38 protein-coding genes and 1 riboswitch (2 of these 39 cut by a window edge) are annotated in these 57,671 nt (G+C 54.8%); of the genes, 10 read left to right on the forward strand and 28 right to left on the reverse strand.

The window, feature by feature from the left end:
* From MHH28_RS12635 to MHH28_RS12655, 5 genes are all read left to right on the forward strand, one after another.
* Window positions 1-574 carry the end of a sensor histidine kinase gene (locus tag MHH28_RS12635; RefSeq protein ID WP_405115365.1) on the forward strand. It extends 1,205 nt beyond the left edge of the window, so only the last 574 of its 1,779 coding nucleotides appear in the window; the start codon falls outside the window, past its left edge; the stop codon is at window positions 572-574.
* A 120-nt stretch (window positions 575-694) separates the two neighbouring features.
* On the forward strand, window positions 695-2,317 hold the full coding sequence (locus MHH28_RS12640) for a response regulator (RefSeq protein ID WP_405115367.1): 1,623 nt from the start codon (window positions 695-697) through the stop codon (window positions 2,315-2,317).
* A gap of 141 nt (window positions 2,318-2,458) precedes the next feature.
* Complete coding sequence (locus tag MHH28_RS12645) at window positions 2,459-2,971, forward strand: AAA family ATPase (RefSeq protein WP_405117046.1); 513 nt, start codon at window positions 2,459-2,461, stop codon at window positions 2,969-2,971.
* 537 nt (window positions 2,972-3,508) lie between these two features.
* Complete coding sequence (locus tag MHH28_RS12650; RefSeq protein WP_405115369.1) at window positions 3,509-4,504, forward strand: substrate-binding domain-containing protein; 996 nt, start codon at window positions 3,509-3,511, stop codon at window positions 4,502-4,504.
* Window positions 4,505-4,621: 117 nt separating this feature from the next.
* Window positions 4,622-6,916 (forward strand): alpha-galactosidase, encoded by a 2,295-nt coding sequence (locus MHH28_RS12655; protein ID WP_405115371.1) that lies wholly within the window; start codon window positions 4,622-4,624, stop codon window positions 6,914-6,916.
* Window positions 6,917-7,073: 157 nt separating this feature from the next.
* Here MHH28_RS12655 and MHH28_RS12660 read toward each other — a convergent pair whose 3' ends face one another.
* Window positions 7,074-8,504 (reverse strand): flotillin family protein, encoded by a 1,431-nt coding sequence (locus MHH28_RS12660; protein WP_405115374.1) that lies wholly within the window; start codon window positions 8,502-8,504, stop codon window positions 7,074-7,076.
* Window positions 8,505-8,522: 18 nt separating this feature from the next.
* Window positions 8,523-8,915 (reverse strand): hypothetical protein, encoded by a 393-nt coding sequence (locus MHH28_RS12665; protein WP_405115376.1) that lies wholly within the window; start codon window positions 8,913-8,915, stop codon window positions 8,523-8,525.
* Window positions 8,916-8,966: 51 nt separating this feature from the next.
* Between MHH28_RS12665 and MHH28_RS12670 the strand changes: the two genes are divergently transcribed.
* From MHH28_RS12670 to MHH28_RS12685, 4 genes are all read left to right on the forward strand, one after another.
* A complete protein-coding gene (locus tag MHH28_RS12670; RefSeq protein WP_405115378.1) occupies window positions 8,967-9,173 on the forward strand; it encodes a hypothetical protein in 207 nt (68 codons plus the stop codon).
* Window positions 9,174-9,530: 357 nt separating this feature from the next.
* Window positions 9,531-9,718: riboswitch (cyclic di-AMP (ydaO/yuaA leader) on the reverse strand.
* Between the two features lie 461 nt (window positions 9,719-10,179).
* Window positions 10,180-10,797 (forward strand): TetR/AcrR family transcriptional regulator, encoded by a 618-nt coding sequence (locus MHH28_RS12675; RefSeq protein WP_405115380.1) that lies wholly within the window; start codon window positions 10,180-10,182, stop codon window positions 10,795-10,797.
* A 29-nt stretch (window positions 10,798-10,826) separates the two neighbouring features.
* Window positions 10,827-13,313, forward strand: coding sequence for an MMPL family transporter (locus MHH28_RS12680; protein WP_405115383.1), 2,487 nt, complete (start codon window positions 10,827-10,829; stop codon window positions 13,311-13,313).
* Between the two features lie 259 nt (window positions 13,314-13,572).
* Window positions 13,573-13,995, forward strand: a complete 423-nt coding sequence (locus tag MHH28_RS12685) for a GNAT family N-acetyltransferase (RefSeq protein WP_405115386.1) — start codon at window positions 13,573-13,575, stop codon at window positions 13,993-13,995.
* Between the two features lie 77 nt (window positions 13,996-14,072).
* Here the strand turns inward: MHH28_RS12685 and MHH28_RS12690 are convergent, their stop codons facing one another.
* The 3 genes from MHH28_RS12690 to MHH28_RS12700 are packed head-to-tail and all read right to left on the reverse strand — an operon-like array spanning window position 14,073 to window position 16,422.
* Window positions 14,073-14,522, reverse strand: a complete 450-nt coding sequence (locus tag MHH28_RS12690; protein ID WP_405115388.1) for a DUF1877 family protein — start codon at window positions 14,520-14,522, stop codon at window positions 14,073-14,075.
* A gap of 49 nt (window positions 14,523-14,571) precedes the next feature.
* Entirely contained in the window at window positions 14,572-16,014 is a 1,443-nt protein-coding gene (gene cls / locus MHH28_RS12695) for a cardiolipin synthase (RefSeq protein WP_405115390.1), read from the reverse strand.
* 36 nt (window positions 16,015-16,050) lie between these two features.
* Entirely contained in the window at window positions 16,051-16,422 is a 372-nt protein-coding gene (locus MHH28_RS12700; protein WP_405115393.1) for a winged helix-turn-helix transcriptional regulator, read from the reverse strand.
* A gap of 167 nt (window positions 16,423-16,589) precedes the next feature.
* Between MHH28_RS12700 and MHH28_RS12705 the strand changes: the two genes are divergently transcribed.
* Entirely contained in the window at window positions 16,590-17,177 is a 588-nt protein-coding gene (locus MHH28_RS12705; protein WP_405115395.1) for an NAD(P)H oxidoreductase, read from the forward strand.
* Window positions 17,178-17,199: 22 nt separating this feature from the next.
* Here the strand turns inward: MHH28_RS12705 and MHH28_RS12710 are convergent, their stop codons facing one another.
* The 23 genes from MHH28_RS12710 to treC form a co-directional block, all read right to left on the reverse strand.
* On the reverse strand, window positions 17,200-18,081 hold the full coding sequence (locus MHH28_RS12710) for a PhzF family phenazine biosynthesis protein (RefSeq protein ID WP_405115397.1): 882 nt from the start codon (window positions 18,079-18,081) through the stop codon (window positions 17,200-17,202).
* A 239-nt stretch (window positions 18,082-18,320) separates the two neighbouring features.
* A complete protein-coding gene (locus MHH28_RS12715; RefSeq protein WP_405115399.1) occupies window positions 18,321-19,829 on the reverse strand; it encodes a beta-N-acetylhexosaminidase in 1,509 nt (502 codons plus the stop codon).
* Between the two features lie 29 nt (window positions 19,830-19,858).
* Window positions 19,859-22,600: an alpha-mannosidase gene (locus MHH28_RS12720; RefSeq protein WP_405115401.1), complete on the reverse strand. Its 2,742-nt coding sequence runs from the start codon at window positions 22,598-22,600 to the stop codon at window positions 19,859-19,861.
* A 6-nt stretch (window positions 22,601-22,606) separates the two neighbouring features.
* A complete protein-coding gene (locus MHH28_RS12725; RefSeq protein WP_405115403.1) occupies window positions 22,607-23,605 on the reverse strand; it encodes a glycoside hydrolase family 130 protein in 999 nt (332 codons plus the stop codon).
* A 238-nt stretch (window positions 23,606-23,843) separates the two neighbouring features.
* Window positions 23,844-25,163, reverse strand: a complete 1,320-nt coding sequence (locus tag MHH28_RS12730) for a glycoside hydrolase family 125 protein (protein ID WP_405115405.1) — start codon at window positions 25,161-25,163, stop codon at window positions 23,844-23,846.
* A gap of 296 nt (window positions 25,164-25,459) precedes the next feature.
* On the reverse strand, window positions 25,460-28,603 hold the full coding sequence (locus MHH28_RS12735; protein ID WP_405117048.1) for an alpha-mannosidase: 3,144 nt from the start codon (window positions 28,601-28,603) through the stop codon (window positions 25,460-25,462).
* A 17-nt stretch (window positions 28,604-28,620) separates the two neighbouring features.
* A complete protein-coding gene (locus MHH28_RS12740) occupies window positions 28,621-30,915 on the reverse strand; it encodes a glycoside hydrolase family 3 N-terminal domain-containing protein (RefSeq protein WP_405115407.1) in 2,295 nt (764 codons plus the stop codon).
* Between the two features lie 94 nt (window positions 30,916-31,009).
* Window positions 31,010-31,927, reverse strand: coding sequence for a carbohydrate ABC transporter permease (locus MHH28_RS12745; protein WP_209984878.1), 918 nt, complete (start codon window positions 31,925-31,927; stop codon window positions 31,010-31,012).
* Window positions 31,928-31,956: 29 nt separating this feature from the next.
* Window positions 31,957-32,883, reverse strand: coding sequence for a sugar ABC transporter permease (locus MHH28_RS12750; protein WP_076084393.1), 927 nt, complete (start codon window positions 32,881-32,883; stop codon window positions 31,957-31,959).
* A gap of 90 nt (window positions 32,884-32,973) precedes the next feature.
* Window positions 32,974-34,479 carry an ABC transporter substrate-binding protein gene (locus tag MHH28_RS12755; RefSeq protein ID WP_405115410.1) on the reverse strand — a complete coding sequence of 502 codons (1,506 nt, stop codon included), beginning with the start codon at window positions 34,477-34,479 and terminating at the stop codon, window positions 32,974-32,976.
* A 234-nt stretch (window positions 34,480-34,713) separates the two neighbouring features.
* Window positions 34,714-36,231 (reverse strand): response regulator, encoded by a 1,518-nt coding sequence (locus MHH28_RS12760; protein ID WP_405115412.1) that lies wholly within the window; start codon window positions 36,229-36,231, stop codon window positions 34,714-34,716.
* The gene (locus tag MHH28_RS12765) at window positions 36,224-38,047 is read right to left on the reverse strand and encodes a sensor histidine kinase (RefSeq protein WP_405115414.1); all 1,824 of its coding nucleotides are present in this window, start codon (window positions 38,045-38,047) and stop codon (window positions 36,224-36,226) included. Before MHH28_RS12765 ends, MHH28_RS12760 begins: the two co-directional genes overlap by 8 nt.
* Window positions 38,048-38,194: 147 nt before the next feature.
* Window positions 38,195-40,993 carry an endo-beta-N-acetylglucosaminidase gene (locus MHH28_RS12770; protein ID WP_405115417.1) on the reverse strand — a complete coding sequence of 933 codons (2,799 nt, stop codon included), beginning with the start codon at window positions 40,991-40,993 and terminating at the stop codon, window positions 38,195-38,197.
* A 315-nt stretch (window positions 40,994-41,308) separates the two neighbouring features.
* On the reverse strand, window positions 41,309-42,304 hold the full coding sequence (locus MHH28_RS12775) for a glycoside hydrolase family 43 protein (protein ID WP_405115420.1): 996 nt from the start codon (window positions 42,302-42,304) through the stop codon (window positions 41,309-41,311).
* Window positions 42,301-43,812, reverse strand: coding sequence for a glycoside hydrolase family 43 protein (locus MHH28_RS12780; protein ID WP_405115422.1), 1,512 nt, complete (start codon window positions 43,810-43,812; stop codon window positions 42,301-42,303). Before MHH28_RS12780 ends, MHH28_RS12775 begins: the two co-directional genes overlap by 4 nt.
* A 216-nt stretch (window positions 43,813-44,028) precedes the next feature.
* The gene (locus MHH28_RS12785; RefSeq protein WP_405115424.1) at window positions 44,029-45,135 is read right to left on the reverse strand and encodes a sensor histidine kinase; all 1,107 of its coding nucleotides are present in this window, start codon (window positions 45,133-45,135) and stop codon (window positions 44,029-44,031) included.
* The gene (locus MHH28_RS12790; RefSeq protein ID WP_405115425.1) at window positions 45,132-45,857 is read right to left on the reverse strand and encodes a response regulator transcription factor; all 726 of its coding nucleotides are present in this window, start codon (window positions 45,855-45,857) and stop codon (window positions 45,132-45,134) included. The genes MHH28_RS12785 and MHH28_RS12790 overlap by 4 nt, the downstream gene beginning before the upstream one ends.
* 24 nt (window positions 45,858-45,881) lie before the next feature.
* The gene (locus MHH28_RS12795) at window positions 45,882-46,817 is read right to left on the reverse strand and encodes an ABC transporter permease (protein WP_405115427.1); all 936 of its coding nucleotides are present in this window, start codon (window positions 46,815-46,817) and stop codon (window positions 45,882-45,884) included.
* Window positions 46,814-47,740 (reverse strand): ABC transporter ATP-binding protein, encoded by a 927-nt coding sequence (locus MHH28_RS12800; protein WP_405115430.1) that lies wholly within the window; start codon window positions 47,738-47,740, stop codon window positions 46,814-46,816. The genes MHH28_RS12795 and MHH28_RS12800 overlap by 4 nt, the downstream gene beginning before the upstream one ends.
* Window positions 47,741-47,959: 219 nt before the next feature.
* Window positions 47,960-53,908 carry an immunoglobulin-like domain-containing protein gene (locus MHH28_RS12805; protein WP_405115432.1) on the reverse strand — a complete coding sequence of 1,983 codons (5,949 nt, stop codon included), beginning with the start codon at window positions 53,906-53,908 and terminating at the stop codon, window positions 47,960-47,962.
* Window positions 53,909-54,081: 173 nt separating this feature from the next.
* Window positions 54,082-54,804: a trehalose operon repressor gene (treR, locus tag MHH28_RS12810; protein ID WP_405115434.1), complete on the reverse strand. Its 723-nt coding sequence runs from the start codon at window positions 54,802-54,804 to the stop codon at window positions 54,082-54,084.
* A gap of 114 nt (window positions 54,805-54,918) precedes the next feature.
* Window positions 54,919-56,904, reverse strand: a complete 1,986-nt coding sequence (treP, locus tag MHH28_RS12815) for a PTS system trehalose-specific EIIBC component (RefSeq protein WP_405115437.1) — start codon at window positions 56,902-56,904, stop codon at window positions 54,919-54,921.
* 122 nt (window positions 56,905-57,026) lie between these two features.
* Window positions 57,027-57,671, reverse strand: partial view of an alpha,alpha-phosphotrehalase gene (gene treC / locus MHH28_RS12820; RefSeq protein ID WP_405115440.1) — the 3' portion only. Its footprint extends 1,089 nt past the window's final position; the window shows 645 of its 1,734 coding nt (coding positions 1,090-1,734); the start codon falls outside the window, past its right edge — the gene reads right to left on this strand; it ends in the stop codon at window positions 57,027-57,029.

The following is a 57,671-nucleotide window of genomic DNA, read 5'->3' on the forward strand; positions in this document are numbered from 1 at the left end:
CCTGAACTCGATTAAATGGATGGCTACGATCCAGAACGCCACCGGCATTGCGGAGATGACCACCTCCCTGTCCCGGCTGCTTCGCAGCATTGCCAAGGACAACCGGCGGCTGATGCCGCTGAAGGATGAGCTGAGCCTGCTCGATGACTATTTCCTGATTCAAAAATACCGCTATGGCAGCACCGTCACCATGGTCAAGGAGATCGGGGATGAGGAGCTGCTCACCGGGCTAATTCCGCGCTTCACGCTCCAGCCGCTCGTGGAGAACGCGATTTTTCATGGCATCGAGCCCAAGGGCCGGGGCGATATTGTTGTCCGGGTCACGAAGAACGGATTCGCGGATCTGCTCATCACGATCGAGGACAACGGGATCGGGATGACGGCGGAGCAAATCTCCACCATCCTATCCGTTCCCGGGGACGAAGCCAAGGGATTGCTGGAGAATATCGGGCTGCGCAGTGTGAACGAACGGCTGCAGCTGGCTTTTGGCGGGAATTACGGCTTGTCCATCGAGAGCGAGGTTGGCCGTTACACCACGATGAAGCTGCTGCTTCCCTTCCGGCAGAGAGAGTAGCCATGCGTTCGGCCCATCTAGCGGTCCATTCAGCTCCACGGCGGTGCAATGTGTTCGGTTTTTCGGTTTCAGCTAATCATTCGTTTACATTTCAGCAAACTGAGCAAGGATGTGATGAGCTTGATCAAATTATTGATCGCAGATGATGAAGCCCTGGTCTGCATCGGACTCCAGTCCATGCTGAAATGGGAGCAATATAACATTGAGATTGTCGGCATCGCCCACAACGGCGCGCAGGAGGAAGAGATGATCGACAACCTGCGCCCGGACATTGTAATCAGCGATATCAAAATGCCGATCAAAACCGGCCTGGAGGTCGCCGGATCGGTCCGCCGCAAGTACGGGCGGCTTCCGTTGTTCATAATGCTGACCAGCTACGAGGAATTTCAGTATGCGCGCGGAGCGATTGAGGTCCAGGCCACTGATTACCTGGTGAAGCTGGAGCTGACCCCGGATGCGCTGGCTGAATCGATCCGCCGGGCCCTTGCTATCCTGGAGGAGTACCAGACTATGGAGAGCTATCCGAAGCTGGTCCATCGCGGCGATCTCCAGGCCCAGCGGGATAAATTCTTCATCCGGCTGTTCAATAACCTGTTCGAGAACAAGAACCAGTATCTGCTGCAAAAGGAGGACCTGGAGGTGGACCTGTCAGCGCCGGCCTATCTCGTCTGTACCTGCCGCATTCTCGGACCGGACACCGTCCCGCCGCGCGGGGATAAGCTGGTTGCCCTATGCTCAAGCACCGTACAGATGGCGAAGGATACCCTCTCTTCCCTCAGCGCCTGTTATGTAACTAGTCTGGATCTGCGCAACTTCGCGCTGGCCCTGCCTGTGCCGGGCACCGATCCGCAGCTCTGGATGGCAGACATCCAGAAGCTGCTGGCGGATATGGCTTCCGTGCTGCATAATTATTTCAATGTGACCATCATCGGCGCGATTGGCTTCGCGGTGGAAGATCCTTATCTGCTGCAGGGGAGCTATCTCGCTGCCCGCAAAGCGCTGCCCGCCGCCGTGAAGGAGCGCTCCTTCGTCTTCTTCACAGAAGGCGAAGCCCCTCTGCAGGAGCAGCTGCTGTTCGATTTCTCGGAGTCGCGCCTTGAGATCCGCCGGGCTTTTGAAGAAATGGATACCCGCGCCCTGCACAGCATCATCTCCCGGATGATTGAGATCTTCGATGGACGGGCCGACCTGCTCGTTCCCGCCACCGATGCCGCCTGCAACATTCTGTACATGGCGACCTCCCTGCTTGCGGATGGGGAGAACATGGTGGAGCAGATCTTCGAGCATGAGCCGGAGGGCTACCGGGCGATCTATCAGATGCATACCATTGAAGAGATTACCGGCTGGCTGATCCAGTTCCGGGACGGCTGCGTTAGTATGCTCTCCACCCGCAGACAGAGCTACAAGGAGCAGGTCGTGAAGAATGTGCAGGACTATATCAAAAGAAATCTCGGCACCAAGCTCTCGCTCCATCAGGTCGCGGATGTGTTCAACTTCAGCCCCAACTATCTCAGCCATCTGTTCTCCAAGGTCGCCAAAGTGAACTATGTCGAGTATATCACAGAGACCAAAATCACCGCCGCCAAAGAAATGATGGTCCGCGGCGAAGGCCGAATCTACGAGATCTCCCAGAAGCTTGGCTATGAGAGCGCCTTCTATTTCAGCAAGGTATTCAAGAAGGTCACCGGGCTCTCCCCCCGGGATTATATGCAGCAAATGGAAGGGAATTCAGGAGGAAATTAAACGGGGGACGAAAGGAAGTAACGGCAAATGAACAAACAAGTAGAAACGGCTTTGCCGTCCTTTTAAAGGACGGTACCGTTTCAGCGAGAAATAGAAGGACAATTTATAGAGTGAAACATATAAATTCTTATATTTGGACAAATCGTATTTCTAAACGGAGTTACCAGTTCCGGCAAAACCTCAATAGTCGACGCCATACAAGCGAGATCGCCGGAATTCTTCTATGTAGTAGCCAATGATCTGTTCGAAGAAACGATCGGGGAACGTTACCTGCGTGAAGATTACTGGAAGTATCTTAGTGAAGCTATTATCCTGATGTATCATACCGCCAAATTATTCTCGGATCATGGCAAGCATGTGCTGATTGACGGCATCATCGTGGAACGGCGCGGACTTGAGCCTCATTATGAGAAGATCAGGGATATCTTCGCCGGATATCCGCTATCCATTGTGGAAGTGTTCTGCCCCTTGGACATTTGCCGCCAGCGCAACCTGGCCCGGGAACACCGAAGCGAAGAGCAGTCTGAGGAGCAGCATAAGCTGATGGCCCGTAACATCGGTTACAGCTTTAAGGTGGATACGCATGAGAACACTTCTGAAGAGTGCGCGGATCTGATTGTGGGGCATTTATTCGGGGAGCGTACCGCAGAATAATAGGGATCAGATGACAGAGGCTGCCTGCAGAGGCTGCCTCTTTTTAGTTGCTTACACACAGAATAACGGGCGGCGTCAGTCTCTTCCGAAGAAGCAGGAGCCGAACAACACAGCAAAGCCTGCTGTAACCTTTGTGCAAATTCCTCTTAGAGACCTTTAGGCATCTAACGGACTCATAGGACGCTATTGCGTGAAAAAATAGACTTTTCCGGGTTTGGCGGACTCAGAAACCGTTATGTTGCCTTGTATAGCTGTAAACGAGGGGAATGTGGATCATTAACGGATTCTGAGTCCTCTTCGTCCAGACGGAAGGCAAAATTAGCGAAGATAAGGGCCCTCCAGTCCGCAAGGCGGCGGCGATAGGACATTGATCCGGCAGCGGACTAGCCATACGTAGTCGTCGCCCTTACCAACCCATGAAACGCTGCTACATCTTAATGTAAGCGCTCCTCAAAATCTGCTTGAAAGAACAGCAAAGGGATGATAGGATAAAAGCGAAGATTTAGTAAATTTATTAACTAAAAGGCGTGAAGCAGCTTGGCAACGATCAAAGACATCGCCCGTGAAGCCGGCGTATCGGCCGCAACCGTATCAAGAGTACTAAATAATGACCTGTCCCTGGCGGTCAGTGAGGAGACACGCAGCCGCGTATTTGCCGTGGCCGGGCAGCTTGGCTACAAACCCTCCCGGGTACGGCAGTTGAAGCGGGAGAACGAGCTGGGCAGCAAGACGGTCTCGCTTCTGCTCTGGTGTACAGCCGAAGAGGAACGGGACGACCCTTATTACGGCTCAATCCGGCGCGGCGTGGAGCTGCGCTGTGAGGAGCTGGGCATCCGGCTGGGCCAGACGCTGCGCGGGTACAGCATGCCATCCCCGCTCCGGGCCGCCGGTGATGGGCTTATCGTAGTCGGCGGGAGCTTCCAGCCGGGAGAGCTGGCTAAGCTGCACCCGGACCCAGGCACCACCGTGCTTGTCGACCAATATTCGGAGCGCCCGGAGTATGACTCTGTGCGGACGCATTTCCGGCAGGCTGTCGATCAGGCGCTGGGCCATCTGCTGGAGCTGGGCCACCGCGAGATCGCCTTCATCGGGGGCGGGGGCGAAGGGGAGCGCCGGAGGCATCATTACACCCGGATGTTGCAGAGCCAGGGCTGTTATGATCCGGCGCTGATCCGTACAGGGAGCTGGACCAGTGCTGACGGCTACCGGATGATGAGCGAGCTGCTGTCAGGCGTAAGGCGTCCTACAGCCTGCTTCGCGGCTAGTGATCCACTGGCGGTCGGCGCTCTGCGTGCCCTGCATGATCACGGGGTACAAGTGCCTGCCGGGATGGCTGTCGTCGGCTTCGATGATATCGAGATGGCTGCCTATGTCCAGCCCCCGCTGACAACGGTCCGTGCTTATCCCGAACAGATGGGCAAAGCTGCGGTTCAGCTGCTCGCCGAACGGTTCGAAGGACGCGAAGCTCCTTCGCATACGATGATCGGCACGAAGCTGATTGTCCGCGAGACCAGCGGCGGGACACCGGATTAACGCAGACAAGCTACACAGCAATCGTTATTACGCCTGTTCCAAGGGTTCCGCAGGAGCAACACTCAAGTTGGTCCAGATCATCGAACCTTATCCCATCACACAAGGAGTGTTATGATCATGAACATTTATGCAGATGAATCGCTAGGGCTGTTTCACCTTCAGTCCAAAGACACCAGCTATATCATCCAACTGGTAGAGGGTTACCCTGCCCATGTCTACTGGGGCGCACAGCTCCGTCATGATGACAGTCTGGCCGGAGCACTGGAGCTGCGTGAACGCGCCTCCTTCTCGCCGACACCGCTGCCGCAGAAGCCCAAGCTCTCGCTGGATGCCCTGCCCCAGGAGTATCCGCAGTATGGTACAAGTGATTTCCGGCGGCCGGCTTATCAGGTTCAGCTTGCCGATGGCACGCGGATCTCCGAGCTCCAATATGCAGGATATGTCATCACACCGGGCAAACCGGCCCTGGACGGACTGCCTGCAGTCTATGCGGAGAGTGAAGCAGAAGCCCTCACGCTTGAGCTTACCCTGAAGGATGACTACGCCGGACTGACAGTCAGACTGCTCTATACGGTGTTCGCGGACCATCAGGCGATTACCCGCTCCGTCCGCTTCGAGCATCACGGCGAAGCTCCGCTCCGGCTGGAGCAAGCGCTCAGTGCATCGGTCGATTTCGCAAATTCCGCCTATGACACCCTACATCTGAGCGGTGCATGGGCGAGAGAACGCCACGTTCAGCGCCGGCCGCTCACTCCGGGGGCAGCCCTGTCGCTGGAGAGCCGCCGCGGATCAAGCAGCCATCAGGTCAACCCGTTCCTCGCGCTTCTGCGCCCGGGTGCAGATGAAGACCAGGGTGATGTCTATGGCTTCAGCCTCGTCTACAGCGGCAGCTTCAGCGCCACTGCCGAGGTGGAGCAGTTCGGGCAGACCCGGGTAAGCATCGGGATTAATCCCTTCGACTTCTCCTGGCTGCTGGAACCCGGCCAATCCTTCCAGACCCCGGAAGCTGTGCTTGTCTATTCGGGCACAGGCATCGGCGGGATGTCGCGCACCTATCACCGTCTGTACCGGACCCGGCTCTGCCGGGGTGTTCACCGTGATCAGGCCCGGCCGATTCTGGTCAACAACTGGGAGGCAACCTACTTCGACTTCGATGCAGACACAATCGCCACCATTGCCAAAGCAGCAGGTCCGCTAGGCATTGAACTCTTCGTCCTCGATGACGGCTGGTTCGGCAAGCGTGACAAGGATAACAGCTCGCTCGGTGACTGGTTTGAGGACCGCCGCAAGCTGCCTGAGGGTCTCGCTGCTCTGGCAGGCCGGGTTAACAAGGAAGGCGTTCAGTTCGGTCTATGGGTGGAGCCGGAGATGGTCTCGCCAGACAGTGACCTGTACCGCAAGCACCCGGACTGGTGCCTGCATGCCGAAGGACGCCGCCGCACGGAAGGCCGCAACCAGCTGATTCTGGACCTTTCCCGCCCGGAAGTATGCGACTATCTGTACGAGACCTTAAGCGCAGTCTTCGCAAGTGCGCCGATCCGCTATATCAAGTGGGACATGAACCGCAACATGACCGAGATTGCATCGGCGAAGGCCGCCCCGGAGCGGCAAAAAGAAACCGCCCACCGCTATATGCTCGGCCTGTATAATCTGCTGGAACGCCTCACCTCGCGCTTCCCTGACATTCTGTTCGAGAGCTGCTCCGGCGGCGGCGGCCGGTTCGATCCGGGCATGCTGTTCTATATGCCGCAGACCTGGACCAGCGACAACACCGATGCGGTTGAACGCCTGGCGATCCAGTATGGCACAAGCATCGTCTACCCGGCCAGCAGCATGGGCGCGCATGTGTCTGACGTTCCGAACCATCAGGTGGACCGCATGACCTCCCTCGCTATGCGCGGCGATGTGGCGATGAGCGGTAACTTCGGCTATGAGCTGGACCTCACCAAGTTCACCGAAGCCGAGAAGGACCTGGCCGCCCGGCAGATTGCCCAGTATAAGGAGATCCGCACGCTGGTGCAACAGGGGGATATGTACCGTCTGCTGAGCCCGTTCGAAGGCAGCGGAGAAACAGCCTGGATGTTCGTCAGCGAGGATCAGACCGAGGCCTTCGTCGCTTACTTCCGCGTACTTGCGAAGCCTAACCCGCCGATCTCGCGCCTGATGCTCAAAGGTCTTAACCCGGAGCTGGATTACGTGCTGGAGACGGGGGCAAAAGGCAGCAACGAGCATCTGCACGGTGGCGCAGAAGTACATGCGGCTGCGGCGGGCAGCAGCTCCGCTCCGTTCCAGCCGGCCTTTGACGGCACACCGCTCGGCGGCGACCGCCTCATGCGTATGGGTCTCGTCGTCTCCGATCTGCGTGGAGACTACGCAAGCTGCACCTACCGCCTTAGAGCAGTGCAGCGCTGATCTGCAGCTTTATTTTCACTGTTGCTGCTTCGTACAGCTTCAGACATACCACAGGCGTCAGCCTCCTTTTGGAGACTGACGCTTTTTTTTGTGGAGTGATATAGTTTGGAATGGGCTTGCTGCCGGTTAATTAACTACTTATTATCTGCCTCGTTTCCTACTCCTGCCCCTGTTCATGCTCCCGGCCAAACAACCCGCTTAGCGCCTCTGTTACATCCATACCCGTCAGGGTCTTGGTCAGCTCAGGCACCTGGGCCATGATTTTGGCGATATCGCCGGTGATTTTGTTCACGCCTGCGGAAGCCCCGTCTTGGGAAATGACAGTGATCTTATCTACCTTGGCCAGTGGGGAAGCGATTTTGTCTGCCAGCTCAGGCAGGATTTTCAGGAACTCGACGGTCAGGGCAGCTTGGGTGAACTGTTTGTATGCCTCGGCCTTCTTCTGCAGCGCTCCCGCTTCCGCCGCTCCGGCGAGCTGGACGATCTCCGCATTCGCCTTTCCTTTTGCCAGCTCCGCTTCCGCTGTGGCCAGTCCGCGCTTGGTCGTTGTAGCTGCGTCGGCTTCCGCCTCCAGAATCTGCCGCTGCTTGGCGGCTTCCGCTCTCATAATGGTCGCCTGATTCTCCGCCTGGGCAGGCTTGATTACCGTTGCCTCCAGCTCCTTCTGCTTCAGCTCCACCTCAATCTCGCGGACGGTGCGGTTGGCCTCGGCCTCCATCTGGGTGATTTTGACCTGTTCCGTAACCAGTGACTGCTTGATCTTATTCTGCTGCAATTCGTACGCCAGATCCGCCTGCGCCTTCTTCACCTCGGTCTCCAGCTTGAAGTCCGCCTGCTTAATATTCAGCTCCTTCTCGAACAGGGATTCCTTCGCACGCGCAGCGGTCCCCGCTTCGATGGTCGCCTGATGGGCATTGGCTTTGGCAATCGAGGATTCCTTCTCCGCTTCGGCCTGCTTGATCTGAATGTCGCGCTCGGCTTCGGCCTTGGCAATGCTGGCGTCGCGGCGGATGCGCTCAATCTCAGGCACCCCCATATTGTCGATGTAACCTTTGTCGTCCGTGATCTTTTTAATGGTGAAGCTGACCACCTCCAGCCCCATTTTGTCGAGGTCCTCCGAGCAGGTCTCCCGCATCTTGCTGTTGATCTCGTCAGGGGTCTTGAGGATAGATTCTACGGTGAGCTGGCCGATCAGGCCGCGCAGATGTCCCTCCACCGAATGCAGAATAATCGTCTCGCGGTCTTCTTCCGGCCGGTCGATGAACTGCTCGCTGGCTGTAAGAATCGCGGTTGGATCGCTTTTAATCTTAATCTGGGCGACCGCCTCCAGGTTCAGCTTGATACCCTGCCGGGAGAACATTGCCTGCGCCGGAATGACGTCGAAGCTCATCAGCATCATGGAGATGGTTTTATTGTTCTGGAAGCCGGGGATGACGAATGTCCCGCCGCCCTGGACCACTCTTTTGCCGCCGAGGCCGTATACGATCATAGCCTGATTGGGCGGTACCTTCTTATACGCGGTCACAATACTGGTTAACGCCAGCAGAATCACTACAACAATAGCTCCGGTTACATATAAAATTAACATTTGCTCCGACACTCCCCATTAATATTGTTCGCTTTCCCTCTCGAAAAGAGTAACCGCTGCGATTCCCTTATCCGTCTTCACAATAATCACCCGGTCGCCCCGCAGCAGCTGCTGGCCAGGCTCCGCACGCACGCCGATGGAGCGCATGGTCCCGTGCAGCACATACTTCATCTCTCCCACCGCCCCATCTGCTGCGGCAATGCTGATATAGCCGAGCTGGCCTGCCGGATCATAATCCGACTCACTCATACTGCTGTCATACCGGGTCATCACCCGGGCCAGCACCGTGTAGAGCAGAATGCCCGGCAACAGGGCGGTCAGGGTGCAGACCAGCACTATAGGCAGCAGGTGCATCCCGCTGAACCGGGTAAGCACATAACCCGTGCCGCCCCAGACAGTGACAAACACCATCAGCGGAAGAATCGGCAGGAAGCCCGGCCCACCCGCATCCCCTCCCCCGACATGCAGATGTCCCGCCAGTCCGTGCCCATGTATGCTGCCGCTGAGAATAAGCAGGAGTCCGACCCAGAAGCAGATGATAAATACAGTTGCGATGATAATCCCCTCCTTTCGTTATATTGTGATGATGTAGTAGCTGACTATTTGGGTGATGCACAAACGGACTATTGTGGTCCACAAAATGAATATTCCGGCATCCAAAATGACTAATTAGTGTTGTTATGTGACTTAATTGTGCTTCTCTCCGTCACTATTTCACCTACCTTCCACTTTGGACTGCCTGGTTAGTGGGGGAGAGGTGCAACCTGGTTCAGGTGCACTAATGCTCCTCATTTGTTCAATTAGCCAACTTTTCTGGAATTCAGGTGCACTAATGCTCCTCATTTGCTCAATTAGCCAACTTTTCTGGAATTCAGGTGCACTAATGCATCTCATTTGCTATCTCCTGCCCACTCTTCACCCCCGGCTAACTCTAGCCTATCTGAGGGATTTATCCCTTTCACGTACAGCAAAAAAACCACAGCAGCAGCAGGGCTCTCCGTGGTCGGTTAATCGATCATGGCGCTCATCCTCTCTCTTCGAGGCTTACGGGGTTAGCTGACGGATTCGGGCAGCGAGATTGCCCTACCTTACCGGAGCTAAAGCAGCACACTGGCAAGGATTCACCCCGGGTACTCAGCAGCCAACACTTAAGCCGCGCCGCCTGCACCAGTTGGTTCCCCCGTTCCCGTTACGGAATTCAGCCATTTCAAGAACAGTGTCATTTCATTCAGTTGATGATTGAATCTTACGCCTGCAGCCATTTAATGTAAAACCTCACGGATGACAAAAGAAGCCAAAAATATCGTCCCTTCGGGAATGAAGGCGCATTCTTCAGTTCGGCTCTTAACCGCCCGGTGATTTGCTCGCGCTATCGTCTGTTTACACCAACTTCACTCTTCCTCTCTCTTACTACTCACCTACTCACCCACTCGCCCACTCACCTACTCACCTACTCACCTACTCACCTACTCACCCACTCACCTACTCACTCCTTCTCATTATCCTCTCAATGACTTCCTCCCAACTCAATCCCTCATCCCCCATCTTATTTCTCCAATACACTATTTCAAAATTAAAACATTCACACTTCCGTCACTAGATGCTCATTGTGCAATCTTTCCCTTTGAGCAATAATAGAACCTATAGATCCTAAGGGAAGGAGGAACATTGACATTTGAATTCCAAACTGAATCTGCGGGACAAAAAAAAGGAAGCAACCGCCTACGCCTTAGCCGTAGCGGCTTTTGAGCTTGCGCTTGAACATGGCATGGACGGCTTCATTGTGGACGATGTGGTACAGAAGGCCGGATACTCCCGGCGGACCTTTGCCAATTACTTCTCCTGCAAGGAGGAAGCTGTGGCGTCCTATTTCATTAGTAGTGCTACTAAGGAAGACGATAAAAGTCTGCTTGCCGGGTTGCCGCCGGATGCTACACCGCTCGACGCCCTGTACAACCTGCTTCAGCTGCAATTCACCTCTGAGTTCTTGCATAAACTGCGGCAGTTCGTGTCGCTGGCGAACCAATACCCGTCCCTGGAGCCTTACATTCTTAATGTCTTCCGGTATTTGCAAATCGCTGCCCGTGAGGTGATGGAGCAGTTCACCCGTGGACGGTATGCCGATGGATATACCCACCTGCTGGTGGGTGCCGTCTACGGAGCCTTCGTGCCCATTCTGGACGGACGGCTCAACGTGATGTTGCCGGGTGAACAGCAGAGCGAAGGCTCCGATGCTATGCCTTTTGACCAATATCTGAATTCGATGTTTGCTTATTTACGCAACGGCTTCTAAATTCACAGATAAAGAGGAGAAACCATTACATGTCTACCTTTCTATACCGCTTAGGTAAATCGGCGTATGCCAAGCCTTGGGCATTCATTGCCGTCTGGATCATCGTACTCGGAGTTGTCGGCACCCTGATTGGAGTCAACGGCATTCAGTCCAGCTCCGAGATGAAAATTGAAGGCACAGAGTCGCAAAAGGTGCTGGATAAGCTGACAAAAGAGCTACCCGCTGCTGCCGGAGGGCAGGCAAGCATCGCCTTCACTGCACCGGAAGGAGAACGTCTCGATACGCCTGAGCGTACCGCTCTGCTCCTGAAAGCCATTAATGATGTGTACAACATGGAATATGTCATCAACCCTATGGAGCTGGCAGCCCAAGCGGCTGCTGCGGCCCAGGGTGCCGGTGCTGATCCTTCCGCTGCTGCGGGCCAGGGCGCTGCCGCTGACCCTTCCGCCGCTGCGGGCCAAGGCGCTGCCGCTGACCCTTCCGCCGCTGCGGGCCAGGGTGCTGCCGCTGATCCTTCCGCTGCTGCGGGCCAAGGCGCTGCCGCCGACCCTTCCGCCGCTGCGGGCCAAGGCGCTGCCACCGATCCTTCCGCTGCTGCGGGTCAAGGCGCTGCGGCTCAGGCAGCCCCGTTCGGCCCGCTGATGGCCGACGGGATGCCCGTTCCCGGCGTCATGCTGTCGGCTGACGGCAGCATTGCCCTGTTCCAGTTCCAGTTCACCGTTCAACAGACATCCCTGCCAGCGGATGTACCGGATAACATCATCAATACTGTAACCGAAGTAGAACAGTCCGGTTCAGGAATTACAGCGATTCCAAGCGACTCGCTCAAAAGCATGCCAGCCATCGGCTCCACGGAAGCTATCGGCGTAGCCGTGGCTGCCATCGTATTGTTCCTGACGCTGGGCTCAGTCGTAGCCGCAGGCCTGCCGCTGCTGACTGCGCTTCTGGGTGTCGGCATCAGCGTCGGAGGTGCTTTTGCCCTCGGCAGCCTGATCCAGATGAACGATATTACACCGGTGCTTGCCGTAATGATCGGTCTCGCGGTAGGGATTGACTACTCACTGTTCATTGTGAACCGGCAGCGCCGTCTGATCCTTGATGAGAAATTAAGCGCGGCAGAGGCGTCCAGCCGGGCACTCGGCACCGCCGGCAGCGCCGTATTCTTCGCCGGTCTGACCGTAATTATTGCCCTGTGCGGCATGCTCGTCATTGGCATCGGCTTCTTATCGACAATGGCACTTGTGGCTGCTGCCAGCGTGCTGATCAATGTCCTGCTTGCCCTGACCCTGCTGCCTGCACTGCTCGGACTGGTCGGTGAGAAGATCGTCACCGCCAAAGCCCGGACCAAGCACAGCACCGCCGCCAAAAAATCACAGCACAGCTTCTCCCACCGCTGGGCGAATGCTACAGTGAAATACCGCTGGGCCATCATTGTGCTCGTGGTGCTGGTGCTTGGCACAGCCGCAATTCCGGTAACCAAGATGGAGCTGGGTATTCCTTCCGGCGCCTCGGCGAATCTGGATACTCCGGCCCGCCAGAGCTATGATGTCATCTCCAAAGGGTTCGGCGAAGGCTTCAACGGCCCGCTGCTGCTGGTCGCTGAGACGAAGAATCCGTCTGAGAAGATCTCCATGCCGGTCCTGGGCAAGCTGGTTCAGGAGCTGCAAATGCACGATAATGTGACCCTGGTCTCTCCGCTCGGAGTCAGTCCCACCGGCGATATCGCTATTATCAGCCTAATTCCGAAGACGGGTCCCACTGACACCGCAACCAGAGATCTGGTGCAGGAGCTGCGTGATCCGAATTCCGCTCTGACCACCGGCAACAATATTAATCTTGGCGTGACCGGCTTCACCGCCATCAATATTGATATGTCCTCCAAGCTGTCCGATGCCTTCCCTGTATACATCGGGATCATCGTAATCCTGTCGCTGATCATTCTGCTGCTGGTGTTCCGGTCGATTATCGTGCCAATCAAAGCGACTGTCGGCTTCGTGCTAAGTATTCTTGCCACTTTCGGCGTGACCACCGCCGTCTATCAGTGGGGCTGGCTGCATTCGCTGTTCGGCTTCGATACCGGCGGACCGCTGCTTAGCTTCATGCCAATCCTGGTTACCGGTATTCTGTACGGACTCGCCATGGATTACCAGGTCTTCCTGGTCAGCTCCATGCGGGAAGCCTATGTCCACGGCCGCCATGGCAAGGACAGTGTTGTTCACGGCTACGATCTGGCCAGCCGCGTTGTACTCGCTGCAGGCGTGATCATGGTCTCCGTCTTCGCCGGCTTCATCTTCGCCCCCGATGCGATGATTAAGCAGATCGGCTTCGCACTGGCCTTCGGCATCCTGATCGATGCCTTCATTGTCCGGATGACGCTGGTTCCGGCCGTCATGGCCGTCTTCGGCGACAAAGCCTGGTGGCTGCCGAAATGGCTGGACCGCCTGCTGCCGAATCTCGATGTCGAAGGCGATAAGCTGATCGCCAAGTTGAAGGCCGAGAGCGGACAGAACAAGTAGAAACGGCTTTGCCGTCCTAATAAATTATCGAGTACAACATATAAATTCTTCTATTTGCACTAAACTAGCCACACAAATTGGAGACCTGGCTTCGATGAATACTCAGGTACTTTGCGGGACCCCAAGACCTGTACATCTCCCTGGAATAACGGACGGCACCCCCGCCGTTCTCCCTACAAATAGAGCCTGCGGCATCGTCCGCAGGCTCTATTTTGATATAATGGCTATAATTGAATTCAGATCCTAAGGAGGCATACCCATGAACATCGTAGAACTGGAACTTGAGCAGAATCAGCAGGAAATCTCCAGATTGCTGGAGGAACACAGCCGCCGCATGGACAGCAGCATTCCGCCCTATCAGCGCGAGGTGATCTCCCTGGCGGCCTATGAGAACGGCGTCTTCATCGGCGGCGTTACCGGGGATATGGTCTGGAATATTCTGAATGTGCACTTACTGGCTGTGGACCCAGGGTACAGGGGGCATGGACTCGGCGGAACTCTGCTGGAAGAGCTGGAAGCCAGAGCAGCGGAACGCGGCTGTAAGGTTAGCGAATTGACAACGATGAGCTGGCAGGCCCCGCATTTTTATCAGAAGCAGGGGTATGAGATTTTCGGCGAGATCAAAGATTGTCCCCACGAAGGCCAGACGAAATATTATCTTCAGAAAAAATTGCAGCCGTAACCCCCATTCCTAAGCAGAAACGGTACCTCCTTTTGACAAGGACAGTACCGTTTCTGTATGCAATCAAGGAGGATCGCTCAAGCCACACTGAAAATCACATGCTTCCCGGCCGCCAGCGCCTTCCCGTAGAAGTCCAGCAGCCCTGCAAATTCACCCTGCAAAGCCGCCCTCAGCTCCTCCGCTACACCACCCGTCTTCAATTGACCGAAGTCCACCTGCTGCATCGCCGTGATAATCCCTTCCAGTTCATCATGCTCGGTACAGGTAAAATAACCGTCCTCTTCCTCCACCTCAAATACATGCACCCCGACAACAGCCTCACTTAACGGGTCTCCCTCTACTGGCTCACTGGCCGAGACTCCGGTTAGCGCGACATGCAGCTCTTCCCACAGCTTGTCGATGTCGTAGTATGCACTCCCGCCTTCAATCAGTTTCTCCAATGTACCCATCAGCTCTGTTCCGTCCATCTCCATCATGCGCTCCAGTGTATCCTCATCCACCATCACGTATTGACCCAGCATCCCCATCTGTCATTCCTCCCACTATAAAATACGGCTGCCTACGCTGCGCTCTCTTTTACAGAATAGGCGACAGCAGCCGGGAAATCCCTTCTTTCAGCTTGATGACAAGCGAACGCTGCGCATACCGTTCAGGAGTAAGCTCCGAACACAGCCTGACATCATTCAGGAAAATATCCTGGAGCTGTTCGGCAATCGCCCGGTCATACACAATGGCATTCACCTCGAAGTTCAGCCGGAAGCTGCGCGAATCGATGTTCATCGTCCCTACGGAGGCAACCTCGCCGTCGGCGACAATCGTTTTGGCGTGCAGGAAGCCGTTCTCGTAGAGCAGGATTTTGGCTCCATAGTTCAGTAGATCCCCGGCATAGGCCCAGGTGGCCCAATACACGAACGGATGGTCAGGCTTGTTAGGGATCATGATCTGCAGATCCACCCCGGAGAGCAGGGCGATTTTGCAGGCATCCATGAAGCTTGTGTCCGGTATGAAGTAAGGGGTCTGGATATACACGCTCTCCTTGGCTGACAAAATCAGCTTGATATACATGTTCTTAAGATGCTCCGTCGACGAATTGGGGCCGCTGGTAATGATCTGGACCGGGCTTGTCCCCGTTCGCGGCTCCATGTTGAAGCTGAACTCCCCGTAATCCCCGCGCTCATGCTTCCCGGCCTGATGCCAGTCGAGGATGAATCTGCCCTGGATATGGCTGACCGCATTCCCGGTGATTCGAAGATGCGTGTCCCGCCAATAGCCGAACTTCTTAACCTGCCCCAGATACTCATCCCCCACATTGAACCCGCCGATATAGGCGATGCTCCCGTCAATAATACACAGCTTGCGGTGGTTCCTGTTGTTGATGCGGAAATTCAGCGGCCTGATCAGGGACGGGAAGAACACTTCAACCTCTCCGCCTGCGGCACGCAACTCCCTGAAAAAATGCCGGGAAAGCCGCTTGGAGCCGACTTCATCATACAGCAGCCGCACCTTCACGCCTTCCCGCGCCTTCCGGGTTAATTCATCCCTCAGCTGCTTGCCCAGAGCGTCCGGCTGAATGATGTAATACTGAATATTGATCTCTGCTCGGGCACAGCGGATATCCTCGAACAACGCGGCGAACTTCTGATGGCCGTCACTGTAGATGGCAATCTCGTTATCGCTGGATAATAGGCCGTGCGACGAGCGGATATTCATGTTGATCAGCTGGCTGTAGTTCTGCAGGAGCTGCGACCTCTCGTCCGCCTTCTCGGCGAAGGCTGCCAGCTGCTTATCGGCTTCGGCCTGGACATATTCCTGCTCTTCGATGAAGAGCTTGTAGAAATTTTTCTTTTTGAGATTGCGCCCGAAAAAGATATACAGAACGAATCCCAGAATCGGGATGAAAAACAGCACCATCAGCCACGCCCAGGTATACCCCGCCTCCCTGCGCTCAATGAACAGAAAGCCCAGTGCGAGGATGATGTTAATGAGGGTGACGACTGTGGTTAGACTTGCGAACTCCATGCTTTTTCCCCTTTCCTCTCTGTCTCTCTCTGCTGCCTAAAAGTCTTCCAGCACCTTGGACTTGTCGCCATGAATCCTGTCCAAATGCTCCTCTCCCCAGTAACATAACAGGTCCAGCGCGGGCTTCAGTCCCCAGCCGTAAGCCGTCAGCTCATACTCCACTCTGGGCGGAATCTCCTGGTAGATGGTCCGCGAGATAATCTCATCGCTCTCCAGGCCTCTTAACTGGGTGGTCAGTACTTTCTGGGTTAAGCCGGGAATGAGCCGCAGCAGCTCGGAGGTGCGCTTCTGTCCGGTCATAAGATGGTAGATAATCAACGGCTTCCACTTGCCGCCCATCACTTCCAGCGCCGCCTCTACGCCTACTTTGTACTTTTTGGGAACGCTATCGCCATTCTGTTCAGTCATTGCTTCTGCCTCCATTATGTAGGGAACCTCAACGTTCCTATGGATCTTACACCTTCCTATAGAACAGCAAAGTGCGTACTTCCAGATTATTTTATTCCTGTTTATAATAGCATCAGCCAAGGAACATGGCTACAAACCTGTGTTATGAAAGGTAGTGAATATATAACATGAGTATATTAATCGTCGTATCACACCCGAGACAAGATTCCCTGACCTTCCAGGTGGCCCGCCGTTTCGCTGAGGGATTGAGCCAGGCCGGCCATGATTATGAGATATTGGATTTGCACGGGATAGGATTTGACCCTGTTCTGCGGGGGAGGGAGGAACTCCATATGACCGCAGGTGAACAGGAACAGCCCTATTCTCCTGAATTAGAGCGGGAAATGGAGCGGTTGCGGCAGCATGACGGCCTGGCATTTGTTTTTCCGCTGTGGTGGTGGCATCTGCCGGCCATGCTGAAGGGGTATATCGACCGGGTGCTGAACAATAGGGTTGCTTACGGCACCAATAATCTGCATGGTTATCGTGCACTGTGGCTGGCGCTGGCAGGCGTAACAGAGGAGCAGATGAAAAAGCGCAGCTATGATGAGGCCACCACGCGTCTTCTGAACGTGGGAATTGCCGATTATTGCGGAATCACAGACTCCAAGGTTGAATTCTTTTACGAGACCCTGGATTCCGCTCCCGGACATTATGAGGCGCTGCTGGAACAGGCCTATCAGGCGGGGCTGAATTACGGCAAGGGGGAGAACTGACAAATTACAGGAACGAGAGGGATCACAGCATCACATCAAATTCATTCACATAAACGGCGTTGCCCGTCACTTCTATAGTATTGCCGTTGTCCGACACAGACACCCTGACTCTGCCGTCCCTGCCAATCTCTTGGCCCTGCTCGATCAGCAGTTCGAAGGAGGGGGCTTGTCCGCCGATATACCTGGAATAATAAGCCCCCATTACCCCAGAGGCTGTGCCTGTAACCGGGTCCTCGGTGGTCCCTGAGAAGGGAGAGGAGAAATGGCGGGCATGCATATGCGCCTCAGGATCATTCGTCTCCAGGCAGAACGGGTGAATGGACGAGCGGGGCATCTCCTTCAGCACCTCAGGGAAGCGCTGGTTGTCAGGCTGCATCCGGGTGAAGGCATCAAGGCTTGTAATCGGGACCAGTAAGGTCCACGTTCCAGTGCTGCCGTACATGGTCGGCAGGGTCTGATCAATATCACCGGGCTCAAGGCCGATCGAACGGGCCAGGTCTTCAAGCGATCCGTTAAAAGGCTGAAACTGAGGGATGGCTTGCCTCATTGTCATATAGAGTTGACCGTGATCTTCTGTGATGCGGATAGGCAAAACTCCTGCCTTGGTCTCGATGGTCAGCTCGCTGGCGTCTCCAAGCAGCCCCTTCGTCTTCAGGGCATACAACAACGCCATGGTCCCATGGCCGCAGAGATTAATCTCATGCCCCGGGGTGAAATAACGGATTCTGAGATCCGCCTGGTTGGATTTTAACGGAAACGCCGTCTCATTGAAACCCACCTTCGCTGTAATCTCCTGCATTTGCTGCTCCGTCAGACCTTCGCTGTTCAGGACAACCCCTGCCGGGTTTCCTTTGTTCGGAATACTGCTGAATGCATCGTAATGATAGACTTTGATGTTCTGCACACCTGCACCGCCTGTCTTTTTTGAGTAATAGGATAGCATAAATTAACAAACATATCCTTATAACTTGTATAAAAGGATGTAGCTAACCATGGGCTCGACCGTACTAGTACCTGTCTATTCTGTTCGGTTTTTCGCCTACATAAAAAAACAGCAACGGACCTCGCCCTAAAGCGGACGCTATCCGTTGCTGCAATTATAAAGAATATACGATTTGCCTACTCTGCTGTCTATTCAGCCATCTACTCAGCCGCATCCTGCTTCCCCAGCCAAGCCAACTCCGCCATCGCCCGCAGCGGGCCGCGGAGGCCTGCGGCCACTTCCGCTTCGCTCTGCGCCTCCGGCTTATCGCTCCAGATGGAGAAGGTGCTGCCGATGAGTTCGCGCGGATAGGCTCCCGTGTATTCCTGCTTGGCTTCCCCGGTACGGTTCGGGAACAGCCCGGGATGCCAGGCGGCGCGGATTTTCTCGCTTGTCGGATACTTGTAACCCGCATGTTCGCCCAGCACGTAGTACAAGTAGCCATCGTTGAAGTTAATCACCTGATGCCCTTTAGCCAGAATGTCTTCCACCGGGGCCATCATCGGATGCCACTTCGTCCAATACGTGATTTGAATGGACGGCTTGGGCGTAACCCGCTGGGTCTGATCCGCACGGTACAGTCCATCATTCCAGGCGCGGACGATCCAGCCTTTGGACTCCAAATGTTCAGCGACTTCGTTAAGATAATCAATATACGTGTCCACGCCCGTGCCGCCGCTGATGTTCAGGACATTGCGGGCATAGTCCGCGAGCTGCGGATACTTATCGAATTCCGCGAAGTTGATGAATTCATCCCCGCCGATATGAAAATAGCGGCTGCCGGCAAATAATTCAGCATATTCGTCAATCAGCTCCAGCACGAACCGGCGGGCGTCCGGATTCGTAATATCCAGCGCACCCGGGGCCGGAGTTCCAGATGCATCCTTGAGCAGCCACTCCGGGTGCGTCCGGAGGGCCTGACCCAGATGCCCAGGCGAATCCAGTGAAGGGATAATATCCACATGATACCTCTGTGCCGTGAGGATGATCGCCTTCATCTCCTGCTTGGTTAAATGTTGCTCTGACACCACTTCAGGATGACTCTCGCTCATCAGCCGGAAGCCCTCGTTCTCGGAGAAATGAAGCTGCAATGTATTGAGCCGAAGCCGGGACATCTCTCTGATCCGCTCCGAAATCCAATCCTCGGTATAGAATTTACGGCCGATATCGATATGGAGCGCCCGCTCTCGAATGACTGGGTAATCGGTAATGGTTCCGCAAGGCACGGAGCCGTCATCTGCCAGCCGCTGCAGCAATGTCCCCAGACCATACATCACCGCACGTTCACTTGGCGCGGTGATCTTCGCATAAGTCCCGATGTCGATGACGTAACCTTCCTGGCTATCCATGTCTCCCGCAGCTTCATGATCCGTCAGTTCTATGACGATATCGCCCGAAGCGGGTGTCTCCGTGTCCCCATAAGCGACAGTCATGATCTGGTCAGCGGGTGTAAGAATGCCCGAGAATTGACCCAGAACCATAAAGACTGTTTCGTTCAAAACACTGTTATTATCCGATCTGGCATTGTCTACAATCCGGGCTTTGGACCCGGCAGACAGCCGCCATGACTCCCCGGATGCCGCCACGATCTGCTGCTGTACACCGGGGAGCGGGCCGTTATTGGAAGCGTGCCGATCTAATGGTTCATTCTTATCCATATCTATATCCATACCTCCCACCTCTTCCTTCCTCGCGTGGATCAGCGCAGCCGGAGGCCGACCGTGGTAATCTGATGTCCGCCAAGCGGAAGCTTAAGTGAAGCGGTACCTTCAGTCTGAAGCTCTTCACCTTCTGCTTCCAGTACATTCGAAGTATAGAAGGCAGCAGCCGGAAGCGCGGATTCCAGCTCCAGCTCACAAGGCTCTTCCGTAAGGTTGAACCAGCGGAGCAGCACATCGCCGCGCTCTTTGTTCAGCTTCATAGAGGAGAACGCAGCGGTCTCGCCATTCCAGCGGACAGCCGAATACACGGCGGGAATCGTTCCCCCATGAACCTCTGCCTGCGCGCAGGTCCAAGGAATCTGGAACTGGTATGCAGCAGCAGCGGCACCGGAGGTTACGGCATCTCCGCTATGCGGCAGAAGCAGCATATCCGCGGTCTGTTCCCCCAGGCACTGGGCTTCAGGTGTAGGGAACCAGCCCCAGTCGCCCATCTCACCGACACTGCGGAGCAGCGTAACAGCGATGGTATTACGGCCATCCCGCAGAATCTCGTATTCGTGTAATCCGATATTGGCAACCGTGAGGCCTGCATTCCCCCCGGCAACATCCACGAAGCACTGCTGATGCTGCGCATTGCTCGGGTTCTGCCATTCCGGCGCCGGCTCGTTCGGGCGTTCCGCCAGCTCGAACATCGAGTCTACTCGGTGCGAAGCTGCGGCCAGATCCGCCGGGAAAAGCATCCGCAGACGGTGGTCCTTAGCCGTATTATCGATGAAGCTCTTCACTTCCAGGCCTTTGCCGCTGCGTTCCAGTCTCAAGACGGTCCGCAGCTTAAGAGTTACAGTAGCCGCACTACGCTTAGCCTGCCGTTCCGGGTAATAGACCAGTGCCCGCTGCTCTTCTTCCAGCAGGGCATCGGCCGAAGCCGGAATCTCCCATTCATGGGCGATTTCGATGGAAGCCCGGTATGGCGTATCTTCAATAACAGCGATATCCGCATTAAGGCCGAGAGTCGTCAACGGCACTTCGCCCGCAGGCTGTCTGTACATATACTCATTTCCGATGTCACCAGTATTCTCGTAGACACCGAGATCTCGGTAGACTTTGCCGCTAGGCTTATGCTCCAGCGTGAAGGAACCGTCAGCCATAACCTCGACCCGCAGCGTATCGTTCTCCAGTACGCGTGCGCCTTGAACCAGCGAAGAGACTTCTTTTGCGGCAGCATCTGCTGCAACAGGGCGGACCCAGGCATAGGTGCGCAGCCCCAGGGCTGGCACATCTGCCGCCTCGAAGGTCAGCCGCACCTTGCGGCAGCTATACGGCTGGCGGAACCGGTCGTCCGGCAGATCATAGCCGAACGACAGGCCGAGATCCTCAACTGTACAAGGAACCGGCTGGCCTTGTTCATCGACCAGGACCCGTCCGGCCAGCTCCACAGCCTTCATAAGCCGGGCATTCTCGTCCAGCGGCAGACCGTCGCGCAGATACTGACGGGCAGCATCCAGCTCTACGGTCACCGTACCGGTGCGGCTCCAGCCGCTGGTATTCGTTACAACGAGCGGAACGGCCTCTTCACCGTAAGCGGCGAAGCCGGAGGTGTCCACCGCTGCGGTGATCGCCTGCATACTATCCGCCACGATGCCTTCGGCCGTGTGGTAGCTCTTGTCGAAGCGGGTGACCATCTCGCGGTGCACCTCATCCACGCTGCAGCCGCAGATGGAATCATGCGGATGGTTCTGCAGCAGCGTCTTCCATGCATAATCCAGCAGATGCTGCGGATACTCGCCGCCGTGCAGCTTCGCAATAACGGCCAGCGGCTCGGCCACCTTTTCCAGCATGGCCTGGCCGCGCTGGTTGAGCTGCTTCAGGTATACCCGGGCGGAAGCGGTATTAACCAGCGTTCCCCAGCCGTCCGTGCGCTGGCTCCGCAGCTCGCCCTTCACCGTGGACAGGCTGCGGCCAGCGAGTGATTCCTCGACTGCCTTAATATAGTCCGGGAAGTTCGAGTGAACGAAGGAGACCTCCGGGTGCAGCTTCTCCGCCGTGCGGATCGCCTCCGGCAGGTCGGTCTGCAGCGGCTGGTGATCACAGCCGTTCATGAACAGCAGCTGGTCTGTCGCCGCATACTGCCGGGCATCGCCCAGCTTGCGTTCCCAGAAGCGGCGGGCCTCCTCTTCATCCACGGGAACCTCATTCCCGTTGGAATACCAGTTAGCGAACAGAATACCCAGTACCTGCGAGCCGTCCGGTCCTTCCCAGACCAGCTCCGAGAACGAGGATTCATAGCCGTCAGCGGAGACCATATTGTTGAAGCCAGTCGGCTTCACCCCGCGCCCGAAGAAGGCGTTGGTGATACCCGCCTGCTGCATGAGCTGCGGGATCTGTCCGGTCAGGCCGAAGGTGTCCGGGAAATAGCCGATTTTGGACACATCCCCATAGACTGCCGCGTCCTGATGTCCCAGCTGTAAGTTGCGCACATTGGCTTCCGGGCTTGTCAGGAACGCATCCTGCAGAATATACCAAGGACCGATAAATATCCGGCCTTCACGGATATGCCGCACCAGCCGTTCCCGGTTCTCCGGGCGGACCTGCAGATAATCCTCAATGATAATCGTCTGTCCGTCGAAGAAAAAGCTACGGAAGTCCGGGTTCTGCTCCAGCGTGTCGAGCAAAGTGTCCACGAGCTGAATCAGCCGGATGTGATGGCGCTCATAAGGCAGATACCATTCCCGGTCCCAGTGTGTATGCGAAATTATATGTGCCGTCTGTTGTTTGGTCATCGCTCGTTACCCCTCAATCTCCAGCGGATATTCCTCCATATAGCTGATCAGTTCATCCACGGTCGTGAAGGCCAGTCCTGTCACCGTATCCGCACAACCGTAGTAGATAGCAATTCGTCCGGTAGCCGCATCGGTCAATGCCGCGCATGGGAATGTCACGTTCGGCACATCGCCCACACATTCATATAGCTCTTCCGGGCCGAGGATATAGTTGCGCGAACGGGCTTTTACCTTCCAAGGCTGATCCAGATCCAGCAGCGCGACCCCCATGCGGTAGACGAACCCGTTGCAAGTGTTGATAACACCATGATAAATCAGCAGCCAGCCCTTGTCAGTTTCAATCGGAATCGGTCCAGGACCAATCTTCTTGGACTGCCACGCCGAAGCGTCACCGTCAACCGTACCCATCACATAGCGGTGCTTGCCCCAGAAGGTCAGGTCAGGACTCTCACTGTAAAAAATATCGCCAAACGGCGTATGCCCGGTATCGCTCGGACGGCTGAGCATCGCATAATTGCCGCCGATCTTGCGCGGAAGCAGCACGCCGTTGCGGTTATACGGCAGGAAGGCATTTTCCAGCTGGTGGAAGGTTTTGAAATCAAACGTGTACGCCAGTCCAATCGTTGGGCCATGGTAGCCGTTGCACCAAGAGACATAATAACGGTCGTCAATCTTGCAGACACGCGGATCATAGCGGTACTCGCGCTTGGTGATCTCTTCATCGCCCTCGAAAACGATCGGCTCATGGTTGATGTTCCAGGTCACGCCGTCTTCACTGAAGCCCGCGAAGATGTCCATGCTGACCGAACGCGAATCACAGCGGAACACACCAGCGAAGCCGCCCTCGAAGGGAATGACCGCCGAGTTGAACACACTGTTCGAGTTCGGAATGGCGTTGCGCGGAATGATCGGGTTGGCGGAATATCTCCATACCGGGGAATTCGTGCCCTCAGGCTTCTCCTGCCAAGGGATGTTCGGTAGTGCTTCTCCAATAATTGTACTCATGATCAGGTCTCCTTTATCTGTGAAAAATATTTAAATTGAACTTATGATTTTTATGTTATGGATTAGCCGTGACTCCAGAGAAGTTTTGGACTTCCGGCCACTGTTGTATGCAGATTTCTTGATTTTATACCGCTATTCGCGGTGGAAATCCGCATACAAAGGCGGACGCTATCGCTCCTCCAGTTCCAAAATTCCCCTCCGCCACTTTTCCCTAAACTTTAATGTTTTAGTTCAATATTTAGAGAATGTCTTCCTTCAGCGCCCGCAAAATCAGCTGCGAGAACAAGCTGTTCGACCAGGCGAACCACTTGCGGGTGAACACGGACGGATCATCGGCGTGGAAGCCTTCATGCATATAGCCGGTATCAGCATCGGTTGCTTCCAGCATAGCGATGACCGCCAGCCGCTCTTCCTTGCTGTCTGCCGTGATGCCCTGCATCGACAGCGCCATATGCCAAATGTACCCCGGAGGCGTATGCGGACTGCCGATTCCCTTGGCGGCCTTGCCCTCGAAGTAGAACGGATTCTCCTTGCTTAGTGCGAAGCGTCTCGTATTCTGGTATACCGGATCGTCATTGTTCAAGTAACCCAGGTACGGAATGGACATCAGGCCCGGCGTTCCGGCGTCATCCATCAGGCTATAGTTACCGTATCCGTCTGTCTCGTAGGCGTAGATCGGTCCGAATTCGGGGTGGCGGTAGGTGCCGTACAGCTTGATGCCGTGATCGACCTCCTGCTCCAGTTCCTTCAGCTCGGCCAGGAAATCCAAGTCCCGGAAGACCCACTCGGCGAAATCCTGCATCTGCCGCAGCGCCACCACAGCGAACATATTCCCCGGAATGTTGTAATGGAAGTCGCAGGCATCGTCGCTGGAGCGGAAGCCGGACCAGATCATGCCGGTGTAATTCACGGGCATTCCCAAGCCGCCGTTACGGATGGAATCCTCCATAATCCCGTTGTTTCGCGTGAAGCGGTAAGGGGACTGCTCGGCATGATGCTGCTCGCGCTTGAACAAGTCGGTGATGACGCGGAGCATTTTTTTGAAATCAGAGGTAAAGAAATCGGTCTGCTTCGTCTCTTCCCAGTAAGCATGGGCCAGCCGGATCACGAAGCACAGCGAGTCGATCTCGAATTTGCGCTCCCACACCCACGGCGACATCTCGGTCACATCGGCGGCATTCCAGTGCCAGTCATTGGCCGATTCATTGAACGCGTTGGCGTAAGGATCGATCAGTACATACTCCGTATGGCGCTTGATCAGCCCGCCGATAATCCGCTGCAGATCAGCATCTTCCGCGGCAAAAGGCACATAATGAATGACCTGCTCCACCGAATCGCGCAGCCAGCAGGCGGGGATGTCCCCCGTAATCACAAAGGTAGTTCCGTCATCAAGCAGCTTGGTGGTCGTCTCCAGTGTATTTGGGAAGCAGTTGCGGAACAGCCGTTGCAGCTTAGGCCGGTGAGCCAGCTTCGCTTCGGCGTCGGCCAGCACGGCCTGAATGGATGACGGCAGCGTAAGCTCCGGCATCTCGATGCGGGGAAGTCTGAATTGTTCCAAGGTAGTAGTCTCCTTCTTGCTTGATCTATTGTTTTGGAAGCTGAATTTCTTGATGGGAGTGGGAGTTGCGATAAGCTTAATTGTAATTGGTACAACTAAAACGCCTGATTGATCACCAATTTCACATTTAGTTGTACTTCGTACATTTAAACATCCGCCGAATCTTCCTTCTCCCGTTTTGGGGCAGTTTTAGTTGTACAGAATACACTTATACGATAAAAGAATGCATTTCCGCTGTTTTTAAGTGTACGTTCTGCAACTATCCGAGAACCTTACGCTCAGCCCCTCATTTGCCTCTATTCAGCATGAATAATCTTAATCGTCTTAATCTCGAACGGATGGAAGTCTATCGTCAACACGCCGTCTTCATCCGGCAGCAGCTCGGTCTCTTCCTCCAGCGCATTGGATAGGTAGATAGCAGCGTGCGGCAGCGGCCAGCTGATCCGCACGGTCTCGCGTCCACCAGCTGATTCGTACAGCCGAAGGATACTGCCGCTTCCGTCTTCCGCCAGCTTGACCGTGTCCAACACTACCTGCTTCCCTTCGTAGGGAAGGAAGGAGCCAGTGGACGGATGCTGTCCCTCACTTGCCTCGCAGGCTACAGCATACGAAGCATGGTTCAGCTCAGCGGCTTTGCGCTGGGTATGCGCCGAACGCCAGTCCCCGGTATGCGGGTAGAGCGAATAGGTGAATTCATGCTCTCCCTGATCGGCCGAATGATCCGGCCAGCGCGGAGCGCGCAGAAGGGACAGACGGATGGTGCTGCCCTGAGTATCATAGCCGTATTTGCAGTCGTTCAGCAGGCTGACCCCGTAGTCATGCTCTGACACATCGGCATAGCGGTGTCCGCAGACCTCGTACTGTGCCTGCTCCCAGCTGGTGTTGCGGTGCGTGGTCCGCTCCAGTGCGCCGAACGGAATCTCATACGTGGCCTTGCTGGTCACTACATCAATCGGGAAGCCAACCTTCAGCAGCTTGTGGGCTTCCTGCCACTGCACCTTCGTCTTGAAGTCGATCCGCTTGTCAGCGTGATACAGAATCAGCTCCTGCTGTATTTCCGATTGGCCGAGACTCCAGCGGAAGAACAGTACATCGCAGACAGGACCTGTGGACAGCAGCTGCTTCTCCAGCAGAACCGCTGCTCCGGCAGGCTGCTCCTCATAACGGCTGTCGATATCCCAGGCATCCCAGAGAATCGGACGGTCATGGAAGAAATGCAGCCGGTTCAGCGCTTCGCCGGACTTCACAATCTCACGCCCGGCTTCCTTGTCATACAAGCTGATGATCTCGCCCAGCTCATTGAACTGGAGCCGGTAGTAGCCGGTCTCCCAGCGATCCTCGAACGTAGCGGAGTTCGCCGCAGAAATTGAGTTATTGCCTGCATCCGACGCATCTGCCCCCGGCTGTTCCTCTTCACGCAGCCATACTGTTGCATACCCGAATGCCGGAACCTCCGGCACCCGCACACGCAGCATTGTCCGCTCTCCTGCTGTAGTCATCTCTGCCGGAAGCCGTGTTCCGTTCCGGTCATATACAGCCGGAGCGTTAAGCGTTGCTCCAGGAGCAACCGCAAGCTCGACCACCATATCCCGGGTCCAGCCCAGTCCGTTCAGGATGACATAAGGCTGTCCCTCTCCACGGGTATCAATATCCGCTACGGAAGCCTCCATGACGGACTTCAATGTACTCTCCCCAAGGACGAAGATATTCTTGTATTCCTTGTCTGAAGTCTCATAGACCTCGGGAATCGACGAGCCAGGGATTATATCATGGAACTGGTTCAGCAGAATCAGCTTCCAGCCTTCATGCAGAGCCTCACCTACCTCTTCCCGCCGCTGCGGCGTCAGGCGGTGTCCGCCCAGAGTCTGCCATAGCTCAGCTTCCCGGTACAGAATCTCGGCCTTGCGGTTGTTGCGCTTGTTCCGTGCATGGGTCGTATAGGTTCCACGGTGCAGCTCCAGGTAGAGATCACCCTGCCAGACCGGCAGCTCCGGTGCAGCCTGCTCGATGCCTGCGAAGAAATCTGCCGCCGTGCTGTAGTTAGAGGCAGGCTGACCTACCATCAGCTCCGAGCGCGACAGGTATTCCAGCATCTCCCGCGTCACGCCGCCTCCGCCATCCCCGTGTCCGTAGAGCAGCATTTGTTCGCTGTGAACGGCTTTTTGGCGATAGGACTGCCAGTGCTCGTGGATATCCTTCGGCAGCGTATTCTCGTTCACACCATGATTCATATAAGAGAGCAGTGCTGTCCCGTCAATTCCCACCCAATGGAACAGATCATAAGGGAACTGGTTCGTGTCGTTCCAGCCGAGCTTCGTTGTCATGAAGTAACGGACCTTGCCGTGCTTCAGAATCTGCGGCAGGGAAGCGCAATAGCCGAAGGTGTCCGGCAGCCATTCAATCTCGGACTGCTGTCCGAACTCCTCCTGATAGAACCGCTGCCCGTACAGCATCTGCCGCATCAGCGATTCCCCGCTTGGAATATTCAGATCCGGCTCGACCCACATACCGCCGACCAGCTCCCAGCGGCCTTCCCGAATCCGCTCCTTCACCTTCGCGTACAGCTCAGGATCATTGTCCTTCAGATAAGCGAACAGCTGCGGCTGGCTCTGGGCATAGCGGTATTCCGGATACTCCTCCATCAGGGCATGTACCGTCGAGAAGGTCCGGCTGGTCTTGCGCACCGTCTCGCGGGTTGGCCATAACCAGGCGATGTCGATATGCGACTGCCCGATCATATGAATGAAGCCCTCGCTGTTGCCGCCGATGGCCTTGACTTTTGCCGCCAGCTCCTGCTCAATCGCCTCTATTTCCTTGCTGCCCTGCGAACCGTCCGGCCCCAAATTCACATAAGCATCCATTGCCTGATGCAGCGCTTCCAGCATGCGGACGCGCCGGAAGTCCTGCTCCGGCAGGAGCAGCGCCGAATCCCGGATCACGGTCACCGTATACATCAGCGACTGCACCGGCAGGTTCACTCTGACCAGCGCTGCGGTGATCGAGCGGACCGGCGGCTGAATGACCGCCTGCTTATTCAGCGGATCATCCGGCTCAGGGATCGGATCATAGAGCTCAATCTCAATCTCCGGCTGTCTTCCCTCCGTCTGCGGATTTAATGTGGCATAGGTATGATTGCGGTCCAGTCCTTGCCGCGACGCTCCGTTCACACGCAGCAGCCCTTCGCCGCCGGACTGGAAGATAAACCCGGTATCCGTATCGGACCAGTCCGCCGGAATATCCAGGGTAGTACGGAAATAATAAGTCGTGCCTTGCACACTCGGGAACAAACCGAACGATTCGCTGCCCGAATATGGCTGCAATTCATCATAGTGGCCCGGCTGCCGGTAGACAGTGGAGAAGACCTGCCAGTCGTCAAGCACCCGGTATTCCAGCCACTGCGCTTGTGAACATTCACGGATGAACCGGTTAATCCGTTCGATGTTGATCCGTTCCATGTCTATTCCTCCTTGACCGTAAGATCGGTATCCAGCGTATCGTTCACATTCCGGCCAACGCCGATGCGGAACCCTCCCGGCTCTACTACCGGTTTATAGTCCGGCCCGATATAGCTAAGATGCTCTGCACTAAGCCTGAAGCTCACCAGCTGCTTCTCTCCCGGCTCCAGCACGATCTTGCGGAATCCCTTAAGTTCCTTGGCTGGTCTCGTCACCTTGCTGACCAGATCGGAAATGTATAGCTGCACGACCTCCGCGCCGTTGCGGGAGCCTGTATTCTCCACTTCCACTGTAACCTCAGCCGTTCCGTCCGCCTGGATCACTGCCGGCTCTACCTTTATTCCGCTATAGCTGAATTCGGTGTAGCTGAGTCCGAAGCCGAACGGATAACGCGGCTGCGAATTCCCTTCCAGATAGCGGACTCCCCGGGAACGTTTGCCTAAGTAGTACACAGGCAGTTGTCCAACATCCTCCGGTAGAGACAGGGTCAGCCTGCCGGACGGATTGACATCGCCGAACAGGATATCCGCAATGGCATGTCCGCCTTCCTGACCCGGATACCAGGCTTCGAGAATGGCATCTGCCTGCTCATCGATCCAAGGTTCAGCAATGGGACGCCCGTTGATATACACGACGACTACCGGCTTGCCGAGTGCCTTCAGCTCCTTCATCAGCTCCAGTTGCACGCCGGATAAATGAAGCGACATGCGGTCAATGCCTTCACCGCAGTCCATATCGCTAAGCGCATTCTCCGTGACCTTCGAAGCTCCGGTCCGCAGATCGATGCTGCCTTCACCGAAGTCCCGGGCACTCGACCCGCCCAGGGCGAGCACAATGATATCCGCTTCGGCTGCTACCTTGCGCGCAAGCTCGAAGCCCTCGGTGGAGCTGTCCTTGATCCGGCAGCCCGGCGCATAACTTACCCGCTCCGGTTCGGCAGCAAGCTTGGCCCGTATTCCGGCCAGCACTGTTGTCACCCGGTCACGCGGCTGCGGAGAGGTATAATCGCCGAGCTGATTGTAGCCGATGTCCGCGTTAGGCCCAATCACGGCAACCGTACCCTTATCCTTCGCCAGCGGAAGAATACCGTTATTCTTCAGCAGCACAATGCCTTCTGCCGCCACACTGCGCGCCAGCTCGGCATGCTCTGCGCTGCCAATCACCTGCTCTGCCACATCAGGATCGGCGTATGGCTGTTCGAACAGGCCCAGCCGGAACTTCAGCTCCAGCACACGTGCTGCCGCCTGATCCACAAGCTTCTCCTCCAGCCGCCCGGAGCGCAGCGCCGTAAGCAGATATCCGCCGAACATAACGCCGGACATCTCCATATCAATCCCGGCGGAGAGCGCCTGCACCGCTGCATCCTCCCCGCTGTCTGCCGTATCATGGCCCGAGGCCAGCATATCGATCGCACCGCAATCGGTAATTACCATGCCGCCAAATCCCCACTCGCCGCGCAGAATATCCTCCAGCAGCTCCTGATTGGTGGTGCAAGGCACGCCGTCAATCTCGTTATAGGCTGGCATAATGGAGACCGCTCCGGCTTCCACCGCTTTGCGGAACGGGTACATATCGACTTCCAGCAGCTCGCGCTTGCCGATATGCGCCGGACCGGCATTCCGGCCGCCCTCTGAGCTGCCATAAGCAACGAAGTGCTTAAGGGTTGCCCCCACGCTGGAGGCACTGGCAAGATCTTCACCCTGTAGCCCTTCCACCGAAGCTACGGCATATTCACCGATGAGGTACGGATCTTCGCCGAAGCATTCTTCGGTCCGGCCCCAGCGCGGATCACGCACTACATCCAGCACAGGGGAATAGGTCACGGCTCCGCCCTGCGCCCGGGTCTCCCGTGCGACGGCCTGGGACATCTCCCGGTAGAGGTCCACATTCCAGGTGCTGCCGATCAGCAGCGGAACCGGAAATACGGTAGCCCCGATCGCCATATGACCATGCGAGCATTCCTCACCAATTAATAGCGGAATACCAAGTCTCGAATGCTCCAGCGCATAACGCTGAATCGTATTGACGGCCTCTGCTCCGGCGCGCGCTCCAAGGCCGCTCTCCAGCGTAACCCCTGTCCAGGGATCTGCCCGCAGGGTTCCGTATAATGCGCCAACACCGCCTTCGCGGATCTGGCGCTTGAAGTCTTCGGTCAGCTCTATCGTTCCATCTGTATGATTATAGGTCTGCCATCCGAACAGCTGCACCAGCTGGCCGACCTTCTCTTTCTGCGTCATCAGCCCGAGCAGATGCTTTGTCCGCTCCTTGACGGGCTGTGTACGGTCTCTATACAACATCCTGGCTCCACCCTCTCTCCTTTGATCTATATAAAATATATTTAAGATTTGGATTCGAAGCTTGGTCGTCACTGCGGTGAACATTTGGACTTGCCTACTCCTTAACCGCCCCGACCGTAAGACCCTGAATGAAGTAACGCTGGAAGAACGGATACGCGAAAATAATTGGTCCGGTTGCCAGCACCACCATCGCCATACGCGAGGTATCCTGCGGCATGTTGCGGAGGGCCTCCAGGCTTAGCGAGCTGTTCTGCGAGTTCTGCAGAATGAACTGCATACTGGTCTCGATCCGCATCAGCATCGACTGCAGCGGCACCAGGTTCGGATTGTCAATATAGAGCAGGGCGTTGAACCAGTCATTCCAGTACCCCAGGGTGCTGAACAGACCGATCGTAGCAAGGCCCGGCAAGGACAGCGGCAGCACGATGCCGAGGAAGGTGCGGAACTCTCCGGCGCCGTCGATTTTGGCCGACTCAATCAGCGCATCCGGTACACTTGTGATATAGAAGGTTCGCAGAATCATAATGTAAAAAGCATTCACCGCCAGCGGCAGCACCAGCGCCCAAATACTGTCCTTCAGGCCCAGCATCTGTGTCACGACAATATAGGTCGGAACCAGCCCGCCGTTAAACAGCATGGTGAAAAAGGAAAAAAACGCGAAGAAATTACGGTATTTGAAGCTTTTACGTGAAATGGCATAGGCGTAAAGTGAAATAATAAGCAGGCTGACAATCGTACCGATGACTGTTACAGCAATCGTCACCCCGTAGGAACGGAGCAGCGTGTCTCCTGAGCTAAATACATATTTGTAGGCTTCCAGACTCCATTTGGCCGGGATTAACCGATAGCCGTCCCGCGCAAGCGCCCCTTCGTCCGTGAACGAGATGAGGACAACGAACAGGAACGGGAAGATACACAGGATGGCAAAGCCTCCGGCGATACAGTTGAAGATGGTATTGAGCACCGGCGACAGCCGATGGAAATCGCGCGATTTCGCAGCGTTAGCAGACATTTGGATGACCTCACTTTCCTTCTTTTTCCCTAGAATAATGCACTGTCCTTATCGAATTTGCGGACGATGTAATTGGAGGTAAGAACCAGCACGAACCCGACCACTGATTGATACAAGCCCGCAGCCGTACTCATTCCGATCTCGCCGGTAGTCTTGAGTCCACGGTATACATACGTATCGATAACGTTGGTCACGCTGTAGAGCGTCCCCGAATCTCTCGGCACCTGATAGAACAGCCCGAAGTCCGCATAGAAAATCTTCCCGATCGCAAGCAGCGTCATAATGATAATGATCGGCTTCAGCATCGGCAGTGTGATACTGCGGATCTGCTGGAGCTTGCTGGCTCCGTCGATCATCGCGGCTTCGTAGAGGGACTTGTCGATACCCATAATTGCGGCTAGATAGACCACGCTGTTATAGCCGACGGCCTTCCATAGGAATACGAATATAATAATGAACGGCCAATATTTCGATTCTGAATACCAGGAGATATTGCTGCCGAACATGGCGTTAAGCAGTCCCCGCTCCGAGCTCAGGAAGCTGAATGCGAAATATCCCACAACGACCCAGGACAGGAAGTACGGCAGGAACATGCCTGTCTGATAGAACTTGGCCAGCTTCTTATTAGCAATCTCGGACAGCACCACCGCCATCAGCACTGACAGAATCAGGCCCAGGCCAATGAAGGCTATGTTATACAAAAGAGTATTACGTGTGATCAGATAGGCATCGTTAGTGCTGAACAGGAATTTGAAATTATCCCAGCCGACCCATTTGCTGTTGATGATGCTGGCCCAGAAGCCATCCCGGCTGAAGCGGTACTCCTTAAAAGCAATGACCGTACCCACCATCGGCAGGTAGGAGAAGAACAAAAACCACAGTGTGCCCGGCAAAACCATAAACAGCAGCACTTTATTTCTCAATATATCCTTGGCGGACTTTCCTATTTTCCCCATACTTCTAGTTCCTCCTATGCCGGAAAATTCTTATATTCACAAAAAGATCGGGCCAAGTCTAAATCAACCCGCCCGATCTTGAATAGAATGCTACTTATTATTCGCTGCTTTCCAGGCGTCGATCTGTGCTTGAGCTTCGGCAATGATTTTATCCAGACCGGCAGCTTTCAGTTTCTCGTTAGCCTTGGTCAGGTACTCTTCCGGATCTACAGATCCGGTCATCAGCGGTGCCCAGAATTCTTCCTTCACGTTCTGAACGGCGGCGATTTCATTCGTCACCTTGGACGTATCGAAGTTGAAGCCGAGCAACGGAGCATTGATACCGGCATCGTTGAACTTTTTGAATTCGTCCCATTTGTTCTCAGGGTCGCCTTCATTCAGATAGTTGATCATGATGTTACCCAGGGAGAACGTAGGCATATCGTAGTTCTTCGCTTCCGGGAGGTTCTTGATCATGTTGTCGCTGACTTTCTCGTAATGTACGCCTTCAATCCCGGAGTCAATCATGTTGCGCAGCTTAGGATCTGTGTTGAGCAGGTTCAGGAATTCCATCGCTTTCTCAGGATATTCGGAGTTGGCGGAGATTGCCTGCATGGAGCCCATTACCGACCAGTTGTAGATATAAGGCTGACTGGCTGGTGTCGATACAACCGGGTATCCGTAGCTTGCTGACCACAGGTTGTCGGCCATCGGCTGGGTGGAAGCACGGTCAGTGAACCATTTGCCTGCTTTGTACAGGTCATCGACCGATGAAGTAGTGGCAACTTCAGGAGAGATGTAACCCGCCTGATAGAATTTGCGGACCGTCTTCAGCGCTTCCTTGATTTCAGGAGTTTCCAGGATGTTGACTACTTTGTAGTCCTTGGTGTCCATATATACAGCCATAGGCATCTTCTCGATCACATAGTCAAAAGGCATAATCGGCATGAAGTCTTTGACCATCGCGTACGGAGTCACTCCAGGCTCGTTTTCCTTGATCGTTTTGAGCAGCGGCTCGAGATCCGCCATCGTCTTCACGCTGGTCAGATCCAGCTTGTATTTGTCGAGCAATTCTTTGTTGAAGCGGAAGACCTCTTGAGCGGGAAGCTCTTTGTTGGCCGGAATCGCATAGTTGTGTCCGTCTACCTTGGAGCCTTCCAGGAAGGCCGGATCAATCGTATCCACGATGCCCTTGCCCTGATTCTTCAGCAGATCGTCGAGCTGCAGGAAGGCGCCCTTACGTGCATTTTGCACATAATCGAAGGCCCAGGAAGAGGTGAACAGGATGTCCATTGGCTCACCGGAAGCCGCCATAACCTGCATTTTTTGTGTATAATCCCCGAAGTCCAGCATTTTGATATCGAGTGTGGCGTTGATTTTCTCAAGCGTGTATTTATTGACTTCTGCGAGAACCTTGTCCATATCCTTCTGCGGCGGCCCGATCGTGTACCAGATCAGTTCCACAGGTTTCTCTGTAGCCTCCGAGGCTTTGTTGCCACCCGAAGCGGCTTCCCCTCCAGCATTGTTCTTACTGTTCCCGCCGCACGCCGTTAGCGCCAGTGAAACGGTTAAAAGCGTTGTCAACAACAAGGAGAAGTGTTTCTTTTTCTTACTCATTTGCCGTACCCCCTTTTAATTAGCTGTCTGGTCTTTCAGGCTTACCGGATCTTTCCGGCTGCTGCTTTCCTTGAGCTATAGCTTAACTTTATAAGATGAAAGCATTTTCAAATAGAAGAGAAACTATAGTTTTTCAGGTATGAAATAAAGAAAATAAGCTTACCCGCCGGGACAGGTTTATCCTTTTTTTTGCAGCAACAGGTGAATTCTTATATTTTTCAAAACAAGGCCGCCTCATAGCAGCCCCTTGAATTCTGTCGGCGAGATGCCAACATATTTCTTAAATTGCTTGTAGAAGTAACCCATTTCCCAGTATCCCACATTCCTTGCGATTTCATGCACCTTCAGATTCGTCGAGCGGAGCTGCTCCTTGGCCTTATCAATGCGGTAGCGGTTCATATACTCGGCAAAGGATTCTCCGGTGGTCTTATGAAACAGCTGCCCCAGATACACCGGATGGATATTGAACATGAAGCCCAGCTTCTTCAGCGACAGATCCTCACTATAGGATTTCTCAATATAATTCAGCACCTGGTTGACCACCGGACTCTTCAGCTCCCGGTCCAGCAGCCCGATGATGCCTGCCGAGGTCTGCCGGAGTGCAGCGGACAGTGCGGGCAACGAGTTCGCCCTGCGGATCGCCGTCAAGCCCTCGGCAATACACTCACGCTCCGTCTCACTGCGGATATCCTTGATCAGCACCCGGAAGAACAGAATCCATTCCAGCGAGATCTCTTCCAGCAGCCCTGGCGTTAACCCTTCCATGCTCGGGGCCGCAAAATACAGCTCCAGCTGCTCCGACAGCCCCGCCAGATTCTTGGACATGATGAGCTTGGCGTAATCGCTCCAGTCCTCCGGCAGAACCGCCCCCAGATCCTCCTTCCGGTCCCTCAGCTGCTCATAATAGATGCTGCTGCGCTCCGGGTGGATCTCCAGGAATTCCTGAGCCTGCTTGGCCTGCTCGTAGCTTGCGGGAGCGGCGTCTACCCCATACACAGGCGAGCCTACTGCCGCGCGCAGCTGCTCTCCGCCGGTGCATAAGCGGGTAATTTCCTCCAGCATGAACGCCATCTCCTCCGCTCCGGCAGCGGCTTCTTCATAGTTATGTATCAGCACCAGATCATTGTCGGAATCCCAGAACATGAAGAACGAAGCCTCTGCGCCGATGCGGTCGGCCACCCTCTTCCTGAAGTCCTCCGTTGCAGACTCTACCTGCAGGAGCGCAACCTGCACATAACGGCTGCTGAGCGGCAAGCCGATCAGATTCAGCCGTTCGGAGCGCTCCTGCGGATCAATCTGCCCCCGCAGCCAGCGCAGCAGCACATTATCCTTCAGTACGGAATTCGTATATTCCCACCACTGCATATCCAGCCTGGAGACATTCAGCTTCTCCACAATCGTCTCCAGCGTCTGCTGGAATTCCTCCAGATTAATCGGCTTCAGCAGATAGTTCTCGATCCCGAGCGACAGGCCTTCCTTCACATACATGAATTCATCGAAGCCGCTCAGCACTACCACCTTCATGTCCGGGCGGAATTCCCGGACGGCGCGGATCAGCTCAAGGCCGGTCATCACCGGCATGGAGATGTCGGTAATCAGAATATCTGCGGGATTCTCCCGCAGCTGCTCCAGCGCCTCCTGCCCGTTCTCCGCCTGCCCCACAATCGTGAGGTCAAGCTGCTCCCAGTTGAGTATATCCTGCAGGCCGCTAAGAATGAACGGCTCATCATCCACAATAAACACCTTATACATCTGCGCTCTCCTCCTTCAGCGGGTATGGAAAAGTAATCGTAACCTTTGTTCCCGCGCCTTCCTCACTATCCAGCTCCACCCCGTAAGGCTTGCCGTACATCAGTCTCAGCCGCTCATGAATGCTGCGCAGCCCGAATGACTCGGACCCGGATAATTCGCCTTGATTCTCCAGCGCCTCGCGGAGCCGGGCCAGCCGCTCCTCCGCGATTCCCTTACCGTTATCCGTAACGGCAACCCGGATGTACTCCGGCTCCGCTGTGATCACGATGAGGATCACATTATCAGTCTGCCCAGTCCGCATCCCATGCAGCACATAGTTCTCGATGACCGGCTGCAGCGACATTTTGAGTACAGGAAGCTCCTCCAGCTCCGGGCTGCATTCAATAACATAGGAGAACCTGTCCTTGTACCGGATGCGGAATAGCTCCAGATACAGGCGGCAAGCCTCCAGCTCATCCTTGAACGTATATTTTAGCTTCGGGCGGACATACGATTTGAACAGCATGGACAGGCTGTAGATCATTTCACCCACATCTTTCGCACCGCTCGAAATCGCCCGCATCCTGATCACTTCCAATGTATTATACAGAAAATGCGGATTCACCCTGGCTTCCAGCGTAGCGATCTCCGTATGCTTCTGTTTGATTTCCGCCTTATACACCTGGTCGATATACTGGTTCAGTTCATCCAGCATGCTATTGAAGCTTTTGGCAATCTGGCCTAATTCATCTTCCTTGCCGTCCACAATCCGGGTGTTCAGGTCCCCGTTTTTCACTTTGCGGGTGAAGCGGATAATGCGGTGGGTCCGTTTGGCAAAATTAGAAATGAACATCGCGGGCAGCAGCACAGCGAACAGAATGCAGACGAGGGCGATGGAGAGAATGGTGCGCTGTGCACTGCTGTAGGTCTCGGCCAGCTCCTGCTTGGAGATCAGACTGACTACCGTATACCCGGCCTGGCTCTGGGTCTGGCTGGTGACAACCATTCCATCCACGGTAACCTCCTCACCGGCGTTAATTCCCTGCAGCTTCGGCAGCTTCCGGCCGTACCCCTTACCTGATGAATCGAAGATGACTTCATTCTGGGCCGAGAGCACGAGGATATCGCCTTTGAAATCCTGCTTATAATTATTCATGGCCTGCCAGAGGGCTTCGGAGTCGAAGTAGACCAGCAGCTGGCCGATATTGAGCAATGAGGACTTGTTGTTGATGGGTATTTTCACCGAGAACATGGGGGCGGTCTGCATGCCGATACTCTTCAGCACCCAGATATTCGGAACAGAGACGACACTCTCCTCACCCAGAACCATCGAATCGGGGACAAAAGAATGCGCCGCATTGGTCGAGATCCGCTCGAATTGCCTGCGGTTGTCGTAGTAATACATCACCTGCTGGTTGGCACTGTACAGGATCAGGCCGCGGATATCGGGATCATCGTCAATCTTGTTCTGGAAATACTGGATGGCGTTCGAGGTAGACTGTTCCCCCAGCAGATAACGGTCCAGCCGGTGCTCGATATAATCGCTTAAGGGATTCTCCAGCAGGAAGGTCGTATTACTGGCCAGACTCGCGTCCCTGTACACATCACGCAGCATATCCTGAACGGATTGATATTTGCTCTCCACATAGTTGCTGATGCTCTCCATACTCTTGCGCTGGATATCCATCTGGCGCTGCACCGCCGAATCCGAGATTAACAGCAGCACGAGATAAGAGAAGGCGATAATCGTAGCAATGAAGATACAGGACACAATCAACGTGAAGCGCAGGAACATATTGTCTTTAAAATACTTGCGGTACAGCGAAAGGCTTCGCATGATTCACCTCCTTACATGATTAGTAGCCTTGCAGGCACAGCTAGCCGGGATACACAAGAAGCGCTCCCCCCTGCTAAATTTGCCAGAGGGTGAGCGCTTGGTGTATGTTGTGCAGAATTGGCAATACCTATTCCCCGTTACTGAACATTAATGGCCTCTAAGATATACAGGCTGTGACTTGTTGCCGCTGTAATCCTCCATGACCACTGTAACTACTGCTGCGGTTGAGGTGAAGCTAAGACTGGCTTTGGTCGTACGGCCGCGGATAATCATCGGCTTCATGCCCGCAGCACCGGACAGATAGGTGACCGGGAATGACCGGTTCTGGCCGTCTTCATTAATGTACATATACCGCCAGTCGCGGGTAGCCGGCATCGGCAGGTTCAGCGTATTGCCGTTCCACGACCAATTTTCTGCATAAGGCTCGGACACCTTGTCGGTGAACCTTCCGTTATAGGTTATTTTATCGGTATTTCCTACCTGAACGGTAACCGTATATTCGTCTCCGTTCACAGGCATATTCTGGAACAGCGCGGATGTGCTGCCCTGCGGCACGGTCAATTCCCTCGACAACGGCTGCGGCGTAGTAATCCAGTTGACCGACTTCACCGTAACCTTGATAGTGCCCTGAGCTGCGGCGGGATTCATCCATTTCACCAGAAAATCTCCATTCGCAGCGGACTCGGCGGTAACCTTGGATACCGCAGCATTCAGGTCGAAGGACAGCGTAGCCGCATCGCCCTCCAGTCCATCGGCTCCGACAGCAACTACCTTCAGGACGCCGGATTTGGCCGGAAGCTGCTTGATATAGAAGGTCTCATCATATTTCCCGCCCATATAGATATCATTCACATATACATTATATTGCTTCACCTTGGAATAATCGGTGTCCATGCTCCACTTCACGATCATCTCATTCGTGCCTGGCAGCGCCTGAGCGATAGAGAGACCAGCAGGTGCCGAAGGTCTGACCGCTGTCCCGTCATGAATCCGCAGCTGGCCGATATTCATCTGGTAATTCGTAATTGCACTGGACCCGGGGGTGAACACAAGGCCGAAGGCTGCGATCTCCCGTCCTGCATAGGCGCCAAGATTAAGCTCGGCGGTGGTCCAGCCTGTTGTATGCTTGCCGCTGTTGGCCACAGGAACCTTGACGACCTGAGAAGGCTGATCACTGAAGATTATTCCCGCACTCAACACAGAGTTGTCGTCAGCAGACGGCTTGTTGTAGGCGATGGACAGCTTGGAACTCCCCTTCACTGCGAGATCGCTCTTGTAGAGGCGCAGGAAGTTCTCGCTATTCAGATTTCCGCTCACTGCCAGCGAACTGCCGCCGTTATAGCCGCCAAGCTGCTGATAATTCATGCGTGAATTGGCGGTCTGATCATAACCCGGGCCATAATCGAAGTCCACCTTCAGGCGGTTGCCTGTAGTGTCCTGCCACCACTGCCAGGTGACCGGAACATCCTGGAGGCTCATATTGGACCACTCCGCCCCGCTCGATACTGCTCCGTCCTTGAAATAGGCGAGGCCGTGGCCGGTATTGAAGCTCGTATAGAAGTTGGAATCCTTCACCACCGAGCGCTCCGCAATGACCGAAGCAATCCCCGGCCAATAACGGTTATCCGCATACACATCGGCTACCGTATTATTGGAAGATACCGCTGTGTTCTTCGGATTCACCTGCGGCCCTGACCACCATAGCTGCTCGCGCAGGTTCGTCATCCATTGGTACTTGTTATCCGACCGGTTCGCGACAGGCCAGGACTTATTCATATCCTCATCCAGACCGGCATGGACAAAGTCAGCGCCCAGCGTCGCCAGGCTGAGCCGTGGAATCCCTCCGGCCAGCTTGCTGCTCAGGGCCGAGCCCTGCTCGCTCTTGAAGCGGTCGCGCCCGGCTTCAAGTCCGGCAAAGCCGGTCTCAAAGAGATCGAAGCTCGTTCCCTGGGCTGCGTTGAAGGCATTCAAGTAATTCGCCGCAGCGGTGATCTGCGTGCTGCCCATGCCATAATCGAAGAAATACGAATTCGAGACCGGTTTGTGGGCCGTTTTATCGTAGAGCATGGAAATATTATTGTTATTAAACGTTCTGGCGAAGGTGTTGGACCCCGTGGCAGTATTCAGTGAATCATACCATTGAACATACAGCCCGCCTTCCTGTAGCGCTTTCATAAAAGCAATATAATCCGGAATATCCGCTGTCGCCACATTCGGGTTCTGCTCCTCCTGATTCAGGAAATACCCGTCATAGCCGAAATATTCGGCCATTTCAATCATTTTCTCAGCGACCGGGAACTTCCCGTTCGCATCCTTCACAATCATCTGCTTATACGTCTGCTGTCCCCGGTCATTGTTCGAGAAGAACACCCCGGCCAGTGACATAACCCCATTCTTGTGCGCGGCATCGGTATAGGTCGGATTCGGAATATTCAGCATGCCGAACTCGAACCATTTCTGCTGCCAGTCGGACTGGGCCAGATCATCGTAATATTCCGGCGGTGTATACGCTGTGGCTGTTCCATGCCAGTAGGAATAGTAGTCAATGTACTGCCAGAAGTTGAAGTGATACTGGGCGAATTTGTTGGTGTACGGGGCATTCTCGATAAAAGCATTGCCGTAATCGCCCGCAACATTCATCATCTGCACCGCCGGATTCAGCGCCGGATTGGCCTGGGTCTGCTGGAAAGGTGCAATACGCTGCTGCAAGGGGACCCGGGAGCGCAGCAGTGCCGCATCCTGATCGGTCTGCGGACTCCAGTCCGCAATGTGCTGGCTGGTATAGCCATGTACACTCGGCTGATTGGCCCCGTGCGCGCTTTCACCTTTGAACGGCCAGGTGTCTCCGGCCATTGCCGTCTGCGGCAGCAGGGTCACCAGCAATGCCGCACCTAATACCGCTGAAGTCAGCTTACGAGTTCTGTGTGTTCGGAATGTAGCTACCATTGTTCACTCTCCTCATTCTACGAATTCATGAGAACGCATTCATAAAAACCGGCTGAATCTTCCTTCTGGATGATAGTGATCAAGGTTACTATATAGCAGCACCTAAGAGGACTAATAGAAGCTAAATTAAAGATTCGCTGGTCAAATTAAAGAAAAGTGCAGTGAGATAGACCCGGGAAGGTGATGCGGATTTGTTTCTGCGTGCTTATTCACGCCAAAAAGCAGCCCCGTTAAGAGCTGCCTCATGTTTCAACCTATGTTCCTTATTCACGCCTATTCTTGTAACACTATTTACTTTGCCAATCTATCCGCAGCTTACTCCGCATCCGGATAAGGATTGATCTTCTGGATCGTACCGTCGGCATTGTATTTCAGTTCGGTATACTTCACGCAGCGCTTGTGGTTGACGCCTTCCGACAAGGAGCTGTCGTGGTAGAACAGATACCACTTGTCTTCCACTTGTACAATGGAGTGGTGAGTCGTCCAACCGATAACCGGAGAGAGAATCTCGCCCTTGAACGTGAACGGTCCCATCGGGTTCTTGCCGATCGCGTACACGAGCTTATGCGTGGTTCCTGTCGAATAGGACAGGTAGTAATCGCCGTTATATTTGTGCATCCATGGGCCTTCAAAATATCTGCGTTCCTCATCCCCGGCCAGAATCGGGTTCCCCTCTTCATCCACAATCGAGATCTCGGCAGGCTTGCCCTGGAAGGACAGCATATCATCGCTAAGCAGCGCAACTTGCGGCCCAAGCGCCGGCTGGTCGGCAGCCGGTCCTTCTGCATCGGCTACGAAGCTGCCGGTCTGCCACTTCTCCAGCTGGCCGCCCCAGAGCCCGCCGAAGTAGATATACGACTGGTTGTCGTCATCCACCAGTACGGCCGGGTCAATACTGAAGCTGCCTTCCATATAATTCGGCTGCGGGGTGAACGGGCCGGCCGGCGACTCCGAAGTTGCCACACCCAGGCGGAAGATGCCGTCATGGTCACGGGCCGGGAAGAATAGATAGTAGGTGTTATTCTTGTACGCTGCGTCTGGTGCCCAGAGCTGCTTGGAAGCCCATGGAATATCTCTCACATGCAACGCTTCGCCGTGATCGACCACAGGGGAGTCGAAGTTGTCCATCGAGAGGACATGATAGTCTTCCATCTTGTACTGGTCGCCGTTATCATTGCTCGGTTCGTCATGATCGAGATCGTGGGAAGGATAGATATAGATTTTGCCTTCGTAGACATGGGCGGACGGGTCCGCCGTATAGATGTGAGTCACGATCGGTTGATTAGGCTTAGGTGGTTGCTGCTGTTTCATAAGGCATCTCCTTTGGTATTGGAATAATAGAATCCTTCATAGTAAGCAGGGCTGGCATCCTCTGTACCGTTGCCTGAGGCGTGAATGCCGAGACAGACGCCAGTGAAGCCGCCGTTGATTTCCGGGGACAGGACCGATACATGAACCTTCTCCGGGACTTCATGCCAGGACACGCCATCCGCCGAGTAGGAGCAGAGGTAGTAATGGCCATCGCAGCGGAGGCGAAGCTGCACGGGGCCTTGACCGCTTACCTCGTACTGGTGAACCTGCCGCTCCTCACCATTCTTCACTACAAGCTCCATCACCCGGCGGCTGCTGCGGCAAGTAAGTCCCCAGCTAAGATAGCCCCGGTTGTTCAGCCGCGCAGCCAGTCCCGCATGCTCGCCTTCAGTTACCGGCGTGAAGTTAAGGCTGACACCCATCTCCATCCGGTGATGCTGCTGGCGGAGGCACGCGAACACGGCGGGCGCCTCATCGTCCAGTGTGTAGGCATTTCCGCGCACAGTCAGGCTGCCTTCACGCTCGGTCCAGGAATAACGCTCCGCTTCATACGCGCGGAGGAATGCCCATTCCGGCCCGAAGCCGTCCCCTGGCGTAAATCGCAGCACCTGGTCATCCAGGCTGGATTCGTCAGCCGCAATGACGGTCCCTTCATTATTGTCAATCATCGGCCAGCCGTCCTCCGTCCAGGTGACCGGTGCCAGGAAGGTCTCCCGGCCCAGCGGGGAATACCGCCCTTCCACCGGGCGCATGCCCAGGAAGACCGCCCACCACTGCCCGGACGCATCCTCCACGAGATCCGCATGTCCAAGACATTGTACCGGATGGTCCTTCAGGCCCCGGTGAGTCAGGATCGGCTCCGGCTTGTCCTCGAACGGGCCGTATGGGTTGCTGCTGCGGGCAATAATCTCCCGGTGGTCACCCGCCGTGCCGCCGGAGGCGGTCATCAGGTAGTAGACGCCCTTGATTTTGTACAGATGCGGGCCTTCGACCCACGGGCCGTCATCGCCGCTCCAGATGTTGACCGGTTCCGACAGCACTTCGCCCGACACCGGATCAATCTCATACTGGATAATATGCGATTCATAGCCTGCACCCTTCTGCACCGTGACATAGGCGCGCCCGTCATCATCGAAGAACAGGGACGGGTCGATTCCCCCATGGGGCAGCAGAATCGGATCAGACCAGGGACCTTCGGGCTTGTCCGCAGTCACATAGAAATTGCCGATGCCCCGCACATCGGTGGTAATCATGTAGAAACGCCCGTCATGATAGCGGATGGTGGCGGCGTAGATGCCGGACGAGCTCTTGGTGGTCCGCAGATCCAGCTGGGACTGGCGGGTCAGCACATGCCCAATCGGAGTCCAGTGGATCAGATCCCTGCTGTGGAAGATAGGAACACCCGGAAAATATTCAAAGGTACTGTTAATCAGATAGAAATCTTCATTCACACGGACCACACTGGGGTCCGGATAATACCCGGCAATCACGGGATTCCGCATAGTCATAGAATGCATCATACCCTCCTCTGGAATGAAAGCAAGCGTTTACAATCGCTAGTGCTATTGTACAAGCCCGGATTAAACTTTCCTATGCGCAGACTAAAGAACTTCCCCCGAAAAAATGTACAATTCCCGCATACATCCGATTGTACTGGAAATAAGCACCGTTTGCTCGCCATTTTGTTAACGCGGGTGGACATTTTTTGCTGAGTTTATCACTGGCTATTGATCTGGAGAATCTTCACCAACACCCAATATATGAGGCAATTGAACGGTAACCGTAGTGCCTTGGCCTGCAACGCTATGGACAGCAATGTTCCCTTGATGGGCGGTAATGATCTGCTTCACAATCGCCATCCCTAGTCCTGTACTGCCAGTAGGGGTATCCGTTGAAGTCCCCCGGTAGTAGCGGTCGAACAGACGGGCAGCACGCTGCTCATCCATGCCCCGGCCATTGTCTGTGATCCGGATCTGGACATGCGGAGTCCGCTGAATATCTACATGGACAGATGTCTCTGCAGGGTTATGAACAACCGCATTGACGAACAGATTGGACAAGGCTCTCTGCAGCAGTCCGGCATCTCCCATAACATAGAGGGGTTCTTCTCCGCCTGTTAGTTCAAACACACTTTCCTTATTCAGCGGCATATTCGCGGCTTCCGCCACCGTTCTGCGGATCAGCTCCACCAGCTCGACAGGCTGTGAGGACAGCTTGTAGCCGCTGGGCCGGTCCATCTGGAACGCAAGGCCAAGATCATGAATCAGTTCCTCCATATAAGCGGACTTCTCGCGGATCAAACGCAGGAATTCCTGACGCTCCCCGCTGCTCCATTCGTGTTCATCCGATAGAAGCATGTCCGTATAACCGGAGATATAAGATAAAGGAGTCTTGAGATCATGCGTGACCCCCGCCGCCCAATCCTGCCTCTGCTGCTCGAACTCCTGCCGTTTACGTTCATTCTCCTGCAAGGTGAGCGACAAGGATTCCAGATTGGCGTAGACCTCCCTGTACAGGCGGCTGGAGGGGGAGGACCTGCGTCTTTTCCCGCGAATAGCCGGATACTCCCCGCTCGACAACTTACGGATCATCACCAGAATATCCGCCATCGGCCGGGCCACATAATAGCCATAGAACAAACAATACAGCAGGTAAAAGGCTATCATGACCCCTGTGGTCAAATTCACGGTGAACAGCCGGTCCGGCTGCTTCAGCACAACAATATAGAACACCGCCGGCAGGGAGACGGCCAGGAACAGCAGGAGCTGGTGCACAATGAAATTCAAGGTAAAGCGGACGACCAGCCGGCCATTTGTTAAATTCACTCTCATCCCGGCTCACCCTGCCCCGCTCTGGGAGGAACGAACTTGTAGCCAATGCCCCTTAACGTAACGATCAGCGCGGGCTGCCTGGCATCCTGTTCGATCTTTTTACGCAGCCGCATGATATGAATCGCCACCGTCTTCTCGTCTCCGTTGCTGTCATACCCCCATACCCGCTCATACAATTGCCCTGCGGTAAAAATCTGGTTGGGGTTGTCCGCCATGAACACGAGCAGCTCGAATTCCTTGGCCGGACAAGTGATTTCCGCTCCGTTCACCCATAACTGGGCAGCTTTCTTATCGATGACAAGAGAGCCGAAGCGGTAGACCTCCGGTGACGCTGCAGCCGCCGTCTGATATTGCTCCTGCCTTCTGAACTGCACATGGATGCGGGCCGCCACCTCCAGCGGATTAAACGGCTTCGTAATATAATCATCGCCCCCGATTCCGAGTCCGGTCAATTTATCCAGATCACCCGAACGGGCGGTAAGGAACAGAATGGGGACCGCCGTATGCTCACGGATGCTGCGGCACAATTGGAAGCCGTCGGTATCGGGTAACATCACATCGAGAACAATCAGGTCGTAGTGATGCCGGGCGATTTGGTCCAGGGCCTCCTGTCCTGTTGCAGCACTGCCGATGACCGTATACCCTTCCTTGCGCAGGATCGTTTCCAGCATTTTGATAATGCCGGGCTCATCATCTACGATCAGAATTTTTTGCGGACGCACAGCGGGCCCCTCCTTTCTCTGCTATTATATCGACACGTCACGTCTGCGGAAGACGCTCCAGCTAATGACTAACAGGCCAATGATATATATTAGTAACACCGTCAGCGAAAAGGCAAGCGTCATCTCCGGTCTGGCCGGAAGATGATAGATATACAGGCTGACATCGCTGTTTGCAAAAGGCAGATATTTCAGCCATGCCAGCTTCGCTGTTGCCTCAATCATCGCATTGCCGGCAATCATCAGAAACAGCGAGATGCCAATTGCCAGGGCGCTGCTGCGCAGAATGACCGATATGGTGAACGCAAGAGTGACATAGCCCATGACAGGAAACAGGCTTAGACCGTACATTTTGATAACCTGCAGCGGGAGATTACGCTGGACCACCTGTCCTTGCTGGTTCAGGAACAAGTCTGTTGCATGAATGCGGCCAGGTCCATAGAACAGAGCATTCACAGCATATCCCGTACCCACCATTAGTACCAGCATCACTAGTGCGAGCAGAGACACAGAAATATACTTGGAAAAAAGAACGGCGGAACGGCTGTGCGGGCGGATCAGCAGCAGCTTCATCGTCCCGCCCGTATACTCTCCAGCCACAATATCCGCAGCAATGATGATGACCAGCACAATGACCATTTCAATTAAGCCGGACGCATTGAGCAGAGCTGACCAGGGGTTAGCGGCAGGAGCGGGCAGCCCGTGATCCAGACGGTATTCGGCAATCTTAAGTTTATTCTCCGCATCGGCCCGCAGGGTAGGCGACAGCTCCGTAATCCGCAGACGCTCTTCATATTTCTGGATAAGCTTGGTGGTATCGGCACGCCAATCGGCCTGATTCGGCTGGCTCTCTTTACCCAGAACAGCAGCACAGGCTGTGATGACAAAGAGTAGTCCAAGCAGAATCCAGGTCAATTTCCGGCTGTATATTTTCATACTCTCATTCGCAATTAACCCTGTCATTTGTTCTCCTCCGTAATCTCCAGGAATTTATCCTCCAGCGTCTGCTCCTGCACTTGAATACTGTATATGGCAATGCCCGCCTGCATCAGAAGCTGATTGATCGCCGGAATTTCTTCTCTCGATGCAGGAATGAGCAATTGCCCGGGCTGCTGCAACGGCAAAGTCTCTTTATTCAGCCCCGCCAGGAGCCTAGCAGCCTCTCCGGACTGCGATGGCTCGACCGTCACACAGACACGGGCGCTTCCCTGAGCATGGACAAACTCGTCCATGTTCTGAATCCGGAGCAGCTGTCCATGCTGGAGCACGCCCACCCGGTCACACATCAGCTCCATTTCGGACAGCAGATGGCTGGATACGAAGACGGCAACACCTTCTTCATGCGCCAGCTTTTTGAGATAATTACGCAGTTCATGAATCCCTGCGGGGTCAAGCCCGTTGGTAGGCTCATCCAGAATAAGCAGCGAAGGCCGGTGCAGCAGGGCCTGGGCGATGCCCAGCCGCTGTCTCATTCCGAGAGAATAGGTCCCCACTTTGTCGCCGATCCGCTCCTGCAGTCCTACAAGCCTCACCATCTCGTCAATCCGGGCAGCCGTAACGCCGGGAACCATCCGGGCATAGTGCCGGAGATTCTGAAGTCCTGTCAGATATTTGTACAAATCCGGGTTCTCCACAATTGCGCCGACATGCCGGATCGCCTGTTTGAACTGACTTCGGATACTGTGGCCTTTAATCAGAATATCCCCCTGGCTGATCTTAATCAGCCCGACCATCATGCGGATGGTGGTTGTTTTGCCTGCACCGTTGGGACCCAGGAAGCCAAATACCTCCCCGGCCGGAATATCAAAAGACAGGCTGTTCACAAGCATCCGCCGGCGGATTCGCTTCGTTGCCTCCCGGAACTGTACAACCGGTTCCTGCTGCATAATATCATTTCCTTTCTGCGCGTCTATGGGCTGGTCATGAAATCTCTACTGACAACCCGATTATAGAAACCGGAAGTAAACAGGCGGTAAACAGACAGCAAACAGGCCGCAAACTTTGTACAGACCTTCTCCCCAGGTCAAAAAGCCGCCCCCCAGCCATAATCTGACTTGAGGGACGGCCCCGGTATTGCTTATACAGTACTTATGCCATGCTTGTACTTACGGATTGATCAGATTCGATTGAATCAGCAATCTACGGATCGCAGCCGATGCTTCGGCGCGGGTAATATTCTCGTTCGGCGCAAGACGCTGCTCGTCTCTGCCCTGAATAATGCCGGCCGACAGATTCAGCTTCACATTGGCAACCGCCCAGCCCGCTACCGATGCGGAATCGGCGAAGGACTTCAGCAGCTGCTGAACCTGCTCTTCGCTTCGCGAAGACTTCAGCTCTGTGATGCTCATCGCTCTGCTGGCAATCGCCATCGCTTCCTGTCTGGAGATGTTGTTGCCTGGTCTGAACGTTCCGTCCGGATATCCGGTGATCAGGCCGTTCTCCACGGCAAGCTGCAGCTCCAGTCCGTACCATCCGCCTGCGGAGACATCGCTGAATGTAACCGGCTGCTCCCCATGCGTCACAATACCGAGCGCTCTGGCCAGCATCGCTGTGAATTCTACCCGGGTGATATTCCGCTGCGGTTCAAAGACATCTGCCTTCGTGCCGCTGACCACCAGTCTTGAGCCCATGTCATTCACATCCGGCTTGCTCCAGTGCTTCGCCACATCCGGGAATTCAAGCGGATTCCAGATCAGACCGAAATCGCCGTTCTCCAGACTGTTAATCGTAGCGTAGTAACGTCCGTCTTTGATGGTTACATAAGTCGGCTGATGATAGATTTCACCATCCCGGTAGAGTACGCCGGTTGTAATCTTCATATCTGCCTGTACCGGCAGCGTGTATTTCACCCAGCCGTGGTTGTTTACTGTTACAGTCTGCTCTTGATACTTCGCCTTAACGGAGAAGTTCGCAAGCAGGCTGCCGGGCTGTACATTCTGCTTGCCGGCGGCAAGCTTGAAGGCGTCCAGGCTGCCAGGAGCAGATGCGGCCAGTTCAGCATAGATGACGATGTCATCCGTATTTACATTCGTAAGACCGAACTGCTTGCTGATCTCTGTCAGATTCAGACCTGCGGCAGACAGAGTGGCCGTACCCAGATCAGATTCGACTACGATCTCGCCGCCTTTATTCTGCAGGTCCTTCAGGCTGCCGGCAGTAAGCTCTGCACTGCGTGCCGGAACGCCAGCTTGCGGAGCAGGTGTTGCGGTCGGCTTAGGTGTCGCGGCCGGCGCAGGCTCAGGACTCTTGTCTGCAATCCGCACAATCTGGAAGGTGCTGAATTTGTTAATCTGAATCTCCAGCGCTACAGGCTCGCCGCTGGAATTATACACAATTGCTGGAGTATAGACGGCAATCTCGCCGTCGCTGTGTTCAACGTATACCCGCAAGCTGTCCAGGAAGGCATCACGTGCGCCTGAGCTTTGCAGCGGGATCTGATCCGCGAACTCTGATACAGGAAGCTGAACCAGCGTATTGATCTTGCTGTAGTTCGTCTCAATCTCCCGTGGCATTCCAAGGTTCTGAAGCGTCTTGTCACTGGTCAGTGACAGCTTGGAGACGCCGTTCAGGATGGCATTGCTCTGGACGTTAATCTGCTCCAGTGTATTCTTAACCGGTACAATACGGAAGTACAGATCTGTAGCCGTCGCTTCAAGCTGCTTCAGGCTGGCTGCATCCAGACGGATCGAACCCAGTGCTGTGACAATATCCAGCGAAGCATTGCGTCCGGCCAGAACAGATACCGCGCCGGAGGGAATCTCCACCGCAATCTCATCTGCCTGTGCAGCGGAATCGTCCATATGGTTGATGGTGACCTTCCGGTTGGCTGCATCCGGGTCATTCGGATTCACGCCTTCCACCAGGTTATACATCTCATCCTCATCTATTACAATGGTGTCAATCTTCGTTCCGTTCGACAGGTTCGTTCTAAGAATCGTTACGCCCTGCTCAAGCGGGCTGCCGTCATTCGGAGTAGACAGGCCAGCCTGTCGGGAGGTTGGCTGACGAACAGCGCCATCCTTGGTCACGCCTTTGGCCTTAACGATCAGCAGATAATTCTTGACGGCACTCTTGCCGCCGCGGGTGAAGGTTGCGGTCAGAATGACATTCGTATCCTGGGCCGAAAGGGTTACATTGCCCTTGGCCTCAGCCGCATTCTGCTGGACTGCGATGACCGAAGCTTCACTGGAGGTCCAGGTGATCTTGGTATCGTGTTTGCCGGTCTGCAGCAGAACGAAGGCCTCAGTAACACTCTCCCACGTATCCCCCGGTGCGAAGGTAGCCGCCGTATTGATTCCGGTGCTTCTTGCCGCATCCTCTGCGGCTTCCTGGTCGCTGAGCTTTCTGACAACAATCGTGAAGGTCTTGACCAGAGTCTCGCCCGGACGGTCAGGATCGGCCAGCTTCACGCTAAGCTCCACCGTCACATCCTGCTCATCCGGTCCCGGCCGCTTCACGCGTCCGGTATTCGTGAGTACATCCGGATTACTGGAGGTCCAGGTCAGTACAGATCCGGTCTCTCCCGTCTTCGGCAGGAACACATTCTTGGTCACCGACTCCTCTGAATCTCCCGGAGCATAAGTCACTTGAATATTCAGCTCATCCTGAGGAAGATTAACCGGGCTGGTTCCTTTAACTGTAATGTAGAAATCCTTCTCCCGGAAAAAACCTTCCTTCGCCACACGCGCCGTCAACCGGACTACGGTATCCTTCAGCGGACGCTGAACTTCGCCTGTGCTGCTGACAATATCGCTGCGGTGGCTTGTCCATACGACCTCGGAATCGTAGAAGCCCTTCGAGATCAGCGTGATGGCTTGCATTACGCTCTTCGCCGTATCCTGTCCCTGATACCCGATCGCCAGGAGCTCGGCAGCTTCATCAAGCTGGGCATCAAGGCCCTCACGCTTCGCCTTGACTGTTACAGCGAACTCTTTGGTCACGGTGACATTGCCTTTAGTAATGGTTGCAGTAAGGGTTACCTTACGGTCCCCTTCACCAGAGCCTGGACGGTTCACTGTACCCTCTGTGCCCACTACGGACGGCTCCGTGGAGGTCCAGGTAATCTTGCTGTCATAGCGGCCTTGTGTAATCAGGTCCAGCTTCGTCTTCACCTGCTCCGGTGTCTCATTGCCCGCCCGGATCATATCCCAGGTCAGCGCTTCGAGGCTCTCCTTCACCGACTCTTCATCCGTCAGCGGATGCTTGACTACGGTGAGTACGAATTCTTTCGTCTCTGTTACATCCCCCTTGGTGATAACCGCCGTCAGTGTTACGGTGCGGTCTCCATCCAGGTAGGAAGGCGGCTGAAGCTTGCCATCCGGCGTAATGACCCGTTCATCGGACGAAGTCCAGGTAATCTTGCTGCCATTCTCGCCAGCCGCCGGTAAGTATACATCGGAGGTCACTGATTCCTGGCTGACATTCTCTTCGCGGATCGTATCCCAGGTCAGCAGGTCTGTATCTTCGGCAACCGATTGTTTGTCGGTTCCGGCCAGTTTTTTGACTACCAGCACGAAGGTCTTGGTCTGCTCCGACTCCCCGTTCTTCAGCACAGCGGTCAGCGTAACCTCCTGATCTCCTGCTGCAAAGACAGGGCGGACAACAGTCCCGTCCGGCTTAATCACAGCCTCGTTGCTGGAGGTCCAGGTAATCTTGCTGCCGAGTGCACCTGTCTCCGGTAGCAACAGCTCTGACACAACAGACTTCTGCACCACATTCTCCTGCCGGATCGTATCCCAGGTGATAGCTGCCGCATCGCGGTTCACCAGAGAGACCGTGCCCGGAAGCTGCACATCAAAGTTATTCGAGGTCACCGGCTTCACGCCGTCAACAAGGATGGACGGATCTACTGTCACTGAAGCAAAGGCTGATGCCTCAAGCTTGCCGGCTGCTTCTCCGGTGAGCTGGATCTCCAGCACAGTGTCGCTGATCCGCACTACAGTGTAGTCGAGGCCTTCCGGCAGATTGTTGACATGAACGCCGCCGGCAACCTCTTCGGTGAATGCACCGTTACGCAGGGTAACCGTCAGCTTCTCTGCCGCTGTCCCGTCGCCTGCATCGTGAATCACGTCAGGAGACACCGCAATCGCTGCCGGAGGAGAGCGGAACAGGATGGCGAAGGTTCCCGAAGGAATGCCTGCCACCGTAACTGCTGCCCGGTCCACGCTGTCAGCGGGCTTATGGCTGGCCGCCTGGCCGGCAAAAGCTACCGTAATCTGATTCGCACTATCCAGGGTAACCTTACCCGGCGTCAAGCCCGGCGGCCAATTCACCGCTTCAATGGCCTCGATCACTGAATCATCGAAAGATCCGTTCTTCAGCTCCAGGACAAGTGCTCCTTCAATGGAACCGTCGTTCAGTTCAGACTCATAGAGCAGCGGTGACTTGACCGTCAGATAGGGCTCTTTGTCCATGAAATCGAACTTGAAGGTATTTGTGCTCAGATCGGCCGGTGCTCCTGTCAGCTTGCCGGAAGCCACGGTTACATAAGCGCCGTAGACATCACTGGTCACTGTAGCCGCACCGGTGAATTTGAGCTCCAGCCCGGTGTCGGAGACTCTGGTCACGCTCGTACCGAGACCAGCGGGCAGACCATGCACCTGCACATCTTCCGCATTGATCGGTGCGGCGAATTTACCGCCAGTCAGCGTCACGCCCAGCGTCTCGGAGATCTCACCAGAGCCGTAGACGGCCTCGGATACAATGCCTTTATTCAGGCTGAGCACCGCAGGGTCTCTGAAGGTTACGCTGAAGGTCTTGGTCGTCAGACCGGAAGTGTTCCCGATCAGGTTCTCCTTATCCACCGTAACGGATAGATTGTTCGTGGTCGCGTCCTTGGCGTGGTTAACGGCAGCACCCTTTAGCGTGAAGTTAAGCTCAGTATCACTCAGCCGGGTGACATCGAAGTCAAGCCCTTCCGGCAGGTTATTAACACGGATGTGACTTGGATCAATCGGATCGGCAAGAGTGGCCCCGACAATATTGACCATCTGATTGCCGGTAACCATACCGTCGTTAGCTTTGGCCTCTGTCAGATCGGTACTGTCTTCCTCATCCAGCTCGATCTCCGAGATGACTTCACTGAAATCCCTCTCATCCAGACTCGTGTAATACGTGAATTTCTTGCTCTCACGGGCAGCCATCGCACCGGAATCCCAGGTGATGGTGATCCCAGCATCCCTTACTACTTCAAGGTTCTTGGCAGTCGGTTCGTCATAAGCCTCTTCGGCATAGGGGTTGGAATTGCTGAATCCAAAGACTGAAGCCTTCGCCCGCGGATTGCTGGAATAGAAGAAGATCGGCGCTCTCGAGTTGAAAGCCTTGTAGAGCGGATCATTATTCCCGGTGGTATTCGCTCTAACTACGGCGGCACCATCTTCTTCAATGGTGTGAGTCACCATATTGGAGGTTACAAAGGCACCTCCCTGATCTACAGTATTATCCGGGTCCATGGTACGCATATACCGCGCCCCGTCCCATTTTTTGCCCGTAAGATTGGTGATGGTTACTTCATTGCGGTAGAACTTCTGGTCTTCCTTGAAGCTGATCACCTGCTTGATCTCCATCTTGCCGGCCCAAGTAGATACTGTAGTCGCACTTAGCGTCCCTTTATCCGTCAGCGAGGTATTTACAACTCTAGTAGGCATATCCTTGGCGTTCATCAGCGCTGAATTAGACTTCGCATATGTATTTCCGCCGCTCTCGTAGCCAACCGCGAAACGTTCTTCAGGTGTGCCCGGCAAATAATAATCGACCGGCAGGTCTTTGCCCGTGCCATAGCCGTCATGATCGGCACTCATCCCCAGATTCGGTCTTGAATTCGTACCACGGAAGTTAGCGGGCTTATTGCCCGTCGTACCGAAGTTCCCCCAGTTGCTGATCCCCAGCTCTATGTATTTGCCTCCCAGGAAAAGCTCTGTTCCGCCTTCCCCGCCATATGCAGCTCTCGCTCCCCAATCTGCCGTTTCTGCATACACCGATTTAGGGGCTGCAGGAAACATTGACAACAGCATAGTAGGAATGATTAACATGGCCAGCAGCTTGTTGCGCTTCATTGTCCACTCTCCATTCTTCATAATTGAATTGCAGGTTCATACACATTTAACCAGATGACACTGACAAAATTCTGACAAAACCACGAATAGTGTCGATGAGGGACACAAAAGTCCAAAAAAATAGAGCGAACGATTTAATCGTGAACGCTCTATATTAGGTGAAATGCCTTATTTCATTGCCGCCTCATCCTCCTGGCGAACTCGACGAACTGAAATTTGTCCAGCCGGTGCCTGGACTCGGTGTATTGAAACAGCTCCGTGTTCTCCAAATACACATAGTTCCGCACCACGACAATATGCTGGTATTGCTTCAGATCCAGCAGACGCTGATCCTCGCCGGTCGCGGGCTCAACGGAAATCAGCTTTTTCGCATAACTGATCTTAAGATCCAGCTCTGTCTCCAAATATTCGTAAATAGAGCCTGCTGCGATCTCCTTACTAAGGAAGGGCACAATGTCTGACCGGAAATAATCCTTGTCCAGAATAATCCGCTCCTCTTCAATCTCTCTGGCGCGGATCACCTTCCATACCGGAGTCTCTTCAGCGATATGCAGTTGTCGGGCGATCAGGGAGCCAGCCGGCTCCAGGACCGTCTCCTCTACCAGGGTCCGCGAAGGAGCCCCGAGCGTCCCGGACAGCTCCTGGAAGGAGATCAGCCCGGTTACGGGAAAATCCATCCGCGTTCTATCCAGCACGAAGGAACCCCTGCCTTTGATTTTGTTGATATAGCCCTCGCGGAACAAGAGATTCAGCGCCTTGCGCACCGTCTCCCGCGATGTCTTGTATGCCTCCGCCAGCTCACTCTCAGAAGGCAGCTTGGTCCCGGGCACGAGCTGGCCTGATTGGATGCGGCTGCTGTACTCCGTATAAATCTGCAAATATATATTTTCTCTCATTTATAATCACCGTCCTATATTGTAACACGCCCTTGCTGCTATGGCTTATCTATAGAAAAACAGCCCCGCAGGGCTGTCCTCCAATCCTTATCATTCTTACCTGCTCTGCACAAGTTAACCCTTGAGGTGAACCGTCAGAATACTTGTCTGCTTCGCAGTGACCGGTCCGCTCTTCTCTTCGATCCGTTCCACCATCTCCTGCCCGGCAGGGATAATGATCGGAGTAATTAACGGATATCCTGCGGCGCGGATCGCCTCCATATCGAATTCCAGCAGAAGCTCGCCCGCTTGAACCTTATCACCAATTTGCTTATGGGTCGTGAACCCGCTGCCTTTGAGCGACACGGTGTTAATCCCGACATGGATCAGCACCTGCACTCCGCTGGCATGCTCCAGAATCAGCGCGTGCTTACTCTTAATTACATGGGCTACGGTAGCATCGAAAGGAGCATATACCTTGCCTTCCGAAGGTTCAATGGCAATCCCCTCACCCATTTGCTTCTCGGCAAAAGCGGGATCAGGAACCTGCTCCAGCGGCACTGCCGTTCCGTTAAGCGGTGACGCCAGCTCCAGAATATTCACCGGCTCCTGCTTCTGCGAACCTATAACGGAGCTGCGGCTGCTCAGCTCGTTGCTCGGGTCTGACGCACCGGATACTGCCCCTCCTGCTCCTGCTGCCGACTTCTTCTCAGCCCGCTGCACGACTGCGCGGCCATACAGCAGAGTAGCTACAAACGGCACGATCAGTACGATAGCCATACCGATGAAGAACACTCCCCACTGATTAGGGAAGATCGACAGGAAGCCGGGAACTCCGCCTACACCAATGGAAGCCGCGCGAACCTGATTAATGGTCAGCAGCACCCCGGCTAGTGCAGAGCCGATCATCCCGAAGATGAACGGGTAGCGGTAACGGATATTCACCCCGAAGATCGCCGGCTCGGTTACGCCGAGGAATGCCGAGATGGAGGATGTCACGGCCAGACCTTTGGTCTTCTGCTCTCTGACAATGAAGATCATGGCCAGTGCCGCAGCACCCTGGGCAATGTTGGAGAGAGCGAGCATCGGCCAGAGGAAGGTTCCGCCTTGGCTCCCGATAAGCTGAACGTCCACGGCCAGGAACGTATGATGCATCCCCGTAATAACCAGTAGGGCATAGAATCCCCCATAGATTACGCCGCCTAAAATTGCAAAATGATCGAATACATAGACCAGGCCGGAGGTAATCGCATTGGCAATACCGAATGTAACCGGTCCGATGATCGTGAAGGCCAGGAAGCCTGTAATCAGCAGAGTCACCGGCGCAACGACCAGCAGTTTGACGGAATCATGGACCCGCTTATCCAGGAACTTCTCAATGGCGGTCAGAATATAAGCCGACACCAATACCGGCAATACCTGTCCCTGATAACCGATCCGCTCCAGATGCCAGCCGAACAGGTTCCAAGTCGGAACAGTCCCGTTCGTAGAGGCCTCTGCGTATCCGTAAGCACTTAATAAATCGGGATGAACGAGAATAAGTCCTAACACAATCCCGAGCAGCGGGCTGCCCCCGAAGCGGGTCACGGCCGCCCAGCCGATCAGTGCCGGCAAGAAGGTAAATGCCGTACTGGCAATCGTATTGATAATCGCTGCAATATCCTTCCACTGCGGATAGACATCCACCAGCGACTTGCTGAAGAAGATCCCCGGACCCGTCAAAAGGTTGTTGATCCCCAGCAGCAGACCAGCAGTGACGATGGCCGGAAGAATGGGAATGAAAATGTCGGCCAGCGTCTTGATCGCCCGCTGAAGCGGATTCTGGTTGCGGGCAGCGGCTGATTTCACCTCATCCTTGGTGGAGCGGGCACCGCCGGTCAGTTGAATCATCTCATCGTATACTTTATCTACCGTTCCCGGTCCGATCACAATCTGGAATTGCCCCTGGGAAGAGAACTGCCCCTTCACGAGGTCATTTGCGTCGAGCGCCGCCGCATCCACCTTGCTCTCGTCATAGAGCGAGAATCTTAGCCGGGTCACACAATGCGTCGCAACCTCAATATTCTCCTTGCCTCCCACCGCCCGGACGATGTCTTCAACATTTTTGCGGTCTATAGCCATATTGTCACTCCTCGCGTGGTTGATAATTGCTCAATTAATGTTGCTTCTGTTGATATTGCTTATATTGATATGGGTTCTATATGATATAGCTTTTATGAGTATATTCTTATGTGCTGATTTCCTCAGTTTTGACGGATCAGCCACATATATGAGGCGTACGGGCTTAACAGCAGCTCTTGCGTGAGTGCAGGCTGCACTGCCGTATTGCCAAGCAGAAGCGTATCCTTGCCCTCAGCGTCCAAATCAGCCCAGTGATTGTCCGGCAGCCGGAACGTAATCTCTTTGCTGCTGAAGTTCGAGACCACCACAAGCGCCTCGCCGTCTCCCATCCGTGCATAAGCGAACACCTCGGGATGCCCTTCGTCCAGCCTGCGGTATTTGCCTTCAATGAAGACCGCATGTTTTTTGCGCAGAGCAATCAGCTTACGGTAGTGATGGAAGATAGAATCCGGCCGCTCCTGCTCCCGCTGCACATTAATATCCGGGTAACGCTCATCCACCTTCAGCCAGGGAGTACCGGTGGTGAACCCGGCATTCGGGCTGTCCTCCCACTGCATCGGGGTGCGTGAATTATCCCGAGAGCGTTCCTGAAGAATAGCGAGAGCCTCCCGGGGGCTTGCCCCCTGCTCACAGAGAATACGGTACATATTCAGCGATTCAATATCACGGAATTCTTCGATACCCTTCCATCTCGGATTCGGCATCCCGATCTCTTCGCCCTGGTAGACATAAGGTGTCCCCTGTAGTCCATGCAGCGTGGTCGCAAG

Origin of the sequence: Paenibacillus sp. FSL K6-1217, from assembly GCF_045040735.1 — a bacterium.
In the GTDB taxonomy this organism is placed as follows: Bacteria; Bacillota; Bacilli; order Paenibacillales; family Paenibacillaceae; genus Paenibacillus_AQ.

Bases quoted from the DNA above. Each gene is read 5' to 3' on its own strand.
- MHH28_RS12655 (WP_405115371.1), top strand. From the start codon at position 4,622: ATGAACATTTATGCAGATGAATCGCTAGGGCTGTTTCACCTTCAGTCC.
- MHH28_RS12660 (WP_405115374.1), bottom strand. From the start codon at position 8,504: ATGTTAATTTTATATGTAACCGGAGCTATTGTTGTAGTGATTCTGCTG.
- MHH28_RS12665 (WP_405115376.1), bottom strand. From the start codon at position 8,915: ATGGTGTTTGTCACTGTCTGGGGCGGCACGGGTTATGTGCTTACCCGG.
- MHH28_RS12670 (WP_405115378.1), top strand. From the start codon at position 8,967: ATGCAGATGTCCCGCCAGTCCGTGCCCATGTATGCTGCCGCTGAGAAT.
- MHH28_RS12680 (WP_405115383.1), top strand. From the start codon at position 10,827: ATGTCTACCTTTCTATACCGCTTAGGTAAATCGGCGTATGCCAAGCCT.
- MHH28_RS12685 (WP_405115386.1), top strand. From the start codon at position 13,573: ATGAACATCGTAGAACTGGAACTTGAGCAGAATCAGCAGGAAATCTCC.
- MHH28_RS12690 (WP_405115388.1), bottom strand. From the start codon at position 14,522: ATGGGGATGCTGGGTCAATACGTGATGGTGGATGAGGATACACTGGAG.
- cls (WP_405115390.1), bottom strand. From the start codon at position 16,014: ATGGAGTTCGCAAGTCTAACCACAGTCGTCACCCTCATTAACATCATC.
- MHH28_RS12700 (WP_405115393.1), bottom strand. From the start codon at position 16,422: ATGACTGAACAGAATGGCGATAGCGTTCCCAAAAAGTACAAAGTAGGC.
- MHH28_RS12705 (WP_405115395.1), top strand. From the start codon at position 16,590: ATGAGTATATTAATCGTCGTATCACACCCGAGACAAGATTCCCTGACC.
- MHH28_RS12715 (WP_405115399.1), bottom strand. From the start codon at position 19,829: ATGGATATAGATATGGATAAGAATGAACCATTAGATCGGCACGCTTCC.
- MHH28_RS12720 (WP_405115401.1), bottom strand. From the start codon at position 22,600: ATGACCAAACAACAGACGGCACATATAATTTCGCATACACACTGGGAC.
- MHH28_RS12725 (WP_405115403.1), bottom strand. From the start codon at position 23,605: ATGAGTACAATTATTGGAGAAGCACTACCGAACATCCCTTGGCAGGAG.
- MHH28_RS12740 (WP_405115407.1), bottom strand. From the start codon at position 30,915: ATGTTGTATAGAGACCGTACACAGCCCGTCAAGGAGCGGACAAAGCAT.
- MHH28_RS12745 (WP_209984878.1), bottom strand. From the start codon at position 31,927: ATGTCTGCTAACGCTGCGAAATCGCGCGATTTCCATCGGCTGTCGCCG.
- MHH28_RS12750 (WP_076084393.1), bottom strand. From the start codon at position 32,883: ATGGGGAAAATAGGAAAGTCCGCCAAGGATATATTGAGAAATAAAGTG.
- MHH28_RS12755 (WP_405115410.1), bottom strand. From the start codon at position 34,479: ATGAGTAAGAAAAAGAAACACTTCTCCTTGTTGTTGACAACGCTTTTA.
- MHH28_RS12760 (WP_405115412.1), bottom strand. From the start codon at position 36,231: ATGTATAAGGTGTTTATTGTGGATGATGAGCCGTTCATTCTTAGCGGC.
- MHH28_RS12765 (WP_405115414.1), bottom strand. From the start codon at position 38,047: ATGCGAAGCCTTTCGCTGTACCGCAAGTATTTTAAAGACAATATGTTC.
- MHH28_RS12770 (WP_405115417.1), bottom strand. From the start codon at position 40,993: ATGGTAGCTACATTCCGAACACACAGAACTCGTAAGCTGACTTCAGCG.
- MHH28_RS12775 (WP_405115420.1), bottom strand. From the start codon at position 42,304: ATGAAACAGCAGCAACCACCTAAGCCTAATCAACCGATCGTGACTCAC.
- MHH28_RS12780 (WP_405115422.1), bottom strand. From the start codon at position 43,812: ATGACTATGCGGAATCCCGTGATTGCCGGGTATTATCCGGACCCCAGT.
- MHH28_RS12785 (WP_405115424.1), bottom strand. From the start codon at position 45,135: ATGAGAGTGAATTTAACAAATGGCCGGCTGGTCGTCCGCTTTACCTTG.
- MHH28_RS12795 (WP_405115427.1), bottom strand. From the start codon at position 46,817: ATGACAGGGTTAATTGCGAATGAGAGTATGAAAATATACAGCCGGAAA.
- MHH28_RS12800 (WP_405115430.1), bottom strand. From the start codon at position 47,740: ATGCAGCAGGAACCGGTTGTACAGTTCCGGGAGGCAACGAAGCGAATC.
- MHH28_RS12805 (WP_405115432.1), bottom strand. From the start codon at position 53,908: ATGAAGCGCAACAAGCTGCTGGCCATGTTAATCATTCCTACTATGCTG.
- treR (WP_405115434.1), bottom strand. From the start codon at position 54,804: ATGAGAGAAAATATATATTTGCAGATTTATACGGAGTACAGCAGCCGC.
- treP (WP_405115437.1), bottom strand. From the start codon at position 56,904: ATGGCTATAGACCGCAAAAATGTTGAAGACATCGTCCGGGCGGTGGGA.